The sequence below is a fragment of the Chryseobacterium sp. BIGb0232 genome (assembly GCF_024810195.1).
Classification (GTDB): Bacteria; Bacteroidota; Bacteroidia; order Flavobacteriales; family Weeksellaceae; genus Chryseobacterium; species Chryseobacterium pennae.
Window position 1 is genome coordinate 980,414 of the sequence record NZ_JANUEH010000001.1, and the last position, 57,671, is coordinate 1,038,084.

The 57,671-nt window shown below is 35.4% G+C and carries 44 protein-coding genes and 1 pseudogene (2 of these 45 running past the window's edge); 9 read left to right on the forward strand and 36 right to left on the reverse strand.

Features of this window, described 5'->3' with window-relative positions; genetic code table 11:
• On the reverse strand, positions 1 to 950 hold the 5' portion of the coding sequence (locus tag M2372_RS04190; RefSeq protein WP_123319073.1) for an aldehyde dehydrogenase family protein. 580 nt of this gene lie to the left of the window's left edge; only the first 950 of its 1,530 coding nucleotides appear in the window; the start codon lies at positions 948 to 950; its stop codon lies off the left edge, out of view.
• Between the two features lie 179 nt (positions 951 to 1,129).
• Between M2372_RS04190 and M2372_RS04195 the strand changes: the two genes are divergently transcribed.
• Positions 1,130 to 2,056 carry a helix-turn-helix domain-containing protein gene (locus M2372_RS04195; protein WP_123318227.1) on the forward strand — a complete coding sequence of 309 codons (927 nt, stop codon included), beginning with the start codon at positions 1,130 to 1,132 and terminating at the stop codon, positions 2,054 to 2,056.
• A 138-nt stretch (positions 2,057 to 2,194) separates the two neighbouring features.
• On the opposite strand, the gene M2372_RS04200 is transcribed toward M2372_RS04195, so the two are convergent.
• From M2372_RS04200 to M2372_RS04215, 4 genes are all read right to left on the reverse strand, one after another.
• Entirely contained in the window at positions 2,195 to 3,661 is a 1,467-nt protein-coding gene (locus M2372_RS04200; RefSeq protein WP_123318226.1) for a RagB/SusD family nutrient uptake outer membrane protein, read from the reverse strand.
• 14 nt (positions 3,662 to 3,675) lie between these two features.
• The gene (locus M2372_RS04205; RefSeq protein WP_123318225.1) at positions 3,676 to 6,477 is read right to left on the reverse strand and encodes a SusC/RagA family TonB-linked outer membrane protein; all 2,802 of its coding nucleotides are present in this window, start codon (positions 6,475 to 6,477) and stop codon (positions 3,676 to 3,678) included.
• A 564-nt stretch (positions 6,478 to 7,041) separates the two neighbouring features.
• On the reverse strand, positions 7,042 to 8,577 hold the full coding sequence (locus M2372_RS04210) for a RagB/SusD family nutrient uptake outer membrane protein (RefSeq protein ID WP_228455632.1): 1,536 nt from the start codon (positions 8,575 to 8,577) through the stop codon (positions 7,042 to 7,044).
• Between the two features lie 69 nt (positions 8,578 to 8,646).
• Positions 8,647 to 11,532: a SusC/RagA family TonB-linked outer membrane protein gene (locus tag M2372_RS04215; RefSeq protein WP_123318223.1), complete on the reverse strand. Its 2,886-nt coding sequence runs from the start codon at positions 11,530 to 11,532 to the stop codon at positions 8,647 to 8,649.
• 451 nt (positions 11,533 to 11,983) lie between these two features.
• Here M2372_RS04215 and M2372_RS04220 point away from each other — a divergent pair.
• A pseudogene (locus tag M2372_RS04220) lies at positions 11,984 to 12,898 on the forward strand (IS1595 family transposase).
• Between the two features lie 186 nt (positions 12,899 to 13,084).
• Here M2372_RS04220 and M2372_RS04225 read toward each other — a convergent pair.
• The 13 genes from M2372_RS04225 to M2372_RS04285 form a co-directional block, all read right to left on the reverse strand.
• Complete coding sequence (locus M2372_RS04225) at positions 13,085 to 14,632, reverse strand: RagB/SusD family nutrient uptake outer membrane protein (RefSeq protein WP_185018692.1); 1,548 nt, start codon at positions 14,630 to 14,632, stop codon at positions 13,085 to 13,087.
• 24 nt (positions 14,633 to 14,656) lie between these two features.
• Positions 14,657 to 17,521 (reverse strand): SusC/RagA family TonB-linked outer membrane protein, encoded by a 2,865-nt coding sequence (locus M2372_RS04230; RefSeq protein ID WP_185018691.1) that lies wholly within the window; start codon positions 17,519 to 17,521, stop codon positions 14,657 to 14,659.
• 406 nt (positions 17,522 to 17,927) lie between these two features.
• The gene (locus M2372_RS04235) at positions 17,928 to 19,256 is read right to left on the reverse strand and encodes a hydroxymethylglutaryl-CoA synthase family protein (RefSeq protein WP_123318220.1); all 1,329 of its coding nucleotides are present in this window, start codon (positions 19,254 to 19,256) and stop codon (positions 17,928 to 17,930) included.
• 228 nt (positions 19,257 to 19,484) lie between these two features.
• Positions 19,485 to 21,995, reverse strand: coding sequence for a M1 family metallopeptidase (locus tag M2372_RS04240; protein WP_123318219.1), 2,511 nt, complete (start codon positions 21,993 to 21,995; stop codon positions 19,485 to 19,487).
• A 23-nt stretch (positions 21,996 to 22,018) separates the two neighbouring features.
• On the reverse strand, positions 22,019 to 22,237 hold the full coding sequence (locus tag M2372_RS04245) for a hypothetical protein (RefSeq protein WP_068944240.1): 219 nt from the start codon (positions 22,235 to 22,237) through the stop codon (positions 22,019 to 22,021).
• Positions 22,238 to 22,597: 360 nt separating this feature from the next.
• Entirely contained in the window at positions 22,598 to 24,037 is a 1,440-nt protein-coding gene (locus M2372_RS04250; protein WP_123318218.1) for a hypothetical protein, read from the reverse strand.
• Between the two features lie 99 nt (positions 24,038 to 24,136).
• Positions 24,137 to 24,931 (reverse strand): thymidylate synthase, encoded by a 795-nt coding sequence (locus M2372_RS04255; protein ID WP_123319072.1) that lies wholly within the window; start codon positions 24,929 to 24,931, stop codon positions 24,137 to 24,139.
• Between the two features lie 157 nt (positions 24,932 to 25,088).
• Positions 25,089 to 25,739, reverse strand: a complete 651-nt coding sequence (locus M2372_RS04260) for a hypothetical protein (protein ID WP_123318217.1) — start codon at positions 25,737 to 25,739, stop codon at positions 25,089 to 25,091.
• Between the two features lie 18 nt (positions 25,740 to 25,757).
• Entirely contained in the window at positions 25,758 to 26,198 is a 441-nt protein-coding gene (locus M2372_RS04265) for a hypothetical protein (protein WP_123319071.1), read from the reverse strand.
• Positions 26,199 to 26,343: 145 nt separating this feature from the next.
• Positions 26,344 to 27,693: an alpha-amylase family glycosyl hydrolase gene (locus tag M2372_RS04270; protein WP_123318216.1), complete on the reverse strand. Its 1,350-nt coding sequence runs from the start codon at positions 27,691 to 27,693 to the stop codon at positions 26,344 to 26,346.
• Positions 27,694 to 28,048: 355 nt separating this feature from the next.
• Positions 28,049 to 28,645 (reverse strand): IS1096 element passenger TnpR family protein, encoded by a 597-nt coding sequence (locus M2372_RS04275; RefSeq protein WP_123318215.1) that lies wholly within the window; start codon positions 28,643 to 28,645, stop codon positions 28,049 to 28,051.
• A 134-nt stretch (positions 28,646 to 28,779) separates the two neighbouring features.
• Positions 28,780 to 29,811, reverse strand: a complete 1,032-nt coding sequence (locus tag M2372_RS04280; RefSeq protein ID WP_115969521.1) for a cell wall metabolism sensor histidine kinase WalK — start codon at positions 29,809 to 29,811, stop codon at positions 28,780 to 28,782.
• Between the two features lie 48 nt (positions 29,812 to 29,859).
• Entirely contained in the window at positions 29,860 to 30,534 is a 675-nt protein-coding gene (locus tag M2372_RS04285; protein ID WP_115969519.1) for a response regulator transcription factor, read from the reverse strand.
• A 324-nt stretch (positions 30,535 to 30,858) separates the two neighbouring features.
• Here M2372_RS04285 and M2372_RS04290 point away from each other — a divergent pair, with 324 nt between their 5' ends.
• A complete protein-coding gene (locus tag M2372_RS04290; protein WP_123318214.1) occupies positions 30,859 to 33,648 on the forward strand; it encodes a TonB-dependent receptor domain-containing protein in 2,790 nt (929 codons plus the stop codon).
• Between the two features lie 46 nt (positions 33,649 to 33,694).
• Positions 33,695 to 35,101, forward strand: coding sequence for a hypothetical protein (locus tag M2372_RS04295; RefSeq protein ID WP_123318213.1), 1,407 nt, complete (start codon positions 33,695 to 33,697; stop codon positions 35,099 to 35,101).
• Between the two features lie 413 nt (positions 35,102 to 35,514).
• Here M2372_RS04295 and M2372_RS04300 read toward each other — a convergent pair whose 3' ends face one another.
• From M2372_RS04300 to M2372_RS04315, 4 genes are all read right to left on the reverse strand, one after another.
• Positions 35,515 to 36,753 (reverse strand): amidohydrolase, encoded by a 1,239-nt coding sequence (locus tag M2372_RS04300; protein ID WP_123318212.1) that lies wholly within the window; start codon positions 36,751 to 36,753, stop codon positions 35,515 to 35,517.
• Between the two features lie 80 nt (positions 36,754 to 36,833).
• Positions 36,834 to 37,679: a helix-turn-helix domain-containing protein gene (locus M2372_RS04305; protein ID WP_123319070.1), complete on the reverse strand. Its 846-nt coding sequence runs from the start codon at positions 37,677 to 37,679 to the stop codon at positions 36,834 to 36,836.
• Between the two features lie 248 nt (positions 37,680 to 37,927).
• On the reverse strand, positions 37,928 to 38,599 hold the full coding sequence (locus tag M2372_RS04310) for an ankyrin repeat domain-containing protein (RefSeq protein ID WP_123318211.1): 672 nt from the start codon (positions 38,597 to 38,599) through the stop codon (positions 37,928 to 37,930).
• A 12-nt stretch (positions 38,600 to 38,611) separates the two neighbouring features.
• Positions 38,612 to 39,946, reverse strand: coding sequence for an amidohydrolase (locus M2372_RS04315; protein WP_123318210.1), 1,335 nt, complete (start codon positions 39,944 to 39,946; stop codon positions 38,612 to 38,614).
• 258 nt (positions 39,947 to 40,204) lie between these two features.
• Here M2372_RS04315 and M2372_RS04320 point away from each other — a divergent pair, with 258 nt between their 5' ends.
• Together M2372_RS04320 and M2372_RS04325 are read left to right on the forward strand one after the other, a co-directional pair.
• The gene (locus M2372_RS04320) at positions 40,205 to 40,558 is read left to right on the forward strand and encodes a hypothetical protein (protein WP_123318209.1); all 354 of its coding nucleotides are present in this window, start codon (positions 40,205 to 40,207) and stop codon (positions 40,556 to 40,558) included.
• A 54-nt stretch (positions 40,559 to 40,612) separates the two neighbouring features.
• Positions 40,613 to 40,966: a hypothetical protein gene (locus M2372_RS04325; RefSeq protein WP_123318208.1), complete on the forward strand. Its 354-nt coding sequence runs from the start codon at positions 40,613 to 40,615 to the stop codon at positions 40,964 to 40,966.
• Between the two features lie 54 nt (positions 40,967 to 41,020).
• On the opposite strand, the gene hemL is transcribed toward M2372_RS04325, so the two are convergent.
• The 4 genes from hemL to M2372_RS04345 all read right to left on the reverse strand — a co-directional run bounded on the left by hemL (position 41,021) and on the right by M2372_RS04345 (position 45,008).
• Positions 41,021 to 42,310 carry a glutamate-1-semialdehyde 2,1-aminomutase gene (gene hemL / locus M2372_RS04330; protein ID WP_115969503.1) on the reverse strand — a complete coding sequence of 430 codons (1,290 nt, stop codon included), beginning with the start codon at positions 42,308 to 42,310 and terminating at the stop codon, positions 41,021 to 41,023.
• Positions 42,311 to 42,382: 72 nt separating this feature from the next.
• A complete protein-coding gene (locus M2372_RS04335) occupies positions 42,383 to 43,441 on the reverse strand; it encodes a glucosaminidase domain-containing protein (protein ID WP_115969501.1) in 1,059 nt (352 codons plus the stop codon).
• A gap of 15 nt (positions 43,442 to 43,456) precedes the next feature.
• Positions 43,457 to 44,365 (reverse strand): 1-aminocyclopropane-1-carboxylate deaminase/D-cysteine desulfhydrase, encoded by a 909-nt coding sequence (locus M2372_RS04340; RefSeq protein WP_123318207.1) that lies wholly within the window; start codon positions 44,363 to 44,365, stop codon positions 43,457 to 43,459.
• Between the two features lie 304 nt (positions 44,366 to 44,669).
• Positions 44,670 to 45,008 carry a hypothetical protein gene (locus M2372_RS04345; RefSeq protein WP_115969497.1) on the reverse strand — a complete coding sequence of 113 codons (339 nt, stop codon included), beginning with the start codon at positions 45,006 to 45,008 and terminating at the stop codon, positions 44,670 to 44,672.
• Between the two features lie 40 nt (positions 45,009 to 45,048).
• Here M2372_RS04345 and M2372_RS04350 point away from each other — a divergent pair, with 40 nt between their 5' ends.
• From M2372_RS04350 to M2372_RS04360, 3 genes are all read left to right on the forward strand, one after another.
• Positions 45,049 to 45,231 carry a DUF5522 domain-containing protein gene (locus M2372_RS04350; RefSeq protein WP_034745671.1) on the forward strand — a complete coding sequence of 61 codons (183 nt, stop codon included), beginning with the start codon at positions 45,049 to 45,051 and terminating at the stop codon, positions 45,229 to 45,231.
• Position 45,232: 1 nt separating this feature from the next.
• Positions 45,233 to 45,760: a DUF4136 domain-containing protein gene (locus M2372_RS04355; RefSeq protein WP_115969659.1), complete on the forward strand. Its 528-nt coding sequence runs from the start codon at positions 45,233 to 45,235 to the stop codon at positions 45,758 to 45,760.
• 395 nt (positions 45,761 to 46,155) lie between these two features.
• The gene (locus tag M2372_RS04360) at positions 46,156 to 47,946 is read left to right on the forward strand and encodes an endonuclease (protein WP_123318206.1); all 1,791 of its coding nucleotides are present in this window, start codon (positions 46,156 to 46,158) and stop codon (positions 47,944 to 47,946) included.
• 267 nt (positions 47,947 to 48,213) lie between these two features.
• On the opposite strand, the gene M2372_RS04365 is transcribed toward M2372_RS04360, so the two are convergent.
• The 10 genes from M2372_RS04365 to M2372_RS04410 all read right to left on the reverse strand — a co-directional run.
• A complete protein-coding gene (locus M2372_RS04365; RefSeq protein ID WP_123318205.1) occupies positions 48,214 to 48,597 on the reverse strand; it encodes a hypothetical protein in 384 nt (127 codons plus the stop codon).
• Positions 48,581 to 49,141, reverse strand: a complete 561-nt coding sequence (locus M2372_RS04370; RefSeq protein WP_123318204.1) for a LemA family protein — start codon at positions 49,139 to 49,141, stop codon at positions 48,581 to 48,583. The genes M2372_RS04365 and M2372_RS04370 overlap by 17 nt, the downstream gene beginning before the upstream one ends.
• Positions 49,141 to 49,920 (reverse strand): hypothetical protein, encoded by a 780-nt coding sequence (locus tag M2372_RS04375; protein WP_123947283.1) that lies wholly within the window; start codon positions 49,918 to 49,920, stop codon positions 49,141 to 49,143. The genes M2372_RS04370 and M2372_RS04375 overlap by 1 nt, the downstream gene beginning before the upstream one ends.
• A gap of 106 nt (positions 49,921 to 50,026) precedes the next feature.
• The gene (locus tag M2372_RS04380; protein ID WP_148060707.1) at positions 50,027 to 50,548 is read right to left on the reverse strand and encodes a hypothetical protein; all 522 of its coding nucleotides are present in this window, start codon (positions 50,546 to 50,548) and stop codon (positions 50,027 to 50,029) included.
• A gap of 305 nt (positions 50,549 to 50,853) precedes the next feature.
• On the reverse strand, positions 50,854 to 51,831 hold the full coding sequence (locus M2372_RS04385; protein ID WP_123318202.1) for a hypothetical protein: 978 nt from the start codon (positions 51,829 to 51,831) through the stop codon (positions 50,854 to 50,856).
• Positions 51,832 to 51,838: 7 nt separating this feature from the next.
• The gene (locus M2372_RS04390; protein ID WP_123318201.1) at positions 51,839 to 54,691 is read right to left on the reverse strand and encodes an OmpA family protein; all 2,853 of its coding nucleotides are present in this window, start codon (positions 54,689 to 54,691) and stop codon (positions 51,839 to 51,841) included.
• Between the two features lie 11 nt (positions 54,692 to 54,702).
• Positions 54,703 to 55,191: a DUF4280 domain-containing protein gene (locus tag M2372_RS04395; RefSeq protein ID WP_115969479.1), complete on the reverse strand. Its 489-nt coding sequence runs from the start codon at positions 55,189 to 55,191 to the stop codon at positions 54,703 to 54,705.
• A gap of 2 nt (positions 55,192 to 55,193) precedes the next feature.
• A complete protein-coding gene (locus tag M2372_RS04400) occupies positions 55,194 to 56,255 on the reverse strand; it encodes a hypothetical protein (RefSeq protein ID WP_148060706.1) in 1,062 nt (353 codons plus the stop codon).
• Between the two features lie 13 nt (positions 56,256 to 56,268).
• Entirely contained in the window at positions 56,269 to 57,309 is a 1,041-nt protein-coding gene (locus M2372_RS04405) for a hypothetical protein (protein WP_148060705.1), read from the reverse strand.
• A gap of 73 nt (positions 57,310 to 57,382) precedes the next feature.
• Positions 57,383 to 57,671 carry the 3' end of a DUF2931 family protein gene (locus M2372_RS04410; RefSeq protein ID WP_228455631.1) on the reverse strand. The gene runs 659 nt beyond the window's last position, so 289 of the gene's 948 nt are visible here — the last part of the coding sequence; its start codon lies beyond the right edge, outside the window; the stop codon is at positions 57,383 to 57,385.

Genomic DNA, 57,671 nt, shown 5'->3' on the forward strand with positions numbered 1-57,671 from the left:
GCAATGCTTTCCTGAACCAGAAGCCTTGACGGGCAGGTACAGATTTCCCCTTGGTTCAGAGCAAAAAGAACAGCTCCTTCAATGGCTTTATCTAAGAATTCATCATCAGCATCCATCACAGAATTGAAGAATACGTTAGGTGATTTCCCTCCTAATTCCAGTGTTACAGGAATAATATTTTCTGTTGCATACTGCATTACCATACGTCCTGTAGCTGTAGATCCGGTGAATGCTGCTTTGGCAACTTTAGGATTGGTTACCAAAGCTCTTCCAAGCTCTGCTCCAAAACCATTGACAATGTTCACAACTCCGGCAGGTAACAGATCTCCTATCAGTTCCATTAAAATCATAATGGAAACAGGTGTACTTTCTGCAGGTTTTAAGACTACACAATTTCCGGCAGCCAGTGCGGGAGCCAGTTTCCATGTCGCCATGAGAATCGGGAAATTCCATGGAATAATCTGTGCAATAACTCCTAAAGGTTCGTGAACGATCAGGGAAACAGTATCTTTATCCAATTCATTATGTGATCCTTCTTCCGCACGGATAACAGAGGCGAAATATCTGAAATGATCGATTGCTAAAGGTATATCAGCTGCTAATGTCTCTCTGACTGCCTTCCCGTTATCAATGGTTTCTACTGTGGCAAGATATTCTAAATTCTGCTCTATTCTGTCTGCTATTTTATTAAGAATAATACTTCTTTCTGTAGACGAGGTATGTTTCCAGGTCTGAAATGCCTTTTCTGCAGCATCTACAGCAAGCTCCAGATCTTCTTTAGAAGAGTGAGCCACCTGAGTAAAATTCTTACCATCTACGGGTGAAACAACATCAAAATATTGTCCTTTAACGGGTGGGGTAAATTTCCCGCCAATATAATTATCATATCTGCTTTTAAACTCAGGGCGTTGTAATAGAGTTGTTGATCTTGGTTCTGTAAGAGTGCTCATATCAGTATTTATTTTAATTTTCGATACTGCCAAATTACACGGATACGTGAAAAACCTATAGCACAATCGTACAAAAAAAGTGCAGAATAGTACAGAATTCAATTTTATTATTTTATTAACTGTAACGTTGACCCAAATTCCCTATATTTGATTTACCGCCTTCGTTAAAATATTTAGAAATGAATAACAATAGTAAGATTTTATTAAATACTCCTGAATTACGCAAGGAAAACCAGCTATTGAGTCTTGTTGAAAACCAGACAAAGTTCACTCTAAACAATTGCGAGTTCAGTATCTATGAAACGCATAAGGCAGCCTTTGGAGTGAAACTTCATTTTGAAAACATCGCATTTACGGCTATGCTGAGAGGCAAGAAACATATGAAACTGGATAATAAAACCAATTATTTTGATTATTTCCCGGGTGAAAGCATTCTTGTGGCTCCGGGAGAAACTATGGTCATTGATTTTCCTGAGGCTGATGAAACTCCTACACAATGTATTTCTTTAAGCCTAAATCCTGATTTTATTGAAGATTCTCTCAATTATTTAAACTATAATCTTCCTAAAGTAGATGAAACCTCACAATGGAATATTCAACTGGATGAATATTTTCTTTTTAATAATCAGGCACTGGCTTCTGCCACCAACAACATTATGAGAATTGCTATGGATGATAACTCTCAAAAGGATATCATGGCAGATTTCGCCCTGAAAGAACTTCTCATAAGGCTTATGCAGACACAGGCAAGAAGTATAGTGGAGAGAAATATTGTAAAAAATAAATCAAGAATTGGATTTGCTGTAGATTATATTAAAAGAAATCTTCATCAGAAACTGTCTATTGAAAGTATTGCCAAACTTGCTTATGTAAGCAAATCGAACTTCTTCAAGATGTTCAAAGATGAATTGGGAACTTCTCCTAATGATTTTATTCTGCAGGAAAGAATAAGTAAAGCTAAAGAATTGCTTGATACCCAAAACAGTATCAAGGAAACAGCCTATCAAACAGGATTTTCGGATACCAATTATTTTACCCGGGTTTTTAAGCAACTAGAGGGTATAACTCCGAAGAACTATCAGAACAGGATGATTATCCGGGAATAAATCTGTATAAAGAATTTATAGATACCAGGCATGGGATTCATGCTCTAAAATACTTAACGATTCTCATATCAAAGTTCAAATAAAAAAAGAGCTCCATTTTCATGAAGCTCTTCCTATTTATATCAAAAACATTAATTCTTAATATTTGTCATTCTGTTGAATGTTCGGGTTAGCCTGAATTGCTGTTACAGGAATTGGCCATTGCCAAAGATCGCTGCCTGCTGCAAGAGTCTGCTTGATTGCTTTTGACCCGGTACCATCAGCAACATCTCCTTTACCTGATCTCTGAACAGAAAGACCTAATCTTTTCAATGTATACCATCTGTCATTTTCAAAAGCAAGTTCTAGTCTTCTTTCTTTAAGAATAGCATCCAATAGAGGCTGTCCTGCTTCTGCTCCAGGAGTGAATGAAGTATATCTTTCTTTTCTCAGTTGATTTAGCAAAGTAAGGGCTGTTACCTGATCCCCTTCTCTGAAAGAAGCTTCTGCTACGTTTAATAATACTTCAGCAGTTCTTAGGTATTTAACTGGAACGATGTTTACCGGTCCACCATTACCAGCATATTTTGTAATGTGGTTATATACTTTTTTGTTGTATGTAGCTGGAGTAAAATAAACAGTTTTTCTCACGTCATTAGCAGCAAAAGAGTTGAAGAAATCATAATCTGCAACAAATTCTGATCTGTATTGACCATCAATTAACTGGTTGTAAGCAACTCCTACTGTATTACGCTCAGGTGCTGCGTTTGAAATCTGGAATAGAACTCCATCAGTAATCTTAGCCAATCCTTCGTTTTCCTTCCAGATTCTGTTAAAGTTATCTAATGTTGTCACACTTGGAGAAAGTCCTAATGCCAATTTACCATATTTTACAGTATTCGTATAATCTCCTTTATAAAGATATACTCTTGATAATAATCCGTACACAGCCGCTTTACTGAATCTTCCTTTATCAGCATCGTTCTGTGTAATTTTATCAGCAGCAATTAATAAGTCATCAATTACTTTCTGGTATCCCTGATCTACTGTAAGATTTCTGGATGAACTATTATTTAACGGATTATAAGATTCAGAATAATAAATTCCATACTGGTTTACCGCTGGTGAATTTTGTGTTGGAATTACAGAATATGCTCTTAAAATATCAAAATGAGCTGCAGCTCTGATGGCTCTGGCTTCTGCTTCTACATTATCTTTTGCTGCACCTGTTACGACTCCGTTATTAAGATAAGACATAACAAAGTTAGCTCTGCTGACTACTGCGTATGCAGCACTAAACAAACCTGTTGTCTGTGAATTATCTGATGAGAATTCAAAGTTGGAAGCTGCAGCGTTAGAGTTTCTTCCTGAATTTGTAATAATAAGGTTATCAGTAGTAAGGTCTCCCATAATAAGCTGATTACCTGTATCACTTGTATAATATCCTGTAGTTTTAAATGCTGTATAAGCTCCATCTAAAGCTTGTCTGAATGATTCTGGTCTGGTCATTGCCTGCTCTTCCGCTTCATTCACAGACGAGATCTGGTCCAAATTTCTTTCACAAGACGTTAACGATACAAAAATGGTCAACGCAGCTAAACTTATTGTTATTATATTCTTTTTCATAAAGCTATTCAATATTAAAATTCTAATTGCATTCCCACCATGATCGTTCTTACAGTAGGATAAGTATAAAGGTTAAATGATCCAGGAACGAATAGTGCCGTAGACTCTCCAGATCCAATAGAAACTTCTGGCTCACCGTGGAAGTTAGTTACTGTAAATAAATTCTGTCCCTGTACATACATTCTTAGCTTACTCACTGGAGAATCTTCTCCCAGAACTGCTTTATCAAATGTATATCCTAATGTAAGGGATCTTAATCTTAAGTAATCTGATTTTTCAATCCACTGATCAGAATCACGCATACCATTAGTGTCTACTCTTTGGAATACACCTGGATTTTGTGGACTTCTCCACATGTCAGCAGCAGACTGCGCCATGTTTCTACCTCCTTTAGCCAAACTCTGGTCTACAGCAGCAGCGTACATATTGTTATATGTATATCCACCTAACTTGTATGTGAAATCTGCACTAAAGTCAAATCCTTTATATTGAATTGTAGTTCCGAAACCTCCGAAGCTTTTTGGGAAAGGAGTTTTATCTGTAATTGGAACTGCATCGGAAGCACTATATGTTTCAGTAATTTTTCCGGCTTTATCGTAATATTGAGCGTTTCCGTTTGCTGCGTTTACTCCTGCGAATCTAACATTATAGAACACATATGGAGCTTCTCCTACCTTAAGGTAAGTCGTTCCAAGGTTTCTTTCAGTTTGTCCGTCTGATAATTTATCAAGCGTTGCTTTTTGGAAAGAAATGTTAGCACGTACGGTCCATTGGAAATCTTTCTTTCTCATTACATCTACGCTTAATTCAGCTTCTAGACCTTTTTGTGACATATCTCCAGCATTGATATACTGATAATATGCACCTTCCTGTTTATCTAAAGGTACTAACTGTACAAAGTCTTTTCTCTTGTTTTGGTAGATCTCCACGGAACCACGGATTCTTCTTTTCCACATTGAGAAATCAACCCCAGCATTTGTTACGGCATTCGATTCCCATTTTAGGTTAGGGTTACCAATGATGTAAACTTTTTCATCTTTGTTGTATGTTCCAGGGAATAAAGATGCACCATTTCCGTATAAATCGAAACCAACATTTGCTACGTTATAGTAATCAGATAATGAACCATCATTTCCTGTTGTACCATAAGAAGCTCTAAGTTTCAAGTCGTTGAAGAAACCACCTTTCATGAAATCTTCTTTTGCGATGTTCCAGGCAGCACTTGTTGACCAGAAGATCCCGCTCTTGTTGTTAGCTCCGAATCTTGAAGAAGCATCTCTTCTTAAAGACCCTGTTAGTAAATATCTGCCTTCATAATCATAGTTTACCATACCTGCTAAACTGAAAAGGGTATTTCTGATCTTAGCTCCGGTAAATGTATTTCTGTCGGAAGGAGTAGTAATAGACGGAACGCTAAGTGTAGTAGATTTTAATCCATAAGCACTTGCCGCTAATGTTTCGTTGAAGTTATCATTATATTCGATAAATCCTAAGAAATCAAAATTATGTTTCCCAAATGATTTCTTATAGTTTAATGAGTTATTCCATGTATAGTTAAATCCATAGAATGAATTCTTACTTAATGAACCCGTAGGGATTTTATTTGTAGTTAAATCCAGGTTAGATCCTTTTTTCATCCATGAAGTAGACATGAACCAGTCGAAAAGTCCATTGAAATTTGTTTTGAATTTCAATCCGTCTATCACTTTATATTCTGCAAATAAAGTTGCAGGGATTCTTAATCTCTGGTCTTCTACTCTGTTGTTACGGATTTGCTCCACAGTATTTGAACCCGCTCTCATTTTTTGGTTGTAGCTTCCGTCTGGATTATAAACCGGCTCATAAGGAGCATATTTATACATCGCTGCGAATGGGTTCTGCGTATTGTTTCTGTCTCTGATGTTTTGTGTAACCTGATACTGAACACCCACGTTGATTCCTACATTCAGCTTCTCACTCAGTTTATTAGTAAACCCGAAGTTACCTGTATATCTCTTAAGTCCGTCTACATCTTTAAGAATACCATTATCAGAATCATATCCCAATGAATAGTAGAATGTACTTTCTCTGGATCCTCCCTGTGCACTGAACAAATAAGATTGAATGCTTGATGGTCTCAATAAGCTTTTTTGCCAATCATGATCATAAGCAGCAAGAGCATCAATTTCCTTTTGAGGTCTTATTTCTACGTTAAGATATCCTAATTCATTTTGGAAGTTCATTAACTCTCTGGAGTTCATCATCTTAAAGTTGTTATCTTTCAGTTTTTCACTGAAACCAAATTTACTTTCGAATGAATAATGAGTTTTTCCAGCTTTTCCGGCTTTAGTTGTTACTACAACTACCCCATTAGCCCCTCTTGCACCATACTGAGCTGTAGCAGCAGCATCCTTAAGAACGGAAATAGACTCTACATCAGCAGGATTAATTGCACTGAACTGTCTAGCATTCATATACATACCATTCACTACATAAGTAGGTTCAGAAGAACCACCAACACCGGCAACTCCTCTTACCATGATTGTAGCAACAGAACCAGGCTGTCCGGTAGCACTTTGTACATAAACCCCTGAAGCTCTACCCTGTAATGAATTTCCGATAGATGTTGTAGGAGAGTTTCTTCTGATAGCATCACCACTTACAACGGCCTGAGCCTGGGTAATTTGATCTGCTTTCTTCTTCTGATATCCCGTAACGACTACCTCATCGATCTTATTCTCTTTCAGGATAGAATCATTCTTAGTTTTTTGTGCATAGGCAGCTTGTCCTAAAAAAAACAAAGCTCCAGCACTTAATACATTCAACTTCACATTCATATTAACAGATTTTAATATATTCAAGGGAACAAATATGTTAATAAATATTAATAACATCAATTTATTAAAAGCTGAAAACCGCCCGCCAGATAAGAATTATTCTCAAATAACTCTAAAAAATGATGAATAAAAAGTTTAATTATATTTTAAATTTTAAAGAATGCCAAAGCATTTTGAATATTAATGGAATTTTAAAGAAAAATGAAATAAAAATTAATGTACATTAATTTAAAACATAAAATGAAAAAAATAAACCATAATTAATTATATAAACGAAAAAAATAAAATAAATCATATTCATTTTTTCGTTAAAATAAGCAAAAAGTCGAATACTTTTCAGCGAAAAAACATAAAAAACAACCTGATAAAAATCAGGAAGACCACCTAAAAAGGTAGTCTCCGTGAAAATAAAATTAAAAATCTGTTAATATATGATCTCTAAAAATCAGTTTAAATCAGCATACTTTTGAAAATGTTTTCTGACTTTATTTTTGCCATTTATATTATATTTTTCACAAAATAAATTATACTTTTTTCCTTTAAACCGATCTTAGAATTCATTTTTTACCAACCTGGATTTTGTTGCGCAGCAAGAGTGGGATTATTCACCACTTCATCATTTGGAAGTGGCCATAAAATCCTGAAATCTGTTTTGGGAACCATAGCAACACCCAACGGTCCTGTGTATGAAGTTCCCAACGCAAAAGCAGATCCTGCAGGCATACCGTTTGCCATTTTAGCAGGAATACCAGGAGTAGGTACTAAATCATCATATAGTAACCTGTGGATATCTCCCCATCTCATCCCTTCTCCTAAAAACTCAATTCTTCTTTCTGTTATAATAGCATCTACCAAAGAAGTAGCATCAGTAAACGAAGCCAGTGTATATTCCTGAGTAGCCGGAGTAGCCAATGATCTGTTTCTCACTTGATTAAGCTGAGTAATTGCCGTTGCTGCATTACCTAGCCTGGCATTAGCTTCCGCCATAGATAAAAGTATTTCAGCATACCTTATAATTGGAGCTCCATCTGATAAATTAGTAACATCTTTATACTTATTGACAAATTTAACTCCTGTAGAAGCGGTTCTTACCATTGTCGTTTCTTCTCTTCTTTTATCATCAGCTAACCATCTAGGATTTCTCCAGATGATAGGACTAATACACACTAATGATCTATTATTATACATAGATGCTAGTCCCGCATTAGTCCCCGGATTTGTATTAGCAGAATTTTCAATAGAAAAAATAGATTCTGAATTATTATAATTACTTGCCAATATAAATGGTTGACTAGGAGAAGCAGTAAGGGAATAAACCGAATTTAACTTCGCTCCCTCGGTAAGGACTTTTGACCAATCTCTCATATTTAAGTAAGCTCTAACTTTCAATGCAATAGCAGCTTCTTTAGTTGCTCTGGTAATCTTGATATTGCCAGCCCTTGTACTACTACTTCCCGTCAAGGTTTCTGCCATATCTAAATCAGCAAGAATCTTTGAATATGTTTCCGCTACTGTCCCTCTACCTACTTTAAGAGCTTCATCAATTGTACTGGGGCTAGTAATAGCTGTCACCCGATAAGGTATTCCCGGATGAGTTGCACCAGACGTAAAATTATAGGGTCTGGAGAAATGCTTTAACAACTCTAAGTGAGCCAACGCTCGTAAAAAATACATCTCGCCCAAATAATTATCACGAACTTCTCCTGTAATCACACCACTACTCCCGGCCTTTCTCAGACCTTCTATTGCGATATTTGCTTTATTAATCAGTCCATAAGCATTCATCCAATAATGGACATTATTAGGTGAACCACCATCATAAGTTGCCGTATATGTCAGTTGGTAAAAAGTTGCCGTATTCACCATATCTTCTCCACGCATATCATTCTGCTCTATATAAGCTGCACCAAACACATATCCTCTAGGAGTATTCAGAGCATCAGGGCTCGTTTTATAAATTCCATTTTGTGCAGCATTATAAACCCCCATTATAGAAAGATCAACATTCCCTGCTGTTGAAAAAGCTAAATTCTCATCTACATTATTGTACGGCTGCAAGTCTAAGGTTTCTCTATCTGAACAAGAGTTCATTATTGCCATTAATAACGATATCGATAAAATTGACACTCCTTTTTTTATTATATTATTTTTTCTCATTGTTATCTTAATTTATAATGAAACATTAAGCCCCATACTAAATACTCTCTGACGAGGTGTCCCATTAAAATCTACACCAGCAGATTCCATTTCTGGGTCTAATCCTTTATATTTAGTAATGATAAAAGCATTTTGAGCCTGAAAATAAATCCTCAAACTTCTCACACCAATAGCCTTAAGGGCCTCCTTTGGAAAATTATATCCTAAACTAATCACATCAAACTTAATAAAACTAGCATCTTCCAAAAATCTTGACGAAGCATTACTTGTAGAATTACTAAGGGTATTATCTGCAAAAAATAATTTCGGAGTCATTCCATCTCCTGGATTTGAAGGACTCTGCCATCTTCCCAAAATTTCAGTTGAGTTATTATTGAAATTCAATGTCATTAAATCTCTTCTGGTAGCATTAAATATTTTATTACCTCCACTAAATCGAATAGTTGTACCCAAATCGAAATCATAGAATCTAAATTTAAAACTAAACCCTCCGAAATACTTTGGCAAAGAGCTGCCCAACACCTTTCTATCCGTTAATGCACTTAAATTAGCCGCTTTCGACACATCATCAGGATTAGAAGGATTAAATACAGCATAAGCCCCCTTCCCCACAAGTCCCTGAACCAAACTCCCATCTGCTTTGTAATATACAGGATTCCCATTAGCTGCATTTACTCCCCAGTACTCAAATCCGTAAATAGATCTCAAAGATTCACCGGCCCGGATAATATTATTAGCACTTGAGAAAATATCTGCATTATTATTTGCAAGAGTCAACACTTTATTTTTCATAAACGTAACATTTGCATTGACATCTAATCCAAAATTTTGTGTATTAATCACACTGTAGTCTACAGAAAATTCCAGCCCTTTATTCTGCATATCTCCAATATTTTTAGAAATACTATTATTAGGTACCCCAAGCGACAGTGCTAAAGGAGCATCCAAAATCATATCTGAAATCTTGTTTTCAAAATAATCAAAAGTTAATCTCAATTTATTTCTAAACAATGCTAAATCTACCCCATAGTCAATTTTTTTACTTGTCTCCCATCGTAATTCATCATTCCCAATCTGTGAATATGCCAAGCCATTATAATTTGCATATTTCAAATTACTAAATAACCCTAAATATGGATAATTACCAATATCAGTATTTCCAACTTTGGCATAAGAAGCTCTTAGCTTAAGATCAGATATTACATCACTAACACCTTGCATAAAGTTTTCTTTACTAACAGTCCAACCTGCAGACACTCCTGGAAAGTTCCCCCATTTATTTTTCGACGGCAAAGAAGACAATCCATCCCTTCTAACAGATGCCTGTAAAAAGTATTTACCAGCATAATTGTAGTTAAACCTCGCTGCATATGACAATATACCTTGTTCGGTTATTCCTCCTCCTGATTGTGGAGTTCCCATAGAACCTGAAATAACTCCATTGTTAAAAAAAGTATTAGATAAATCTTTTCCGCCACCATAAAAACTTTGAAGTTTCTGTTTTTGATATTCGTTTACCAATACTAAGGTAACATTATGCTTTTCTGCAAATGTTTTATTAAATGTCAAAATATTTTGGATATTATTTCTTAGATAATCTGAAAAATCATTTCTGATTTCACCATTTCCTCCCTGCCCATCACCATGTAATGGGTTGTAATAATAAAAACCTTTGGTTTGAGACTGGTCAGCACTCACCTGAATTCTATAATTCAAAAAAGGATACAGTCTTACATCCGCATATACAGACCCAATCAATCTATTTACACCGGATTGCAATTTATTATTATCAAGCACATACATAATGTTGGTAATATTATCTCCTGCCTGCAATAAGTTCTGCCATCTTCCTACTATCCGGGGATCTTGAAAATCAATATTGTATCCTGTCGGATGATTTGGGTTATAAATCGGAGTATTAGGCAACTGTTTAATTGCATTATAAACATTACCAGAAAGTGAAGAAGACCCTGTATTTAAACCCACATAGTCTGTTTTTGTAAAACTGAGATTCGTTCCGATTTTTAACCAATCAAAAGCTTGATGATCTATATTTGCCCGGGTAGAAAATCTTGTCATTTCGTTAGGCATCGCAACTCCTTCCTGCTTTGTATATCCTATAGAAGTATAGTAACTGGATTTTCCAAATGAACCCGAGGCAGACAACAGATTATCCGTCTGAAAGGCAGCTGATCGCAAAACCGCTTTTTGCCAATCTGTATTATACTCTGTTCCCACAGCAATAGCAGACTGCCCTGCATTTGATCTTTTTTCATTTGAAATTGCTATAAACTCTGGAGTCTGAAGCAATTTATACAAACCTACTGGCATTGCATACCCTGCATAGTTACTGAAATTCAGGCTTAATCGTCCTCCTTTTCCTTTTTTAGTAGTGATCAAAATTACTCCATTGGCAGCTCTTGAGCCATAAATTGCTGTCGAAGCCCCATCTTTTAAAACCTCGAAAGATTCAATATCATTTGGGTTAATGTCACCCAATCCATTTGTTGAGGTTTGCCCTCCAATATCTCCTGAAAAAATCGGAATACCATCGACAATATATAGAGGTGATGTTCCTGAATTTATGGATGCCACTCCTCTAATCCTTACTCTAGGAGCCTCTCCCAATACTCCTGTAGTACTTGTAATTTGAACCCCCGCAGCTTTACCTGCCAACTGCTGTTCAAAACTTGGAGCAGCTATAGTGGCAACATCAGCAGCTTTAATAGAAGTCACAGCACCTGTAATTTCTTTTTTCTTCTGAGTACCATATCCTACTACGAGGACTTCATCAATTTCCTTTGTGGAAATGGTATCCTTTTTTACTTTTTGTGCTGAAATCCCCTGTCCTATAAAAAACAGCACACCAGCACTTAATACATTTAATTTCACATTCATATTAACATTTTTTTCTGAAGTAAATTTGTTAATAAAAACAAAAAATCCAAACTAATAAATAGCTATAAAACAGTAGATTATAACGTATTAATTTCGTTTTTATAAAAAAATAACAAAATACTTACCTGTATTTTGTTAAAAAAAAGTTAAAGAATTTTTAAAAAAAATAATATTAGATAAATTTTAATAATCGTTAAAAATTTCAACACATTATATAAAATCTAGAAAATGAATGAAAAATTTATATTAAAATGTAATTTTAAATGAAAAATATGTAAATTTAAAATTACATTTTACCAATAAAACAGATAAAATAATAAAAAATAAACAGATAAATCAACCAATAAAGACAAAGCATTCTAAAAATTAGAATGCTTTTAATAATTTAAAATTGAATATCTGTAATTTCACCTATATTTTTGTAACTTTTTGTTATTGAAATACATGAGATATGAATTTATTTAGTTTTACCACCCATTTTGGAACTGAAGAAGATTGTAGAGATCACTTTAGGAATCAGCGTGATTTAATAGGAATAACTTGCCGAAAATGTAGTCATAGCAGTCATTATTGGAAGAAAGATAAATAGAGCTATGAGTGTAAATCTTGTAAGTACAGAACTTCTTTGAGAAAAGGAACGATTATGGAAAATTCTAATCTGTCATTTTTAATTTGGTATAAAACGATGTTTCTAATGAGTATAACGAAGAAAGGATTTTCCAGCAAAGAGATTCAGAAACAATTGGGCTTAAAAAGATATGAACCGGTTTGGGCAATGGTTCACGAACTCCGAAAAGCGATGGGAAACCGCGATTCGCAGTATACATTAGAAGGAATGATAGAATTTGACGAAGCCTATTTTACGATAGAATCTTCGGAAATTGAAAAAGAAAAAGGAATTCGTGTAAAAGGAGCAGTTGGTAAGCAAAACGTTGCTATGATGGCGCAAAGCATACCTTTAGAAAATATAGAAACAGGCAAAAAGGAAAAGCAAGTCCGCTACTTCAAAGCTAAGGTTTTACAAGGTCACGATTCGGAAGAAATCAATGAACCCATTAAGGAATCTATTGATAACCAAAGCATTGTTCTCACGGATAAAAGTGGTTCTTATGTAGGTATTTCTGATTTTGTGGAGCTTCACGTGATGGAAAACAGTTCAAAAGAAACGACGCAAGAAACCTTGAAATGGGTACATATAGCCATCAGCAATGCAAAAAGAAACCTACTTGGGAAGTATCATAAAATAAAAAAGAAGTATCTTCAATTATACTTAAACGAGTTTATTTATAAGCTGAATCGAAGATATTTTGGTGATAGACTATTTGAAAGGCTCATTATTGCTAATATCACAGGATTAGGCAAATAAACGGATATTCAAATTAATTTAAAACATAAAATGAAAAAAATAAACCATATTCATTTTTTCGTTAAATAAGCAAAAAGGCGAATACTTTTCAGCGAAAAAACATAAATAACAACCTGATAAAAATCAGGAAGACCACCTAAAAAGGCAGTCTCCGTGAAAATAAAATTAAAAATCTGTTATCTATATTTAATATCCGATATTTTGCTTAATTCCAGGATTTGCATTCAATTCATCCTGAGGAATGGGTAAAGCAAATTTATAACTGCTATTTGGTAGATTTACAGGATTTGCAGCTGGAAAATTTGAAGAACTAGATAAATAATCAGCAGGGTCTCTGTCTATTGTGACATTAGCTAATACTGCGAGTCTTTTTAGATCTATATAACGATGCCCTTCATAAGCTAATTCCAATCTTCGTTCTTTCAATATATCAGCCCATGCAGCCATTATATTTGAGTATACAGGAGCTGTTTGTACTGCACCAAACCTCTCATCTAATATAGATTTTAATACAGATCCTACTCCTGCTAGATCTCCGGCATTTGCTCTTGCCTCAGCTTTAATAAGATACATTTCGGATATTCTCATTATTTTATAATCATTATTAAAACCATTTGTACTAGTTACGGCCGATGTTGTATTTCCTTTTTCTGTACCACCGTGTTTTTGAATAATCAGCTTATCTGTATTTCTATAATCACTTGAAGTAGCATAATTAGGATCAATAACTGATGATGGAGCTACAATGACACTTCTTCGAACATCTGTTGGTCTTTGATTAAGTATATTAAATAAAGACCTGCTTACTTCATAAAAAGGAGATCCATCTACATTAGGAGCAACAGAACACCAACCATTATGTAAATTTGTTAATTGAGTATTTTGCTGAGGAGTTCTTTTTAATCTAAAAATTACTTCTTTATTAGCAGGTTCATTATCGGTAAAAAATATTTTACGGTAATCTGTTGGATTAGCCAATGTTATTTGTGAAGTATTTATTACTTCATCTGCCCATTTTTCAGCATTTATATAATCTCCTTTATAAGCATACGCTCTTGCTTTCAATCCTTTTGCAAAATTTTTATTAGCAAGCTTATTATCAGCAGTATAATTACTAAGTCCATTATAAATTGAAAGAGCATCATCTAAGTCTTTCTGAATCTGCGCATAAAACACCCCATTTGTTACTCTTGGATTTTCCTTTTCTTCAAAAGAAAACACTTTATTGGCTAGAATACCAGCCAAAGCATTATCATCTTTTAGGTTAGGTGAATAATAGGATAATATTTTCAAATGTCCATACGCTCTTATTGTCAAAGCCTCAGCTTTTAATCTGGAAATCAATACTGCATCAGTTGGAGTTGTTGTTACTATTTTATCTGCATATTGAATAACTCTATTTGCTCTTGCTAAAGCAGAATAAGTATCTACCCAAATATTAGCAGGAATCTCTGACGAAGGAATCAACAAGAAAATATATTCTGTTGAAAGTCCTTGTCCACCATTCGCATATCCAATTCCTACTTCATCTGTAAATACCGAGGAAAATACAACTTCAGATCTATTTGAAAGGATATTATATGTGGAATTCATTAATTTTTGCAAATCTGAAGATTGAGTAATTGCAGATTCTTCTGTTAAAGAACCAGGAGTAAAAGGTGTTAATAAATCACTATCACAAGAAGTTAGTAATAACCCAGACACAAATGTTATATATATAAATATTTTTTTCATTGTAATTATTTTAATATTCATTAATTAGAATTTAATATCAAAACCTAAAGTCACAATTCTAGGTGTCGGATATTTTTGCTGATCACTATTTCTAGGACTTTCTGGATCAAAACCTTTCCATTTTGAAATAGTAAATAAGTTTTCTGCCTGTAAAGTAACAGATAGATTATTTATAAAGGTGTCTTTCAAAAATCTTTGAGGTAATCTATATCCAATCTGAACATTTCTCATTCTAAGATAGGATGCATCTTTCAAAAATCGATCAGAATGTCCTTGAAGTCCTAAATTTGAAGCCTTTAATGAAGGTACATCTGTATTGACATTAGTCATTGTCCATGCATTCTGAAGATCTTTTTCTACCGTAAAATTAGCTAAGTTATTGGGATTATATAAGCTTGACAGATCATAATCATAGCGCACAACTCTAGCAACAAAAGTAAATGTAGTGGATGCAAAGAAGTTGCTATAATTAAAATCTAGTCCAAAACCTCCCTGATATTTTGGTAAATTATTTTTCCCATACAACCTTCTGTCTGCCACAGTTGGATTTTCAGTGGAATTACCATTAATATCTTCGAACAATAAATTTCCGTTAGCTGGATTTACACCTAAATACTTATATACAAAAGGCTCTCTTAATAACCCGCCATTTGCTGTGATATATTGAGGTACTGCCCCTTCAGAAATTCGGCCTCCACCACTTTTAATACCATCTATTTTTTGAGTATTTATTGATCCATTAATTCTAAAAGTTAATGAAATATCTTTTTCTTTATTTTTTAATATATCATAAGCCAAACTCACTTCGATACCTTTATTAACAATTGAAGCATCCGTATTCCTTACAACACTTAGAGTTCCCAATACAGGAGCTGACGGATCAGGCATATATAACTCAGTCGTCTTTTTGTTATAATAATCAAAAGAACCTCTCAATCTTCTTTTGAAAAGTTCAAAATCTACTCCTATATTGTATTGTTTAGTTGTTTCCCATCTCAAGTTACTATCACCAAAAGTAATTGCATATCCTTGATTTCCATTATAAGTATTATTGGTAACAGAATAAATATTGGTAAAGCGTGGTGGATTTAATCCAGCATAAACACTCGGTATACTCGTATTTGAATCAGCATCAACAATCCTTTGATTTCCTTGAGTACCATAAGATCCCCTTAATTTGAAAATATCTACAAACTTTACATTCTGCATAAAAGCTTCTTGATCTAAATTCCATCGACCTCCAACTGACCAAAAAGTTCCCCATTGCCTGTCGTTAGCAAATCTGCTTGTCCCATCTCTCCTAATAAAACCTTCTATTCCATATTTTTTATTAAAATCATAGGTAAATGATCCGAAGTATGAGATCATGTTTAGTTTTAATTTAAATACGGCTGTTTGTGGTACATAAAAATCATTATCAGGAGTATCTGCAATATATCCGGATCCTGCCCCAGGGACAAAAGTTTTTGGATCTAGGCCTCGTTGTCTAAAATTAGTGGCATCCCATTGTGAATAATTATATTCCGCATATCCACTTAAAGAAAAACTATGTTTATCTATAGTCTTTGAATAGTCTAATTGCCATAAATTATTAAATAAAAACTCTCTTCTTTGATTGACATCTTCAAATCCTGAAAACTCCTGAGCTCCTTTAAATAAAAACGCATTAAAAGAAAGCGGATATTCTGCCTGAGTAAATCTTGTATTCAGAAATTGTCCTGAAGTTCTTATTCTTGCTGTTAAATCATTTGTTATTTTATATGACAAATTGGAAGCCATATCTAGCCTTAGTTCTTCTGTTAGATTATTATAATTCACCAATTTATCCATCAACATTAATGGTGTGTATAATAAAGTACCATCTTTTTGATACAAATCGAATAATTGCTTTCCACTTTGGTATAGGCTGGGTGATAAATACGGTGCAGATTGATAAGCACCTAATACATAATTTCTATTAATAACACCACCATCTAAAATGGCCTCATTGTTCATGGAAAATCCAACACCTGTCACCAAAGAATATTTGAACCGGTCATTGGAACTTTTTCCATTAATATTATTTCTTACAGTAAATCTCTTCAATCCCGTAGTTCTTAGGATACCGTCTTGATTCAAATAACCTACAGAAGTATATGAGCTAATATTCTTCCCACCAGATTCTATTGATAAATCATGGCTTTGAGTAACAGCTGGCCTAAAGAAAACCTTCCTCCAATTAGTATCTATATTATAATTGGCAATTTGTTCAGCACTCATTTTAGCCCCTAAACCTATACCATATCCCTTCTGTATAGCCAACAATTCTTTGGAGCTAGCATAATTATATTTAGGATCTTGTAACATAGAAACACCAAACTGCGTACTATATCTAATGCGCATTTTTTCATTATAGCCTCCTTTCTTAGTAGTAATCATAATTACCCCATTAGACCCCCTAGAGCCATATTGAGCAATTGCTGAAGCGTCTTTCAAAACAGAAAATGTTTCAATATCATTCGGGTTAATTGATCTAAAATTATCACTATTTGATGGAAAGCCATCGATAACGTATAACGGGTCAGTATTACCGTTGTATGTCCCTACCCCTCTGATAATAACCGTTGGCTTTGCTCCTGGTTGACCAGTACTTGCAGTAACATTTACACCAGCAAGTTGCCCCTGAACAATATTTAAAACATTGGAGTTGGGTCTATTTTCAATTGTCTTACTATCAACCGTAGCAACTGAAGTAACTGCTGTCTTTTTTGTAGTGCTCCGATAGCCCACTACTACAACTTCATCAATCTCATTTGATGCTGCTGTATCTTTCTTTACTTTTTGTGCTGAAATCCCCTGTCCTATAAAAAACAGCACACCAGCACTTAATACATTTAGTTTCACATTCATATTTAACATTTTTTTCTGAAGTAAATTTGTTAATAAAAACAAAAAATTCAAACCAATAAACAACTGTAAAACAATAGGTTATAACGTATTAATTTCGCTTCTACAAAAAACAACAAAATACTTACCTGTATTTTGTTAAAAAAAAGTTAAAGAATTTTTAAAAAAAATAATATTAGATAAATTTTAATAATCGTTAAAAATTTCAACACATTATATAAAATCTAGGAAACGAGTGAAAAATTTATATTAAAATGTGATTTTAAATGAACAATATGTAAATTTAAAATCACATTTTACCAATAAAACAGATGAAATAATAAAAAATAAACAGATAAATCAACCAATAAAGACAAAAAAAAAAACATTCTAAAAATTAGAATGCTTTTAATAACTTAAATATTTATTTTTAATTCTGACAATGGTAATATCTTGCCCCAATTAAAACAGGATTTTCAGTTTCTATAGAAACAAGGCCAAATCCTTTGTAATCGGGATTTACAGATTGACTTAATCGCTTTTTGTGAAGCTTTTCATAGGTCTCAAAATCAACAGCTCTTCTATTATTCAGATTTTTGAATAAATTCCATTTCTCCACCACTGTTTTCCAGTTGGGAGAGATTTTACCTGCAAATACTTTTGACTTGGAACCACTTCCATATCCGAAGAATCCTATCTCTTTTCCAGACAGGTCTTCATTCTCATTAAAGGAAGTCTGCAAACCGGAAAGTAACGCCATAAAAATAGAAGCCGTATACATATTTCCAATTTCTGAAGAAGCTCTTTGAGTCTTTTCAATAGCTGAATTAATCAGCTGCATATAATTTTCAGATTTAGCAACCGCTTTCTGCTCATCCGGCGTTTGATACGAAATTCCGTTTTCAAGACTGTAGATTTCGGTAAATACTCTTTTACCATGGAAAGCATAAGGAAGATGAAAAACAAGATACTTCCAGTCTTCATAAGGTTTTTCTTTACCTGTAATCTCTTTATAATGCTGATAAGCCTCTCTTATTCTATCCTGATAACACTGGTTAGAATACTGTCCATCAAAAACAGGTTCGTCAGTAAAGACTTCAATCTTATCAGGATACATTTCCGGAGCTCCGTTCAAATCTTCTTTGTTATACTGTCTTCTTGGTTTGAAGAAATCGAAAACACTTTCTGTAGCTACTCCCCAGTTATTTTCTATTTCAAGAAGATCAGGTTTTGCAGAAATCAGTAATGCAACTGCTCCGCCACCCTGTGTATATTCTCCTGAAGAGGCTAATTCATATTTTGCATAATCACTGGCAATGACTACAGCTTTTTTATCGGGATTTACTCTTACAAAATCCAATGCGTTATGTAAGGCATCTACTCCACCTACACATGCAAAAGTCATATCTACTACATCACAGTTTCTGAAAACTCTTTCCCCCAATGATTCTTCCAATACTTTTTCAACCATTTGCATGGCATAAGATGCTGTTGGTTTTGCAGCATCTAAAGCACTTTCTGTTCCCAGATAAATTCTTGATATCTCTTTAGGATTAATCGTATAATCCTGAATTAATCTTAATAAGGCCTCAGCCGCAAAAGTTGCAGCGTCTTCATGTACATCAGGCAATCCCATTTTATGAAGTCCTAACCCCTTCTCCAATTTCGCCGGCTCTATACCTCTTTTTTCGGCTAAATCTTTAATTTCCAAATACAAAGAAGGTACATAATAGCTTGCTGCTTCAATTCCAAAACTCATATTTCTTTAAATTTTAAACGAATTTATGAAAGATACCGCAAAAAACAACAGCAAAAACACCTGATTTTTATACTATTGTTAAAAATCAGTGCAAATCAGATAGATTCCGTAAAAACCCATTATTTTTTACCGACTCAGTTCGATTGTAACAGGGTTCTATACATAAAAGTCTTTGGAAATTGTATATCCATTAATAAGAAAGCCGGCAAATTTTGCCGGCTTTACATTTTATTTATAATTTTCAATGGCCTTATTCAGAGCATCGATCTGTTTATTGATACTTGCAGCATTTTGTGGATTCTGTTTCAGCAATTCCATTTTTTTACTTAAACCATCTTTCAGCATTTGCACCACCATCATTTTAGCCTGTGGATTATCTCCCATCTGATTTTTAGCGTATCCTAAAATCTTAGTTATACTCTCGGTAGCTTTTAGATTATCAGAGGTCATGATCCAGTTGAACCCTTCTTCTGCCGATTTACCCAATTCCGGATTCTGGAATTTGATAAACGGATAAAATGCTGCCAGTGGAGCAATTTTCGACATTTGGGAAGTCACCTTATTCTTTACAATAATTGGAAGCAACTGTGCCTGTAACTCATCTGAAGCTCCATCCAGATTGATTTTATCTGCTAATGAATTGGCTTTTGACGGGTCTACAGCAAGCACACCTCCTAATGAACTTCCTTTCACAGCATTGGAAACAGCACCCACTCCTTTTTCAAAAAGCGGAAGGTATTTTTTATCTTTTGTTTTTGCCAAAGCAGCAATAGCAGCCGCCTGTGTCAGGGTTTTAGGATCACTGGAAGCCAGTTTTTCAACATCAGCTCCTAATACTTTCATTTGTTCAGGATTGGTAAGATCCACTAATTCCAAAGCTTTCATTCTTATTCTGAAAAACGGGTCTTTCAGCGCTACTGCCAATAATTTTGTTGCTGCAGGATTCTTTCCTACCTGATCTTTGATTCCCGTTAAAGCTGTATATCTGCTTTTAAATTCTTTGGAGTTTGTAAACTGCAACAGATTCTGTTCCGGAGTTTTTGTATCGGTAATATCTGCCAACAAAATTCCATCAGCATTGATATTCACTAAGTCTGGAGCTTTAGAAACATCAAAATTGAATGTATTCTTTGCGTCTGCATTTACCCATACATTATATCTCTTCGGTTTTCCATTGTCATAGACATCAATAGCCAGAGGAAATTCAAACATCTGATCCTGGGTCTGATTAATGATCACCGACACCTGTTTTTTCACAGGCTCAAAGGTAAATGAGTAATTAACCTTCGGATTTCCGCTTCCGAAATACCATTGATTGAAAAACCAGTTCAGGTCTTTTCCGGAAACTTTTTCAAAGGAAAGTCTCAGCTGATGTGCTTCTGCATTCTGATATTCATAAGTCTTCAGGTAATCATTCATACCTGCAAAAAAAGCATCATCACCTAAATAGTTTCGCAGCATATTCAAAATTCCTCCTCCTTTTTGGTAGGTAACCAGATCAAAGACATCTTCACGGGAATCATAATTGAATCTTACCAGGTTTTTCTTAAAATCATTAGGATTATGAAGGTACATATTCACGTCCTTCATCAGGTGATAATCTGCCTGATCTTTTCCATATTTATATTCATTCCAAAGGTATTCGGAATAATTGGCGAAAGATTCATTTACGGTAAGGTTGCTCCAGCTTTCTGCTGTTACGAGGTCCCCAAACCAATGATGAAACAATTCATGGGCAATGGTATCTTCCCATGTATTTTCATCAATCAGCTGTCCAGGCTTTTGAAGAATATCACTTCCATGAAGGGTTGCTGTTGTATTTTCCATCGCTCCGCTCACATAATTTCTACCGGAAATCTGTGCATATTTTGCCCATGGATAATCATAATTTAACTTTTTAGAAAAAAACTCGATCATTTCAGGAGTGTTTCCATAGATCTGTTTCGCATAAGGTTCGTATTCTTTCTCGATATAGTAATCTACCGGAATATTCTTCCATTTGTCTTTAACAATAGCATATTCTCCTACTCCCATAAAGAAAAGATAAGTCGAATGCCTTTTATCCATTACCCAATGATCGGTTCTAAGGCCATTGGATTCTTTTTGAGAATCTTTCAGGAGACCATTGGAAAGCGTCACATACTTATCAGGAACTGTCATATAGATTTCCTGAGTTGTTTTCTGATTGGATTTATCGATGGTTGGGAACCATGCAGAGGATGATTCTGTTTCTCCCTGCGTCCAGATCTGAGTCGGGAGATCAGAATCTGTTCCCTGGGCATTGATGAAATAAAGCCCTTTCGCATCATTGATCGCCATACTTCCCTGTTGTTTCACTTCATTTGGACGGGATGTATATTTGATGTAAACTGTATAGTCCTGATTTTTCTGGTAAGTTTTATCCAGTGTGATTTTCAGAACATCGTCTTTATATTCATATTTTAGAGGAGATTTTTTACCATTATTATCAAGGGCTACTTCATGGATCAACATTGCTTTTGCATCAAGAATCAGCTCATTGGTAGGGTAGAAATAGGGAGAGGCCGTTAACCATTCTTCTCCATTCATCTGTTCTTTCTGATAATCGAAGTTTACCTTCAGTTTGGTGTGTTTCAGTTCTGTTACCTTGGTGTGGGTAGCTCTGTACACACTTTCTCTTCCTGAAGTTTCGGTCTGTGCTGATACGTTGGCGGAAAAAAAGATTCCGAGTATCGCAATCGATAATATGGCCTTTCTCATCTGTCTACTTTATAATTTTAGAGTTATTTTTTTATGATAATATCGAAAATATCATTGACTAAAGTTTCGTAATCTCCTGTTTTCAACTGCTCTTTTGTTTTGGCAAAAGCTTTTTTCAGTTCACTTTCCGGATTTTCGTCATCAACGATTTCGGCTGAAGCAACCCCTTTCAATTGAAGTACAATATTTTTTAGTACTTCAGGATCGGCATTTTCTTCAATATTTATTTTTAAATACTTCATGATCTTGTGATTGGTTTATAATTATTCCTTTTGTTAAAGGGTTAATATCAAGTTCTTTCAAATTTAAAACTTATTTTAGAAAGAATAGGTCTGTTGGCGCTTTTTTAAAGGTGATTTTTGTGGGAAAGAGGAAGGATGGAAGATGGAAGACGGAAGATGGAGGGTACTAACCAACCGGAGATGACCTACAGGCTTTCTAAGATATGTTGAGGTATATTATAAACATCAATAGGATAGAATCTTCATTTCGCTCCGTTTCATTCAGAATGATCAGTAAACAATATTCAAAAATAAAACAACAGTCATATTAAGGTTGCAATAACTTCCAGCTTCCAGCCTCAGGCTTCCTTACTCAATACATTACCTCTCTCTGATAATTTTTCCGTCTTTATACAGAAACACCATCTCACATTTCGTTTGTCTGTCTGCATTAAAAACCTTGACTTTTTTAGCATCAATCCCATTTATTTCAGACAGCATCCGGCATTCCCAATTGTTATAGAAAATAGGTTCTCTAAGGATAAAATGCGGATTAGTCTTGAGTTCCGTGAACATATCATATCTCAGACAGACTACTCCACTTTCGATATGATCTGCTTTAAGAGCTACACTCAGCTGATGAAACATGGTATTATTGAACCGACTGGCGTAGATCCAGGCATTTTTCACACTGATATTGGTTATAACAAGAATGAAAGTCAAGACAGCAAAAAGAGTGCTGACAGTTTTATTGCCCAGCTTAAATTTAAAGGACAGGTAAATGATTCCCGAAATGATAAAGATGGTATAAAAGAGTCTAATAGCTCCAAGACTTCGGTTATCAAACCCAAAAAGCGTAGGAATATAGGAGGAAACATAGTAAACACTTACTGCAAGAACAATTGAAATCAAAGAAATTAATCCTATATTTTTAATGTCTTTTAATTTGCTTTTAAAATCATAAGCGGAAAATATCTTATAAACTATAGAAGACATGATCAAAGCTAACAATACTTCTATAATATAAAGGTTTCTAAGATTTAATATCCCTTTATAAATCCCGACAAAGATATCTTTGAAAAATAACTTTGCAGTTAAAACAGTTACCTGCATGACTCTTTTCAATTCGAAGATTTTCCCAACCTCATCTCTTTGATATGAGTGAGCAAATATCTCCGGCTGAATTACTTTCCTGAAAAAAACAATTGTACCAAGTGTCAACAGCAGGAATATAACCCGTTTTTTATTTTCTTTGATAAGAAACAAGTTTAAAAGAATAAGCGGCAGGAAAATCTCATAACTTAATATGGACAGTATAAAAAACAGAGCACTCCAGAGAATATTTTTACGAACATATGTGTAATAAATGCTTAGAGAAAAGAACAGGGTTGCCAGATTTGAGTTCAGCATGATTGGAGAAAACTGAATGCTCGTACCAATCAGAGAACATGAATACAATAAGGTAATCAGGCTTGCCAATTCTTTTGACAGAATTTTTTGTATCACCCAGTATAAAGCAATTAAAGAAAGCGGAAAAAACAGTATTCCTAAAAGATAAACGGAGTCATTATACTGTGAAAGAAAAACCAAAGTTCCTGTCACGAATCCGGATACCGGCCTTGCTGCCATATTGGAAGAATCCAGATAGGAATAAATATAGCTTACATAAGGTTTCGAAATATATTTCGAATTGTACGCCTCTTTTAAGTCATCTGCTACGATTACCTTTTCTATAAAAATGGACAGCCATATATAAAGATTGTAAACAATGATCAGGATATTCAACAATATCAGATAACGATTGTTTAATTTTTTTTCCATAATATTTTTCAAAATCTGTGATGAGCAATAGATTCTCACAAACTTCAAAAATAACAGAAATCTGCCAATTACAAAAGACAATCAGGAAATCCGGTCATATTAAATAGCTACAGGAGCTTTAATTCCCGGATGTGGATCATAGTTTTCTAAGGTAAAATCTTCAAAATCGAAATCAAAAATATTTTTCACCTCCGGATTCAGCTTCATGGTCGGAAGAGATTTTGTTTCTCTTGAAAGCTGTCTGTTTACCTGTTCAAAATGGTTGTTATAAATATGAACATCCCCAAAACTATGTACGTAATCTCCCACTTCAAGATCACAAACCTGTGCTACCATCATCAGTAACAGTGCATAACTGGCAATATTGAAAGGAACTCCAAGAAAAACATCTGCACTTCTCTGATAAAGCTGTAATGACAATTTACCGTCTGCTACATAAAACTGAAATAATGCATGGCAAGGTGCCAGCGCCATATTCGGGATCTCTGCCACATTCCATGCAGAAACGATAAGCCTTCTGGAGTCCGGATTCTTTTTGATTTGGTCGATTACTTCCGTGATCTGATCCACTATTTTTCCGTCTGCTCCATTCCAGCTTCTCCATTGTGCCCCGTAAACAGGGCCAAGGTCACCATTTTCATCTGCCCATTCATCCCAGATACTTACTCCGTTATCTTTAAGATATTTGATATTGGTATCTCCTTTCAGAAACCAAAGCAATTCGTAGATAATGGATTTCAAATGCACTTTTTTGGTGGTCACCAAAGGAAACCCTTTTGACAGATCATATCTTAGCTGATAACCAAACACACTTCTTGTTCCAGTGCCTGTTCTGTCAGTTTTATCGGTTCCGTTGTCTAAAATATGCTGTAAAAGATCCAGGTAGTTTTGCATTTTGAAAGGAATTTTATGCCCCAAATTTAGTAAAAAAGCATCAAAAAAAGCACCCATTGTATGAATGCTTTTTATAATAGGTATATCCGTTTTCTATTAAACAGTTGTATATCTGTCACCTACGGAATATTAAAATATTTTATTCTTTTTGATAGAATTATAATACTGTTACACTAATTTTCTCACTGTTTCCGTTGATTGATTTCAGCTGTCCGTATCTATTTTTATCAATAAACTTATCATTCGAATAATCCAGTTTTACCGGGCCAAATTTCACAAGCTTTTTAAACTTACTTTCATCGATAATATCTTTAGTTCCGTAATCTATAGAAATATCACCTATTGTTTTCAGTTTTCCCAACCTGCTGTTATCCATGATATCATCTCCCCAGTAATCTACATTAAGATTTCCTATTTTCTTTACTTTACCAGCTTTTTCTCTGGTAAATGCAGTGTCATCCCAATAATCCACAGCGATATTTCCTATACTCTTTATTTTACCGGCTTTTTCTCTGGTAAATGCGGAATCATTCCAATAGTCTATTTTAATACCGCCTATACTCTTCAGTTTACCATATTTGATCTTGTCAAAAATAGCATCCTCGTAATATTCAACTTTCCCGTTGAGGTCAGGAGCATTGAAATCGGAGATTAACCCGTCTGCATTAAGGGTAACCACAAAACCATCTACAGTAAGTTTTACTGTTTCCAAATCATATGTTCTCCCGGAAACTGAGGCACGAACCTGTGCATTGCTTGCTAAGCTGCCCAAGAGAAAAACAAAGGGAAGTAAATTTTTAAATTTCATAATATTTTAAAGATTGATTTACCAGATATTCTCAATATTCTGATTGATATTGTTGATGGTAAATGTCTCTCCCATTTTCTTGCCAAACATTGCTTTTACTAAAGGAGATTCTGCAGATACCGTCATAATTTTCTTGTTATCACAAAGAAACTCTCCCATTGAAGCAGCAATATAGAATAATCCCTTATCGGTTTTTACCAAAGCACCATTCTGAACTTTTTCGGAAGGGTCTGATGTAATCTTTTGTAAAATAGCCTGTTGATTCAAGACTTCATTAAGCTGACGCTGCAGGTTATTGATTTCCTGCTGAAGCATTTCCCTGCCCGTTTCGTACTTATCTCCCATAGAGCTTTTAGTATCATTGTTGGAAGCGCGGGTTTCTGCGATAAGGTTTTCGAAATACTGGATTTTGTCTGCTAATTTGGTTTTAGCCATGTTTATGATTTCCTCTTTGTTCATTGTAATACTGCTTTTATTGAGAGTGGAAAAACCACCCGTCAAAATCATAGATGCTGATACCTCTCCAGAAAAGGGGGAAGTTGTACCGTTCTAAAATGGCGATTAAAGTTTATAGTTTCATCCTAAATTTCAGTAACATAAATGGTTACTTTTCAAATACGGCATAGTCTGAAACTTTAAAACTGAAGTCTTTTCCTTCATCGAAATTCCTTTTTGTTTTTTCGAATACGCTTCTGAATGTTCCTGAAATATTTCCATCTTCAATGGTAAAGTTGACAGGTTCTTTCGACATGTTTAAAACAACCAGTACTTCATCTTTTCCATTTTTTCTTACGTATGCTAATATTTTGTCATTAGCCGTTGTATTCAGGAGATAAGTGCTCACATTCGGATCTCCTCCTCTCAAAGCAGGGTTGAAAGCTTTTAAATCCAATAATGTTTTATAAAAATCAGCAACCTGATAAGTCTTAGTCCATTTAATCGGATCTTTCTCAAAAAACTCAAGTCTTTTCATATTGGGAAGTTCCTGACCTGAATATAATAACGGAACTCCGTTCCATGTAGCTGAAAATACAGCCATCGGTTTTGCAATTACTGCATATTTTTCATATTCTGTCCCGTTCCACGAATTTTCATCATGATTAGCCGTAAACCAGGCTCTCATTGAGTTATCTCCGATATTGGAATATTGCACCAATAAATCCTTCAGCTCCTGAAGCGGCTCGTTTTTTTTGTAGTAATCTGCAGATTTGTGCATCCATTTCCAGGAATAGCTTGCATCAAAAACTTTTCCATACTCAGGACTTTCCAATTCATCAAATTCCCCCAGCCAGAAAAGAGGTTTTACTTTCTCTACTTCCGGACGTGCCTGTTGCCAGAAATCTACTTCCACCCATGAAGCCAGATCGCATCTGAAACCGTCGATATCCGTTTCCGTTACCCAGAATTTCATGGCATCAATCATAGCCTGACGCATTTCCTGATTTTTATAATCCAGTTCAATGATATCATCCATTCCGGAAGCAATATGGAATTTCCCATCGGAATCTTTCAGATAAAATTCAGGGTGAGTCTTCGTCCATACATGATCCCAGCCTGTGTGATTGCCTACCCAGTCAATGATCACTTTGAATCCCAGTCTGTGCGCTTCATTCACTATAGCTTTGAAATCTTCCATTGTCCCGAATTCCGGATTGATGGAGGTGTAATCTGCTGCTGCATAAGGGCTTCCCAAGCTTCCTTTTTTATTTTGCTGAGCAATCGGGGTAATGGGCATAAACCAGAGAGTTCTTACTCCCATCGCTTTCAGTCGGGGCATTTCTTTTGCAAATGCTTTAAAAGTCCCTTCCTGAGTATATTGTCTGATATTTACTTCGTAGATATTTGTAGTATGTTTCCATTCTTTTGGCAGTTCTGTCATCTTCCCGGTATTTTTTTGAGTGGTACAGGAAACAATTCCCAGACCAATTACAGCTAATAAAATTAATTTCTTCATTAATCTATTTTTAACAAAAGTAAGGATTGTTTTTCAGGGAAGGGGGCTAAAAGGGAAAATTACAGACGTCCTTTTTGAAATAATACAGATTAAAAAGCAATTGACTTATGGTAAATTTTCCTTTATCTGAATATGATTATAAAGGTTGGGAAATAAAGCAGTCCCATTAATGGTTGAAATTTGGCACAAAGTTTTTAATCTGTTCTAAATTATTTTTAGAGAGAAGATGAGGAATCAACTTCAAACTTTCTGTCTGATCTGTAATTCTTTAAAAATGAAATGTTATAAATTTCTTTTATTTCTATTAAAAAGCCCCGGATTGTTTAATCCGGGGCAATATTTCTATGTCTACATCTTATCTTTCGTCATCGCTATCATCTTCGTCATCAAAGATGTCATCGTTGTAGTCTTCTTCCTCCTCATCATCATAGCTGTCGTCTTCATCGGCAAAATTTCCGCCGCCTCCGAAGTCATCTTCGAAACCAAACTCATCATCTGCCAAAGGCATTGCTGATTTCTTTCTGGAACCTCCTCCATTTCCATTTTTACTAGGAGCTTTTAATGGAACATTTCCAAATCTGTATACCGTAATCGGGTAGTTTACTCCTTTTGTCTCATCAATGATTTCTATAAGCTCACAGAAGAATTCCCAAAGATCAAGAAGCCCATACTGGAATTGTGCTTTATCCCCTTTGTTTTCAAAAGCTTCATCAATGTATACGTCTGACATAATCTCACCATCACCATCATCGCTCATATCTTCCAATGGGACACCTTTTACGATCGTTCCGTCTTCTTCTAACAGATTAAAAGTAGAAAGTTCTTCTCCCTGCAGACTGAATGCACTTTTAATTCCTAAATGTAAGTTCCATAACGTTTGTTTTCCCTTAACTTCAATATCACGGAAAATATCCTCTTTCGCATCTAATATTACGCGGATTTTGTAAACCATATCAGTTTCTTAAATTACTTTTTTGCCTTTATAATTATGATAAATCTCTGGTGCAAATATATAATAAATGACATGTGACAAAAAAATATTTCAGGATTTTTTAAAATATTTTTTTTCCTTACATTTTGACGGAATTATTTACTTTTTTCAAGCATAAAACTGAATTTCGTTCCTTCGAGGTAAACACTTTCTACAGTAATGTTTTCATTGTGAGCCTCAAGGATGTGCTTTACAATGGCAAGTCCTAATCCGGAACCACCTTCTCTTCGGCTTCGGCTGGTTTCTACACGATAGAAACGTTCGAAGATTCTTGGAAGAATTTCAGATTTGATTCCCATCCCGTTATCGATCACTTCAATAAGTACTTTATTCTTTAAAACACTCGTTTTAACGATCACTTTTGCTTCCTGTCTGTTGGCATAGTGAATTGCATTTGATATCAGATTGATAAAGACCTGAGAAATTTTCTGTTTATCTGCTTCTACAAAAATCTGTGGATGCAGGGTCTGGATCTGTAATGTGGTATTCCGTTTTTCGGCTTCAAGGTCAAGAAGATCAAAAATCTCCCTGATCAGAAGGTTAACATCAAATTTTGAAACGGTAAGATTAATCTCCCCTGCTTCAAGCCTGTTGATCATATCAAGGTCTGTAACGATGGCAATCAGTCTTTCTACAGACTTATCAATCCTTTCAAGATATTTATCACGGATGGTCAGATTATCTACACCACCGTCTCTTAAGGTTTCCACATAGCCCTGAATGGAAAATAAAGGAGTTTTAAGTTCATGGGAAACATTACCGATATATTCTTTACGGTAGCTTTCCATTTCTTTCATCATATCTATTTCTGTGGCTCTCTGCTGATTGAGATCTGAAAATCTTTCTCCCAATTCTTTGATGGTAATATTCTCATCGTTATCATGAACCATTTCCTGTGGTAGGATTCCGGAAAGTCCTTTTACCTGTTTTCTTCCGTAATAGTTGAAAAGAAGTTCCAATACCACACAGTTGATAATAAAGATAAGAACTACACAGATTAAAAGACCCGTTTTGAATAAAGGGGTCTCATAATAGATATCTTTAAGTGAATCGAAAACGACCACCAGAAAAAGCATTACCAATGTCAGCAGACAGGAGGCAACGAGTGTAAGCCTGTAAAATTTCAATTTTACAAAGTTTTAAGGATTGAACGTAAAGATAAGGTTTTTAAAGGATTAAACGATCAGTTTATATCCAATTCCTTTTAATGTCTGAATGGTATTGATGCCCAGTTTTTCTCTCAGCCTTCTGATGTGAACATCAATGGTTCTTTCTCCTACAATAACATCATTACCCCAAACTTTTTCAAGAATTTCTTCTCTTTTGAAAACTTTTTCAGTGTTGGAAGCCAAAAGATACAGTAGATCAAATTCTTTTTTAGGAAGAAGAAACTGCTGTCCACTTTTAGAAACTCTGAAATTATCTTTATCAATAACAAGATCACCGATCTCAATCAGCTTGGCGTTGTCAGAAACCTGCGAAGTCAATTGTAATAAAGCGTTTACTTTAGAGATAAGAATTTTCGGTTTGATCAGTTTTACAACGTAATCATTAGCGCCTGCCTGGAAGCCTGCTAACTGGGAAAACTCTTCGCTTCTTGCGGAAAGGAAAACAATAAGTGTCTTTTGGAGTTCTTTCACTTTACGAAGTTCCTGACAAGTTTCAATACCATCTTTTTCTGGCATCATTACATCCAGTAGAATAAGATCAGGAATTATTTCCTTTGCTTTTTCTATTCCCTCATTACCATTGGTAGCAGTATGGATTTCATATCCTTCCTTTTCCAGGTTGTAAGACAGAATCTCTAAAATGTCCAGTTCGTCGTCTATTAAAAGAATTTTTTTGCTCATCTTCTAGTTTAAGAATTCCCACAAAAGTAACTATTTTCATTGATTTCATCTATCCTCCCAATGTTAACTAATTATTAAAAAGCGAATATTTTCACAGCAATTAAAAAATCAATAATAAAAAGAATAAATAAATGAATTAAAATCAAATATACGAAACATTTTCTATAAAACAAATAAAATAAAACCATTAAAAAAACAAAGATCAATAACGTAAACAACTTATAATTCATTAATACAAACTTCACAATTAATTAAGATTATCCTAAACTTTTCCTAAAAACTTAGCCTTTATTTTGCCCTTGAAAAAGAAGTAAAAGAAGTAAAATGAAAAAACAACTCCACAAGAGCATTATGCTACTTGCCTTGTTTTCTGCTGGCTATGCTTTTGCACAGAGCCAAATTCTTGAAGGTAGGGTATTGGATGAGAAGGACAACACTCCTATAGAAGGTGTAAAAGTAAAGGTTAATGACCAGGAAGTAGTCACAGACCTTTCCGGATACTATTCTATCAATTTATCCCCTGGTGCCAACTATATAATAACGGTAAGCTCTAACGGGTACAATAAAAAGGAGATCAGTGAAGTTATCGTAAAAAATGACGGAAACACTCATCTTGATATTGTTTTGGAAAAACCAACTGCTAAAGAGAAAGAAATTGAGGGGGTTGTCATTAAATCTAATGCAAGAAAAGAAACGATTGCCTCTACCATCGGATTACAGAAAAATGCAGGTGTAGTTTCTCAGGTTATTGGTATTGAAGCAATTAAAAGAAGTCCGGACAGAAACACCGGTGAAGTTCTGAAAAGAGTTTCAGGGGTAAGTTTATTTGATGGAAAATATATAGTCGTAAGAGGATTATCTGACCGTTATAACCAGGCCATGCTAAACGGTATTCAGCTATCCAGTACGGAACCGGACAGAAAGACTTTCTCTTTTGACCTTTTCCCTGCCAATGTTATCGAAACCCTTGTTATCAATAAAACCTTTATTCCTGAATATACCGGTGAATGGGGAGGCGGACTGATTCAGGTAAACACTAAAGACATTCCTAATAAAGACTTCTTCAATGCACAAGTGGGTGTGGGAGGTAACAACATTACCATGAACCATGAGTTCTTTATGCAGAAAGGAGGAAAATGGGACTTTGTAGGAATTGATGATGGTTACAGAAAATTACCTACCAATATGCCTGCAAAGAATGCGTTCAGTATTCTGAGTGAAGGTCAAAAAACAGATATTGGTAAAGGATTTACTAAAAATCTAGGATACAATACGATAGGTTATCCTGAAAACGTAAGCTTACAATTGGATGGAGGTTTCAATACAAAGGTTTTCGGAAAAGACTTAGGGGTTATTGCAGTTTTAAACTACAGTAACAATAAAAGAAGAACTGTAACCAACAACCGTTTCTTCACCATCAACGACGAAATTGCAAATACAAACTTCGATTACTATACTGAAAAATATACCAACGATGTTATTCTTGGCGGGATGTTGAATCTAGCGCTGAAGTTTAACAGCAACAATAAAATTACTTTAAAGAACATCATCACCAATAATACGGTGAACCACATGTCTTTCAGATCAGGAAAAGATTTTGAATTTGATCCTATCAACGGAACCAATATCCAGGCAAGGGAAATTGGATTTAAAGAAACTATTTTCTATAATTCAACTCTTACCGGAACTCACAAAATAGATGCTCTTGGTGGTCTTACCGTAAACTGGTACGGAAGCTTCGGGATTCTGGATCAGTATATTCCTTTGCTACAGCGTTTGCAGTATAACCAATACACGAATATGGATGGAAGTCCTTACCTGGCCTTGATCTCGAATGGTCTTTCCCAGAAATCAGGAAGTGTTTTCTATTCTACATTGAGTGATTACCTGTATAATGCAGGGGGTGATGTCTCTAAATCATTTACTTTATTCGGTCAGAAGCAAACCATTAAGGGAGGATATTTATTCCAGGTAAAAGACAGAATCTATAACTCAAGGCCATTCTCTGTAAGGCTTGAAAAATACAACCAAGGATTACTTTCCCAACCTTTTGAGACGATCTTTAATTCTGAAAACTTCGGTACTGACGGTAGATTTACATTTGATGAAATTGCCGGAAACCAATACCGATATATTGCCAACACAATCCTTAACGCAGGATATCTACAGTTTGACAACAACTTTACACCTTGGTTAAGAGCTGTTTGGGGATTAAGAGTTGAAAACTTTGATCAGCTGGTAGGTAGTACCAAAAGAAGCGATGACCGTTTTGTAAATACACGTGTTACAGATTTCTTACCAGCGCTTAACTTAACTTTCAAAGTGAATCCTAAAATGAATATCCGTCTTGCCGGTTCACAGACTGTAGTAAGACCTGAGTTCAGAGAGGTTTCTCCTTTAGCTTATTATGATTTTGATCTGGGAGCTACTGTAATCGGAAGCAAGGATATTGAAAGAACTAAAATTACAAGTGCCGACCTACGTTGGGAATTCTATCCAAGAAATGGAGAGATCCTTTCCGTGGCAGCTTTCTATAAAAACTTCAAAAAACCGATTGAATTGTACTTCAACCAATCGGGGGTAGGAACAAGTAATACCTTCAACTATCTGAATGTAGACAAGGCTGATGCTTACGGAGTTGAATTGGAATTCAGAAAAAAACTGGATTTTGTAAGCACTCTTAAAGACTTCACGTTGGGTGGTAACTTCGCTTATATTAAAAACAAAGTAACAGATGAGGCTACCAGAATTGACAGACCCATGCAGGGACAGTCTCCTTACACCATCAACTTAAGTCTTCAGTATGATGCTGAGAAGTCAGGATGGTCTTCTACTGTACTATTCAACATGATCGGAAGAAGAATCCTTTATGTAGGAAACGATCAGGTTCCGCCAATCTGGGAAGCTCCGAGACCACTTTTAGACTTCCAGGTTGCTAAGAAGATCTGGAACAAAAAAGGAGAAATCAAGCTAAATGTTTCTGATATCCTGAACCGTCGTGCTAAATTCTATCATGATCTAAACAATAACAAAAAGTATGATACTACTGACGCTCTTGCCATAGATCGATTAACAGGTACCAACTTCAGTTTAACACTAGGGTACAGCTTTTAATAATTCATTCAAAATAATCTAATAAAAATAATTTAATTCTTACAATATGAAAAAGTTCGTTTTATATTCTTTAATGCTTGGTGCTTTAGTGTCAACTACTGCATGTAGAAATATAGAAGAAGATGGACCAACCATCGTTCAAAATGGAGGTAACGGAAACGGAGGAGATTCTGAAAACCTAATTCTTACAGGAAAAATCACTTCTGATCTTACTCTTAAGGCTAATAAAATTTATAAACTAAGAGGTTTAGTATATGTAACTAAGGGAGCGACTTTAACAATCGAACCTGGTACAAAAATCGTAGGTGAAGCTGATAAAAACGGAGCTTTAATCATTACGAGAGGAAGTAAAATCATGGCTAAAGGAACGGCTACCAATCCAATTATCTTTACTTCAGAAAAACCTAGTCCAAAAAGAGGTGACTGGGCAGGTCTTGTTATCTTAGGAAATGCACCTACCAATGCTACATTTAAAGGACAAAACGGTGTTGGAGAAATGGAAGGAGGTATCAATGATGCTGATGGCCTTGGACTTTACGGAGGAAATAATGCAGCTGACAACAGTGGTGTATTACAATATGTAAGAGTAGAATATGCAGGGTATGCATTCTTACCAGATAAAGAGATCAATGGGATCACATTTGGAGGGGTAGGTAACGGAACTCTTGTAGATTATGTGGAGGTTGCTTATGCTAATGATGACAGTTTCGAATGGTTCGGAGGAACGGTAAACTGTTCTCACCTTATTGCTTACAAAGGTCTTGATGATGATTTCGATACTGATAACGGTTATTCAGGAAATGTACAGTTCGGTATTGCCGTAAGGGATTCCCAGGTAGCTGACGTTTCAGGATCTAACGCATTTGAATCTGATAATGATGCTAATGGTTCTGTAACTGCACCTCAGACGTCTGCTACATTCTCTAACATGACGATTATCGGGCCAATCAACTCTGCTGCCCCTGGTCAAATCAATGCATTATTCCAAAATGCATTACAGATCAGAAGAAACTCATCTATTTCTGTATTCAATTCTGTATTCACAGGATATCCTGTAGGTCTATTTATTGATGCTACTAAAGGAACTGCAACAGATCTTAATATTACAGGAAATAGATTATTCTTTGAAAACAATGTTTTAGCAGGAAATACAACTCCTCTGAAATTCGGACCTTCTTCTCCTACCACTTATTCAATTGAACTTCTTACAACGTGGTTTAATAATGGTGGAAATTCGATCTTAGGTTCTACAGCTGATGTAAAACTTACTAACGCATGGGCACCTGGCGGAACTACTCCGAACTTTGCTCCTGCTTCAGGATCTCCACTATTGTCCGGAGCTAAATTTACCAATACTAAAGTAAGTAACTGGTTCCAAAAAGTAGCTTACAAAGGCGCTGTAGCAGACCTTAGTGATACTTGGTATGCGGGATGGACAAACTTCAATTTATAAAATAATATAGTAGTTAGATTTTATTCATAAGAAGCCTTCGGAAGTTTTTCCGAAGGCTTTTTTTAACATAATTATGTGAAAATAACGATTACAGGAATTTTCAATATTACGACATGTTCATATTTAAAATATAGACCTTATCTTTTTGTGAACATAAAATAATGTTTTTTGATTAGTTTATTAATCTTCTGATCTTAGGTTTTGGCTAAAGCCAATGGAATGCTTTATATTTATTTGGCTGAGCTAAAGCCCACCCCTATTGATGCTGATATCCGCGTGGATAATGGTTGTTTAGCTACAATACTTTTTACTTTTTACTTTTTACTTTTATATCAATAAAAAAACAGCCATCGGAAAATCTCCGACAGCTGATTCACAAAAAACAAGTGTATAAAAAATATATACATTATCATTTAACTTCTCCAGAACAGAGTCCCGTCATGCATCAGGGCTTCTATTTTAGACATCTTGGAAACGGCTTCTGCTGAACATGAGGCAGCTGCTAAAACAACAGCTGCATTATCACCGGCATTAGGCCACTGTTGCTTTCCTTTCTCGTCCAAAGGAAGAATACTTTGAGTAGCGAACTGTAATGCTCTTGAGAGCGCAAATTCAGTTGCATAGCCATAGAGTTCAGCAATCAGATTGGCTTTCTGTAACATACTTCCTGATCCGAAAGTACTCCAGAAATCCTGTACGTTATCATTTCCAATCAAAACATTTACTCCATGTTTTTTCAAAGTCGGGATTGGCATTATCGTCTTTTTAAATGGTACGGAAGAAGCTATTCCCACTTTTCCGGCAGCCAGTCTTTCAGAGATCTCTTCTGCTTCTTTTGGAGATAGATGAGCCAATGCAAAAGCGTGACTTACAAAAGTTTTTCCTTGAAGCGCAGGATTTTCTATAGCTTTATCAATCAGGTAATTGATTGTCTTCATTCCGGACTCTCCTATTTCATGCAGGTGAATATCAATTCCTTTGTTGTGATCCAGTGCCAGCTGTACGGTGAAGTCCATTACTTTTTCAATACTTCCGTCAATACTTAATGGGTCTAATCCTCCTATAAAAGCAACGCTTTCTAATTTTGCAGCTTCTTTCATCAAAGGAGCTGATTCTGTATAATATACTCCGTGTTGCGGGAAAGCTACAAGTTCTGCTTTAAAAGAGTCTTTTTTATTTTGAAGCGCCTGTTCCAGATTCTCCAGTGATTTTAACCCTGAAGTAGGATCAATATTGAAGTGCGTTCTTGCAAAATGAGTTCCATAATGCTGCAACAGACTGATTAACTGTTCTGCTCTCTCTACTGAAGTTTTTAACAGTTCCGGAATGATTTCCTGTTCATAGGCTATCATATCCTTTACGCTTTTTCTTTTTGGAGATAATGCCTGCCACGGAAGACCATACCATGTTTTATCAAGATGAATATGCATATCTCTGAAAGCAGGAAGCATCAGATATCCTTTAGCATCAATAGCGTCAGAAGCAGAATCATTAGTCTTTACCGATTTAATTTTTCCGTCTTCAATTTCTATACTGAAAAGGTCTGTCTTTGTTCCGGTCACCTCATCATTTTCGTATTCAAAACCTGTTTCCAGACGTACATTTTTAAGGGAGTAGTTTCCTTTTGCAGTTAGTTGATAGGGAAATTGCATGATTTAATATTTTAACCCTACAAAATTACACCAGCTTCTGATCAAAACCGGTGTATCAATTATGTCTTGTTTTGTATAAATTATTCCTTGAACTGAGAGGGCGTCATTCCCGTCTGCACTTTAAAGAATTTTGAAAAGCTGGCATGATCATAAAAACCCAGATCATATACAATATCTTTCACAGACATTTCCGAGACTTTCAAAAGACGTTTCGCTTCCAGTAAAATACGGTCCTGAATAAGGGATGATGCGGAAGTATTGAGATTCTTTTTACAGACAATATTCAGGTAATTCGCTGAGATATTCAACTTATCAGCATAAAAGGAAACAGATCTTTCAGTTTTGAAGTGTTCATCAATCAGGTGTAAAAATTTAGAAATAATAGGGTTTGAATTATAAACTTCAAAATCCTTAAAAACTCCTTCTACAGACTGGCTGACCAATAAACCGATCAGCTCACTTCTCTTCTGGATCAGTTCCCAAAATACCTTTTCACCATTCAGTTCTTTCTGAATTGCCTGAAATTCATACAAAAATGTTTTAAAAACATCCTGGGTAAGATTAATAACAGGATGATTCTGATAATAAGAAGCTGAAAACCTCAGTGAGGGCAAAAAGCTTTCAAACCAATCTCTGCTGATCATCAGCTGATACCCTACTGTTTCTTTTTCAATCACCCATTGATGTACCTGATCGGGAAAAACAAGATGAATCTGGTAATCCTTTACCTGATGTTCTGTAAAATCTATGGTGTGCGAACCTACTCCATGCTCAAAAAGATTGATGATAAAAAAATCATGTTTATGGGGGTCATCAATGGAGCGGGCTCCGTAAAGTTCATTAAACAGCAAATGGCAGCCGCTAAGCTGATTCTCACTAAACTCCTGAATTCCTAAAATGGGAAAATGATCTGTATGATAACTCACGCTACCTGAATTTCTTCTAAAATTAATAAAATTTACGGGAGAAAAAATTAAAATAGCCACAAAAGAAACAAATGGATCTTCTGTGGCTAAAACACCAACTAAATTATATATCTGAGTTTTATTACTTTTCTTGTGTTGGAAATCGCAACGGCGCTAAGGTTTAGTTCATGATGCTGTATTTAAAGCGCAAAGATTTTATCTCCGATAAAATTTAATACAGTTGATTTTATAATCTGTAAATATTGCTTTTATGATTTCAGGATCAGAGCTATTTCTTTAAATCCTAATGATTCGGCATGTTGTAAAGGCGTTTTGCCTGCATGATCGGGAATCGTGAGATTGGCTCCGTTATCTTTCAATATTTGCACAATTTCCTGATATTTCTGAGTTCCATTTCCAAGAATTACCGCTTCCATTAAAGCGGTCCATCCTAATTTGTTCACATGATTGATGGGGAAACCTTTTGTTTTAACCAAAACTTTCACAGTTTCTACATGACCACGTTCGCAGGCTGGTATCAAAGCGGTTCCGTTATAACGGTTGAACAGGTCAAAGCGTGCTCCATTTTCCAGGTATAAGGTAACCAATTCCGTCTGTCCGCTTGCTCCGGCGTATAAAAATGCACTGTCCAGCTGATCATCCTGAAGATTCACATCAGCCTTATAGGAAACCAACAATTTTGCCATTTCTGTTTGTTTCTCTAATGTTGCAATCAACAGTAAAGACCGTCCTTTTCTGTCCCGTGTATTTACATCCGTTCCGTTTTCAAGAGCAGATTTTACGGCAGAAATATTATTATTCTTTACCTGACTAATGATGTCTTTTTCCTGCATGATTTCTTCGTTTGGAAAATCACTAGATTTCTCCTGGCAGGCACTCAGACTTCCGAATGCTAAAAGAAATACCAATATTTTCTTCATTTTAAATCCAATTTAAAAAACTACATTTCCCTGATGTACCAAAGATTCTACATTTGAAATTCTAGATACAACTTCTGCAGAACAGCTTGCATTCAGCAGTACGAAATCTGCCTTATCTCCGGTTTTAGGCCATTGCTGAGTTCCTTTATCATCTAACGGAAGAATATTTCCTGTTGCAAGTTTTAAGCTTCTGGATAATAAAAACTCCGTTGAGTATCCGTACAGTTGAGCCATTAAATTGGCTTTCTGGAGGACGCTTCCGGTTCCGAAAGTATTCCAGTGATCTACAATACTGTCATTTCCTGTAAGTACTGTTACATTATGCTTATACAATGTCGGAATTGGCATGATCATTCTTCCGAAAGGAATAGTGGAAACGATTCCTATATTTGCTTCAGCCAATTTTTCAGCTATTTCCTCCTGCTTTTTTTCTTCTAATTTTGCCAATATAAAGCAATGGCTCAAATAGGTTTTTCCTTTTAAAGAAGGATTTCCATTTACTTTTTTAATAAGATACTCCACTGTTTTTAATCCGGAGTCTCCGGTTTCATGAAGGTGGATGTCTATTCCTTTTTTATGGTCTAAAGCCAACTGAACCGTAAAGTCTATTACTTTCTCAATATCACCGTCTATGTTGAATGGATCTACTCCACCGATAAAATCAATATCCATCTTAGCAGCTTCCTCCAGATAAGGTACAGAATCTGTATAATACACTCCGTGTTGTGGGAAAGCGACTAATTCTGCTCCGAAACTTTTCTTTTTATTGTCTAAAGCTTTCTGTAGATTTTTTAAGGACTGAAGTTTTGAAGTAGGTTCAATATTCACGTGACTTCTTGCAAAAGAGGTTCCTTTTGATTGTAATAATTCAATCATTTTCTCGGCCTTGGATGTGGAGTTTTTCAGCATTTCGGGAAGCATTTTCTGCTCCAGTCCGATCATTCCTTTTACCCCACCTGTTCTTTTTCTTACCGCCTGCCATTTATCCCCATAAAAGGTTTTATCCAAATGGATGTGCATGTCTTTAAATGCGGGAAGCATCAGTAATCCTTTTGCATCGATAGCCTTTGCGTTAGGTTGGTTAGGGGCTATTTTAGAAATTTTCCCGTTTTCAACTTCTATATAAAACAGATCTGTCTTTGTGGCGGAAACCTCTTCTTCATCATATTCAAAACCAGTTTCCAAACGAACATTTTTAAGGCTCAGCTTTCCTTTTGCTGAAATATTCTTCTCATTAAAAAAAGGGGATGCTGTCATCATATTCGGTATTAAAGTTAAACCTGCCATAGCCAACGCTGAATTTCTGATAAAATCCTTACGGGACATATTATTGTCTGAAGTCTTCATTTCCAATCTATTTATGACAAAATTAAAAAGAAGTGTTCTGATCAAAGTGTATAGTTTATTACAAAATCTGTATAATTTATACTTTTTCATCATAGTAATAAAAATCTCTATAATAACACATTATTAATTATCTTCTCACCAAAATAACTTTTTATACATGTGTTTTTAAACCATAAACCATACCCTTCAATACATTTCACGTAATAAAAACCGAACTATATTTTTTTTTGTATAATTTATATTTGTAAGAAAAAAAACATGAAAAAATTAATTAGTTTGATTTTAATAGGTACGGCACCTATTGTATCTGCTCAAATAGGTATTAATACTGATAATCCTAAAGCAACCCTGGATGTTACCTCAAAAAATGATGCTTTAGCAATTGAAGGCTTATTACCTCCAAGATTGACACGTGCAGAACTTACAGAAAAAGGCAATACTTTATATGGAACAGAACAGGACGGTGCCATAATATACATTAATGATGCTTCCGGAGGTGATCAACAAAGCCAAAGAGAGTATATTGATGGTAAAGGACTTTATATCTTTGATGCGGAAGCTTCCAACAAAGAAGGAAGATGGATGTGCCTATACTGTTACGCTGTTCTTTAATTAATTTATAAATAAAAAAGAGACTGGATTTTAAATTTACCTTTGAAAAAATATATGAAAAAAATCATTAGCATTCTTTCAGTATGTGCAACTTCTATTGCATTTGCCCAAACAGGGATCAACACCGAAACTCCAAAAGCAACTCTTGATGTTACTGCCAAAAAAGAAGTTTTAACCATTGATGGGTTATTACCTCCCAGATTAACACGTGCAGAACTTACAGCAAAAGGGAATACGTTATATGGAAAAGAGCAGGATGGCACCATCATCTATATTACAGATGCTTCCGGTGGAGATGAACTTAGCCAAAGAGAACATATACAAAGTAAAGGGCTTTATATTTTCGATGCCGATGAGGCAAATAAAGAAGGACGATGGATGTGTTTATTCTGCTATGGTTTTGCTTAATAAACTTATAGATATAAAAAAATAGACTGTCTTAAAAGGCAGTCTATTTTTTTATTATAAATTAGAATATTCAAATTTTCTTACAGCTTCCAGCGTCATATCAATTTCTTTTTCTTTGATCGCATCACTGATGAAGTACGTTTCATAACCGCTTGGTGGCAGATATACTCCATTCTGAAGCATCTGATGGAAGAAGTTATTGAACAATGAATGATTAGCTTCCTGTGCCTCATCAAAGTTTGAAACTCTGTTGGTATGGAAGAATACAGACATCATTGAACCTTTTCTGTTGATCTTATGAGCAATTCCTTTTTCATTTAAAATCTTTCCGATTTCAAGATCCAAAGTTTGTGTTGTTTTGCTTAATCTGTTAAAAAATTCAGGATCATTTTTAATTAGCTGAAGTGTTTTTAATCCAGCTCTCATGGCCAATGGATTTCCACTTAATGTTCCAGCCTGATATACACCTCCCTTTGGAGCCAGATGATCCATGATTTCGTTTCTTCCGGCAAAAGCGCCTACTGGCAATCCGCCACCGATTACTTTTCCATAAGTTACCAAGTCAGCTTTTACATCAAAAAGTTCCTGCGCTCCTCCGAATGCTAATCTGAAACCGGTCATTACCTCATCAAAAATCAGTAAAGCTCCGTTTTCATCACAGATTTGTCTTAAATTCTGCAGGAAATTATTTTCTGGCAATACACACCCCATATTTCCGGCAACGGGCTCAATGATTACCGCAGCAATTTCTCCCGGATTGTGACGGAATAAATCCTGAACCTGTTCAAAATCATTATAACGGGCTAATAAAGTATCTTTAGCAGTACCTTCTGTTACTCCCGGAGAATTTGGATTTCCAAAAGTAGCAGCACCGCTTCCCGCTTTGATCAGAAATGAATCTGAATGCCCATGGTAACAACCTTCAAATTTTACGATCTTATCTCTTTTGGTATATCCTCTTGCCAGTCTTACAGCACTCATACATGCTTCTGTTCCTGAAGAAACCATTCTGATCTGATCGATATTCGGAACGTTTTCAACAATGAATTTTGCAATTTCAGTTTCCAGTTCTGTAGGAGCCCCGAAAGAGAAACCTTTTTCAGCCTGGATTTTCAGTTCTTCCAATACTTCAGGATGTGTGTGTCCCAGAATAGCTGGTCCCCATGAATTGATGTAATCAATATAAGTATTATCATCGGCATCAGTAAGATAAGCACCTTTTGCCGATTTCATGAATACAGGAACTCCTCCCACTGATTTAAATGCTCTTACCGGAGAGTTTACCCCTCCCGGAATGTATTTGTAGGCTTCATCAAACAAAGCCGAACTTCTTTGATACTTCATATATATTTGTCGTTGGTTGACAGTTGCTGGTTGGCATAAATGTCAACAATAAACTCTCAACAAAAAATTAAATTAGTTTCTTGGTTTTTTATCAATCAGATAAATCAGCTGTCCTGCAGATGGCTGTTGTCCTTCATCCATTCTGTTTTTAGCATATAATTTATGTAATTTGATTCCGAATTTCTGAGCGATATCATGCATATCCTCTCCAGAGATAGCTTTGTAAGTCGCTGTATTTCCTGATGAGTTTTTAGACTCCAAAAAGACAATATCATTTTTCTTCAAGGTTTCATTGTCCAGTTCATTCCACTTCATCAGACGGCTTTCACTGACCTTGAATTTATTGGCAATGAATCTAATATCGGTATCTTCAGGAATTACAATATATTTCAACCCGTCATTCGGGTGACTTTTGATGAGAATAGAGTTTAGAATCTCAGCTTTTGTCTTGATTCTTTCCACTCTTTTTTGCTGTTGTGCGTAAGAAGTCTGCTTATAAGGAACTTCAACAGTCACCGGTTCTTTGGCTTTCTTTGTAGCTTTTGAAGGCTCCAATTGTGCCATGAAAGTTCTGTCATCTTTCAGATCCGGGTACATTTTAAGAACAGCATACAACACTTCATTAGAATTGGTGTTGTCATATTCGTATAACTTATACTTTTCAATTTTAGTGATCAAGATGGAAGCATAACGGGGATTGGTTGCATATCCTGCTTTTTTTAATCCTGTAGCCCATGCTCTGTAATCTTTCATATCAAGCTTGAAAAGATTGGCGTAGTATTTTCTGGTGGACAAAAATATAGAATGATCTTCGTAAGACTGTCTTGGATCGTCATATACCCGGAAACATTCATTGGGAGCATCGTCCGTGTGTTTCATCGTTTTACCGGTCCAGTCTTCTTTACATTTTATTCCGAAGTGATTTTTACCTTCCTGTGCCAATCTGCTCTGTCCGCCTCCTGTTTCAAGAAGTCCTTGAGCAAGAGTAATAGAAGCCGGAATTTTATATTTTTCCATTTCCTCTACTGCATATTTAGCAAATTTCTGAATGTATTGATCTTCGGTTGCCCAGCTTTGGGCAGAAAATTTTGATAAAACTAAAAGGCTTATGGATAGGAAAAGTCTTTTCATGTTTTTCAATTTTACTTATATAATTAAATTTCTATTCTGTTTTTCTAAAAGCAGATTAGCTCCCTCAATCCCCTGTAATCCACCAGTATGAAAGCACAATATTCTGCTGTCTTCAGGAAAATACTCTTCTTCTATCAGTTCAAAAACTCTCTGCATCATCTTTCCTGTATAAATCGGTTCCAGAGGAATATTGTATTTCTCTTTGAAATCATTGATAAAACCGATATTTTCATCACTTATTTTACCATAACCTCCAAAACATGAATCTATTAGATCAAAATTACGTTTCAAAGTTAATTCAAATATTTTATTTTCAAGTGAAGCATCATCAACAACGTTACATCCTATAACTTTCTGATTGTCTTCACAGAATTTTGAAATTCCGGCAATGGTTCCTCCTGTTCCAACTGCGGTGCAAAGATAGTCAAAATCTTTGGTTTGCTCATTGAGCATCATTTTCACCCCTTCTACAGCCTCTTTATTGGTTCCTCCCTCCGGAACTACTAAGGCCTCCGGAAACTCCTGTTGCAGGAATTCTGTAAGTTTTTCTTTGTGACGATATTCTTCACGGGTGACAAATTTCAGGTTCATGCCGTTTCTTTTGGCAAAAAGTAAAGTGGGATTATCCCTCCATTTGTGCTGTAATTCTTCTCCTCTGATGATTCCCAACGTGGGAATTCCCGCAAGGTTTCCAACTGCAGAAACAGCAGCAATATGATTGGAAAAAGCGCCTCCAAATGTAATGATATAAGGCTTTTCAGGATTGCTTTCCAGATAACGATTGACATTATAAAACAGCTTCCAGTATTTATTCCCTGAAATCTGAGGATGAATAAGGTCTTCTCTCTTAATGAAGAGTTTTACATTTCTATGAATCGGGATTTCCTGAATAGGAATAGGTTCTGTAGGGAATTGTAATAGCATTTTAGTTTTTTGGACTACTCATAGTTTATAGAGTACAAAAATAATAAAAGATTAATTATTGAGTTTTTGTGGTGTTGCCATTATTCTTTGCTGTTTTTTTAACCACAGATGGCACGGATTTTCACAGATGGCTGGGTTGTAATGCTGTGCAAAATGTTTGTGTTATTTGTGCAATTATTTGTGATGTTTGTGTTTAAATTTTCAGGTTTTGACTAAGGCCCGCCCCTATTGATGTTGATATCCGAATGCATAATTATTGTTTAACGACAAGATCTTTTATCTTTTATCTTTTATCTTTTATCTTTTATCTTTTATCTTTTAAATATTTCCTGAAATTCCAGAATTTTCTTTTCTGTAAATAATCCAGGTTGCTTTCATTCGCGTAAGCTTCTCTTTCAAATGAGATTCTCATATAAGCTTTATAACCGTTTTTGAGTTTGAAAAACCAGTAATAATATTCGATGACGTAAAAGATGTAGAAAAATATGACCAGCATCTCCAGCTGTTGCCGTAAATGGATCTTTTCGTGATTGATAAGTGTATTATTTTCCTTATCTTCGGGTTTCCTAATGAAGATAAAGGGAAAAAGAGCAATGCCGTTAATTTTTAGTTTTTTTAATGGCTTTTGGCATACAATTATCATACTAACAAATATAAAAAGTTTTTTGACTTACATTTAACTTATGGCCCATTATGACATCAAAGAAGGTGAAGACTTTTATTATAATGAACAGGGATACAAGGTTTTTACAGAAAAATTCCATCTGAAAAGAGGTCATTGCTGTAAAAGCGGCTGCAGACACTGTCCTTATGGGTACGATAAAAAGACTGATACATTCATTAAAAATGATAAAAAAAATAAATAAAATGAAAAAATATATTTTTATTTTGTTGGCTTCCGCTACATTAGGTTTAACTTCCTGTAGCCCTTTTCAGGTACGTTCAGACTACGCTGAAACTGCCAATTTCAATTCTTACAAAACGTATAAAATAAGAATTGATGATCTAAAACTGAATGATATTGATAAAGACAGAGTTCTGAATGAGCTTTCAAGACAGCTTCAAACCAAAGGACTTCAATCGGGAGAAAATCCAGATCTCATTATCAACGTAAAAGCAAACCATAAAAAAATCACTGATGTGAATTCTTCTTCTCCTTACGGAATGTGGGGATGGGGTGGACCTTTCGGATGGGGTGTTGGAATGAACAGAACATGGACAAGCAATTATAATGAAGGTGCCATTATTGTAGACCTTATTGATTCAAAATCCAATAAACTGGTTTGGCAGGGTATCGGAAGCGGAATTTCTGTAGATTCACCAAAATCTAAACAGAGACAGATTCCTGAAATCATGGCTGAGATTATGAAAAATTATCCGCCACAGAGAAAATAAGATTTTTAGCTATTATTATATATGCCGGTACTTTTGTGCCGGCTTTTTTGCTTTAATTAAACATAGATCTGCATGGATAAGAATATTATTTTAATTCCGAACACAGGAGATGGATATTACATTTTCAGAGGTGAGGTTTAAGGTCATTTCTTACCTTTTCTAATTAGGCTTATGAACAACTAAGTTTAGATTCTTACAGAATGACAAAGACCGGGAATCTATTGATTTTTTTAATGATATTCATCTACTGTACCTGCTAATTGGATATCAATTATCATGCATCAATCATCACTTATCATTTATAGGTGAAAGCTGAATGCGGTACATTTCAAAATTAACGATAATGTAATTTTTTATTCATGAAAATGTAGTAATCTTGTTGGAAATTAATTAATATGAAAAAAATTATCTTATTCACTTTATTCTCGGGACTTGCGTATGCACAGGCTCCTGCAGGATACTATAATTCGGCCAACGGACTGAACGGTGCCGCACTTAAAACTGCTTTGAGCAGCATTATCACCAGCGGACATCAGGATAAAGGCTACAACGGATTATGGACTGCCTATAAAACTACTGATATTGACAAAGATTACGAAAATGACGGATCTATCCTTGATATTTATTCGGAAAGGCCTGTAGGTACTGATCCTTATAAATATACTCCGGGTTCTAACCAGTGCGGAACTTATTCTACGGAAGGGAACTGCTACAACAGAGAACATGTTGTTCCTCAAAGTTTATTTAATCAGGCATCTCCAATGGTTGCTGACATTCATTTCATCAGAGCTACAGATGGTAAAGTAAATGGAATGAGAAGCAACTATCCGTTTGGTAAGGTTGGAAGTGCAACTTTTACGTCTATGAACGGATCAAAACTGGGTAATTCTGCTTCTTCTGGATATTCAGGGACGGTTTTTGAACCGATTGATGAATTCAAAGGAGATGTAGCCCGTATGATCTTTTATTTTGTAACGCGTTATCAGAGTAAGCTTTCTTCTTTTTCTTCAGGAAATATGTTGGGAAGTTCTGCATTTCCAGGGCTTCAGTCATGGGAGCTGAATGTTCTTCTGGCATGGCATAATCAGGATCCGGTTTCTCAGGCTGAGATCAAAAGAAATAATGCATCTTATTCTTATCAGGGGAACAGAAATCCTTTTATTGATAATCCAGGCTATGTGAATCTTATCTGGGGTTCTCAGCAGCCTACAACTGATACTCAGGCTCCGACAGCTGCTACAGGTTTAGCTATTTCTGCAAAGACATCCAACAGTATTTCTCTTACATGGAATGCTGCTACGGATAATGTGGGCGTTTCTTCTTACAATGTTTACATGAACGGAGGTCTGAAAACAACAATAAGTTCAACTTCTACTACAATTTCAGGATTAAATCCTTCAACAGCTTACAGTTTCTATGTTGTAGCCAAGGATGCTGCAGGAAATTCATCTTCCAACAGCTCTACAGTTTCCGGAACAACCAATACGGGAACGTCTACTCCATCTACGGATTGCGCCAATGAAAATTTTGAATCAATTCCTGCGGCAAGTTCTACCTATTCTAACAAAACATGGAGCAATGGTGGTATTTCCTGGACCGCTACAGATTCAAGAACTGATCAGACAATCAATAATAAAGCTATAACTGTAAGAAGCGGATCATTAACATCCGGAAGCTCAGCGAATGGTATTGGATCTTTAACTGTTACTACACAACTGAAATTCTCCGGAAGCAATGGCGTGCTTGATGTAAAAGTAAACGGAACAACGGTAGGAACAGTTCCTTACAGTACTTCAGCTACGACAACAACCATCAGCAATATTAATATTTCAGGAAATGTAACGGTAAGCCTTGTGAATAGTTCTACCAGCAACAGAGTGGCTATTGATGATCTGAAATGGACTTGCTATTCAGGGTCTTCTGCCAGACAAGCCCAAAATATTGCAGCAGAGACCTCAGCATCAAGTTTTAAAATTACCCCTAACCCGGTAACCAATCAGGAGGTTGCTGTAAAAGGTGATGTTCAGAATGTTAAAAAGGCAGAGATCTATACCCTGCAGGGGAAAGTTCTTCAGACCATTGACAGACCTTTCAGAAATGGAAATGTAATCAGAACGGGAAACCTTAATCAGGGAGTTTATATTTTAAAACTGGATAGTGCTTCGATGCAGTTTATAGTAAAATAATTCAAGTATATTTATTATAGAAATGGCTGGTCTTCTTGTGAGACCGGCCATTTTTTTAATGTAAATGTTTTATTTCCTAATGCTTTGTTTTAGGAATGGAGATTTAAATCAGTAAGCTAATCTGATGAAACTGGCAGATAGTTTGGTAAAATAATTCAGGAAACTTATTATAGAAATGAATTGCCCTGGCATCATTGTTAAACGCAATTTTTTTATTATCAGACTTCAGAAACTTCCATCCTCCGGCTTCCCTCTTCCTTCCCACTCTTACCTCCTGCTCTTGTCTTTTTCTTCAATCAATTTAGACCAATCGGCAAACATTTTAGTGATGTTATTTTCATTAATCAGACTGAAAAAGAACATTCCGGCAAAAACGGTTAACCAGCAATACATCAATTTAATTCCATTTTTATCTGTAATGAAATAAAGGACAAAAATGGTAAGTATTCCCAATAAAAATGTAAACATCATTGTGTACAATAGTACATTGATGATATACATATTGAATTTAAGTTTTCTAAAAATCCAGCCTACTAAAGCAATGGGAAGCATCAGCAATATAGGGATAAGAAGTACCGCAAAAATCAGCATTTCGGGGTGAGCTGTAAGGTCTTTTTCAAGACCGAAAAAGGTATTAAAACTGAACTCCATGGTATTCTTTTTCCTGATCGGTTACTGCTAAAAGGGTTTTATCTTTATACCCTAACATTTTTGCCAGTATTACATTCGGGAATTCATGGATTCCGATGTTATAAAGGTTCACACTGTCATTGAAGAATTCTCTTCTGTCTGAGATCTTGTTTTCCAATTCGGAAATCCGCTTCTGAAGTTCCAGAAAATTATTATTGGATCTCAGCTCCGGATAGTTTTCTGAGACAGCAAAGAATGAATTTAGAGCCTTGGAAGTTTCATTAGCCACTTCTGTTTTCTTATCTGAATCGGTGGTGCTATTGTAAACAGTTCTCAATTCGGTAAGTCTGGTAAGCAGATCTCTTTCATAATTCATGAAACCTTTGGCTACGTTGACGAGGTTGGGAATTTCATCTGCTCTCTGCTTCAGAACAACATCGATATTGCTGTATGCTTTATCTACATTGAATTTCAGCAATACCAGTTTATTATACAGATTAATCAAAAAGCTTATGACTGCTACAGTCAGCAGTACGAGTAATATGATAGCTACAGTCTGGTTCATTATTGTATAAGGATATAAATGATAATTAATAAAATAATTGAGCACGTGAAAAGAAATGACCTCAACAACGGCTGGTATTTGTTCCACACTGTGATTCCTGATGATGAGGTGATTCCAAGAACTTTATAATGTTCATCTTTTCTGATGAACGGAACTCCATTTTTTGAATCGGCATAGCCTACCAGCAGCATTTTCTGACCGTGTTTTAAGAGGGTTTCTTTATATCTTTTGTTGTAGGTACTGCTTATATTGGTTTCTCCCAGTAAGACCAGTTCAATTCCTTCCGGTTGTATTTCTATTGTTCCTGTCTCATCTTTGATTTGAAAGAGATTACATTGAGTTTCTCTGTGCACAGTGGTATATGTATTTTTACCATCCGAGTCTTTGTCTACGTCTTCAATGGTGTAATAATATCCGATACATTCTTCATTATTTACCGGAGAACGCAATGGAGCTTGCATCATCAGGGTTCCTTCTACTTCCACCAAACCTTTTGCCAGGGATTGTATTTTAGAGGTGGGAAGTGATGCCTGTAATCTTAAAAACCGTTTGGAAGCGGAAGGTTTCAGAATGGTAAAAAATATTAGGATAAAGATCACCAGGGGTATACAATACAAAACACGACCTGCATACTCATCATAGTGGGTATTAATATCTGAAAGGTATTCATGAAACGGCATTTTTTCCTTAAAGATCAGCCATAAGATATAATAGAGAAAGCAGAACAGAATTATTCCCAGAACGGAATAGCTTGCTGGTGACATTTTCTTATTCTCCATAGATATTTTTAAGTTTGAATCCTATTTTGGGTTAGTTTTATTCCAAAAATACATTTTATTTCAAAATAACACTATGTTTTATTCTATTCATTGATGTTTCTAAGCATCAATATTTCAACCACATCAGCAATATACATACTCCATTGAGGATCCATATCACAAGAGCTCCGTATAGGGAGATACTCACCCTTTTTTTAAAAGCTTCATTTCGAAGATAGGTAGTGAGCAAACATGCAAAAAAGGCTGTCAGTCCTGTGAAAACACTTCCAAAAGCCATCATGATCCAATTGAGTTCAATCCTGTTGGCTTTTTCACTGACTTCAGTATCCGTAATTTTCAGAGTCTGTCCTATTGCAGGGGGATTGTTATCTGTAAGATCCAGTGCTTTTATGACTTCTTTCCCATTGACATTGATATATTTCACTTCCGGAAAATATATCTGTTTGTTATAATATCCTGAAGTAGAAAAATTACGGGTTGCAATGGTTTCTTTTTTATAGCCAATGACTACAGCTTCGTACTGTTTCTCTGAAATGCCCCTGTACGCTTTCTCCCAAAAGAAACTATAGGACAGAACCAACGTTAAGGAATTAACAGTAATGATCAGCAGGCTTATAAAAAACAACATAAAACCTTTTTCTATAAACCCAATTTTCCCTTTTACTGCACTTTTGCTTTTTAGAATTTTATTAAAAATCCTATATGCAATATAAAGGGAAAACAAGCATACGGCTGAAAAGAAGTATCCTAAAAAGGTCATATTTTATATTGATATAAAGGTCAGAGATGTTTAATTAATCCCTATTATTTAGCAAGTCCTCATGTTTATAAATGACAGAAATTTCGTTGTAACAAATTCTTTCTTTTATTTCAGATCAAGCTTATTGTTTCAAAGACTAAACCAGAGATTTATTCCTGTTTTTAACGGGCAGACTAATATACTTTAAATTCAGTTTCGTCCTGAGGGATATAGAATAAATGTTTAAGCTCAAGAAATCCTTTCCCATAACCCGATTTCAAGTGACAAACCAAAGCATTCCCTCCTCTTGTATTTGGATTTGAACCGTCTGCATAGAGTGCTACAAGCTTACCATTACCAAAAAATCTCATCTCATACTTTTCTATTGGCAAAATTTCCATATCACTATTAAACAGAATTTCTTTAGCTTCTTCCCACGTTGCCTTTACTTTTTGAGGAGAAGCGTATTCTGTTACCATTTGATTTTTAAGTTTATCATACAGCAGTCTTGCCACCTTATCTTTATCTTTACTTTGATAAATATTGCGTATTTTGTTATATTCTTTCACTAATTTCTCTTCAAGGCTCTTTTTATCTATTTTTCTAAGATCCTGAGCATTTTCAAATGGAGACTGTAAGTCATATGGAACTTCTACATTAACGTCAAAACTACCTTCGTAATATGTTTTTCCAGCCCCTGAAAATTTGAATTTAGAATAGTTTTCTGCTATTTTTTCTTCTATTTGAGGAAGTGTGAATTTTGAATACTCTACATCATCCGCATTTTTATTTTTTTGATCATAGGACAATAATGTGAGTTGCAATTCTGTATTATCCTTTAATTCTGTTCCCTCTGAAGGCAATAGTTTATATGACACCTTTTGTTTGCCGCTTTTAAAAATCAAATCATTAATCAAAAATGCGGATCCGTTTTGTGAACTTTGATAGTCTTTAAATGATGGAATATCATTAATAGATATTTCAAAATAGCACATACTGTTATTATACCTGTATTTATATTGTTTTTCAACAGGATAATGTTTTATTTGTTTTGTAATTTCTTCTGCTATATTATCGGCAGTAATATTCGGATTTTGCATCATATCATTTTTATTTTGAGAACATGCAGTAATGCTCGCTATAAGTATAAAGCCTAAAACTATTTTTTTCATTTATTTTTTATTTATTAAATAATTGAACTTTATATAAGGAAACTTCAAACGGCTCAATGAGTGTAAAAGGTGTTGGCTTTCCATCATTTGTTTCAATTTTATTTACACCAAAAATAGACGTTCCCATCAAACTTCCTTTATATTTTCCTTCTATTCCGGAACATGCCAAAATTTTCTCTAAGAAAAGTCCTTTTCCCTCTCTGGGATTAGCTCCATACTTTAGCTTGGACCCTACTCCTCCACTCAGTTGAACATCTATTTTCCCTTCAATTTTTGTTTGAAGAGGACCAAATGTAAATAATAACTCATGCTCTCCTGTTATGGTAGCTTCAAATTTAATCTGTTCCTGAATTAAAACCTCATCTTTTGCAGTAAAAACACCATTTTTTAACTTATCTTCTATTTTATAAGTATTGGTCAATACATTATACTTAATATTATGTTCAAATATTATATCTCCTTTTATATTGATAGTTCCTTTTATTTTTGGTACTCCTATTTTTTCAAAATATTGCGAAATTTTACTGTTATTATTTTTATTGCGCTCCATTTTTTTCTTCGCAGCGGCATCATCTGGGTATTTTGCATTTTTTATGTCCTGTATAGTCTTGGTGATCAACTGCAATAAATCAAATTCTCTTTTGAAATTAACTGCAATCAATGGATCTGCCTTTATATTAGCTTCATAAACAACTCCTAACCTGCCATCTTTCTGCTTTTGATAATACATCCCCGCATTCACTGCTATTGCCGGTGGAATAAGCTCTACTCCTGCATCTTCCATTCTTTTCAGAACTGCCTGTGCCTTTCTTGCCATTTTAGCAAACTTTTGAAGCTTGGTAGCAATATTTCGACCTCTTGTTAAATAGATCATCAACAGTTCTATAAGAATTCCTACAACTACAAAACCATAAATAACTGCTGCTGCTGCAAACCTTGTATAATCGGTCTGCTTAATAATGTTTGTTTGCGTACCAACAAGAGAAAGTTCCTGTCCTGATTTCTCCACGGTACGGTTATGAATGGTATGAATTCCGTAGAAATAGCTTTTTGCCTGGCTTTCAATATATTTCAACAGGGTATGTTCCATGATAAAGTTTGCAGGGAACAGCCTGAATATTTTATAGAATGTTGTATCCTTCAACTCATTAAGAACATCAGAGATTCCTTGTTCCAGATCAAAGTTTTTTTGATGGAAATAATAAGGCATTACTTTCTCTTCACCATTATACTGAAAATGACCGATCCAGATAATATCCGGATATACTCTTACTTCCAGGGTAGCATTTTTCTTACTGGCATAATAGGCACAGCTATTGATAAAAAAGGCAAATTTATAATCAATTCCGGACCACGGATTGAGATACCTCATCAAGATTCCCGCATAGTTTTTAGGGAATCCGGACTGCTGTGAAAATACAGTTTGTTTTACTTTGTCTCCTTTCTTCGGAATTAAGTCTTTGCCATTTGTTTCATTAATATAGATAATGGTTTTATCATGCTTTTCTTTTCTGAAACATCCTTTGTCTACCCGATCTATGACATTCACTGTGATATCCTTGGCCTTTTTTGCGTCCGGACCTATGGTTTCATAGATCAATGCTTCCTGATTATATTCCAGATAACTGAAATCTATTTCTACTCTTCGGTTCTTTTTATAGGCATCTTCTGTTTTCCCGGTTACAGCAGGGTTTACTTCGCCATAGCCTCTTGTTTTAATTCTGCTTTTAACAAGCCCTCCCTTTACAAAAAAATCTTTTACCGCATTTGCTCTTCTTTCTGAAAGTGCCTGGTTGTAGTCCAGTGTTCCCCTGTCATCGGCATGTCCGGAAAGGGTCATATCCAAATGCTGGTTATACAGCAGAAAATCAAGAAGGGTCTGCAGGAATGCTCTTTCCTCTGTACGAATTTCTGATCTGTCAAAGGCAAAATGTATTCTCCTCGTTACCAGCTGGGTTTCGGAAGTTACTTTTTTAAATTTGGTACTTCCTTCTTTAAAGACTACAAAATGTTCTCCATTATCATCTACACTTATTTCCTTGTATTTACAGGAATGGGTATTCTTTTGATTTTTATCGGGTAAATCAACTTTTGTCGGGGTATTATTAGTTGAGCTTTCTACCCCTTTACTTACCACTCTGTTCTGAATTCTCAAAAACCGGGCATGAACTTTATCTTTACCGTCAGTTACCACAAGTCCTGAAGCTGTTTTTACTTTTACATAAAACTCCTCTTTATCTTTGGGTTTGCCGATTTTACCATACCATTGGTAGGTATTTCCAATTTTCAGGTTTACCTGCCCATCAATTACTTTTGCAGTATAAACAGACATAAGCTTATCATCATTAAGCCCTCCACCTCCTGCTACTACTTTATAAACTTCCACAATCAGGCTGTCTCCATTAAGGCCTTCTGTATCTAAATGAAGATAGATAAGATGTCCGTAGGAAAAGACATACGTTTTCCGTTCATCTTCGCCACCTGGCTGCTTACACCATCTGCTGTCTGCAATTCTGGGTTCACACCATCCTTTTACATAAAGTCCTGAATTATGAGTGGTATCTCTTTTCCCCGAAAAACTGGCTTCTATATAATAATGATAATTTCCACAGTATTTTTTCCCAATCACAAATCTAAATCCGGATGCTGATTCCTTCTTAGTGAGCACTGAAAGCCTATCCATACTCTGGCTCATCCACACTACAGGTTTCTTTTTATCTTCAGCGGTAGTCCCCGGAAGCCATTGGTCTACTTCAAAAAGCCCAGGCTGATCAGCCTTTAAAGTGATTCTCTTTCCAGGCACAGTCATAGCCGGATAATGTGGACCTTGAAATTTTATTGTTTTAACTCCTTTCGCCATTTTTTTTCATTTTAGATTACGCCATCCTCTCCCTGGTGAGCAGGCTGATCTTTATACATTGATTCTGTATTCACCAAAGGATTGATCTGCTGCTGCACATCCTTATTGGCATTTTTAAAGTTCTGCTGGCTGGCTTCTGTTCTCTGGCCATGGTCTGTAATTTCGATACATGGAGTTCCGGCAACAGCACAGATGGCTTTGCTGTCTTCCAGAATCATATATCCGCCATTGCTTAGCTGTACTTTGTCATAGAAGTTCTGCCATTCGGTGACCATGATCTTGCATGGCGGTGGTGGGCCTCCGTTTTTGGTACAGTTTCCGAATGTATTTTTCTCAAATGTTGTTCCACCTATTTCTTTTGTGGTAACGATGAGTTTTTTGGACGCATTTTTATCGTTAGCGTATTCTTTCTGATGGGAAAGTACTTTGAGCATATCCGGAGCCTGTCCGAACTGGCATTTGCACATTGCTCCCTGTACTACAATATGTTTTTCAGCCATGGTTATTGTTCTTTATTTGATACGTGAAGTCTCGTCAGATATTGATTTCCGAATTCAAGACGGATAAAGCTGCCATTCATTTTGAAGGTAACCACCGTTAATGCACTGGATGTATTGGCATCAACTTCTACTGCAGTCTGGTATAGCCGTGCATTATATCTTGCAAATTTGGCTTTACATTCTGAGGGTGAACTTTCATTGAATACAAGTCCGTAAGGTAAACCTGAAACTTTTTTATCACCATAATACTGTAGCGCATAATATTCCTGTCCGTCATTCATTTTAGCATAGATCAGATTAAAAACATCTTCAATATCCCAGCTTGAATATTTTCCTCCTTTACAATCCTCACACTCCGGTTCAGTTGGCTGTATCTGTAAGAGTTTTGTAAAGCTATCTGCTGTGGTTGGCAGAGTGATAAACTGCTTTTTACTGAATAGTGCCTGCAGTTTTTTTGAAGTTGTTTTCTGGATAATTTTTCTGTTTTCAAGCTCTGCCATCTGAGCAACTGCCTGTGCTTCTGCTGCGGCAATCTGTTCTGCTGTAGGCTCTGCTGCCGCATCTGCTGTAGCATGAGCGGATGAAGATTTTGGTTTCTTATAATGTAAAAGAAATTCTTTGATTTCGTTTTCTACTTTTCCTGTGGACTGGGTAAGCTTTACATCTACTTCTTTCTTTGACCATCGATCGGGAATGATGGATTCAATATCGATGCTTACTTTTGTACTTTTTTTGGAAATCTTTTTAAAGGTTACGGTCCAGCTTGCTCTTTCGATGAACTGTTTGGCTTTTGCACCTTTATTTAATGCCAGATTCAGGTAAGGATTTTTGTTGTTACCATCATATTTCAGATCAAAAAGATCAACGGTCGTTGAGAAATCATCAGGTGTAGCAGCGGCATCTACTGCAATAGGTTTCGTAAAGTCGTTCTGAAAATCAAAAATGATATTTTCCAAAACGTCAATACTCTTTGGTACGGTAAATTCTACTTTTTGTGCAAAAGATAAACTGCAGCACAGCATACCGATGAGCGTAAAAATTTTATGGTCTAATTTAAATTTCATTGTATTTGTTTTTTTATTCTGTTATAGCAGTTACCACCACTGATATTTTCTTTTCTTCTTCCTGCATAATACTGCATTCCAGATATAGGGATTCGGGAAGTAATGTTTCTCCGTTCAGATAATACGCTATCCTGAAGTTTCCCTCTTCGTTCATTACCGGATCGTCTGCAATAATCATTGAGAAAGGATATCCGTTGATCAGATCGGATACGGATCTTTCATCATTTAATTTCCCTTCTCCTGCTATATGCACCAGATCATATTCGTCTTTTACCGGATCTGTTTCTATGTGGATTTTATATTTTGGTTCTATCGGGTTATTGATGATTGGAAAACCTTTTTCAATTTCAATCTGAAAGGTATTTCCGAAACTCTGATAGATTCCGAGAAATATCGTTCTGAGGAAATAATCATTTTTAAGATAAAGATTAATAGCATCTTCTTCGTATATAATTTCTTCTATCTTCCTGCAATATTCATCTACGATTTCCCCTTCAAACTCTTTATAAACTTCTTCTCTTATCTTGTTCCATCTTTCCTTAAAGGATTCAATATTTTCTACCTGATTGAATTTTCCATATTCATCTACACTTACCTGCAAAGGATATAAAACCTTTGATGTTTTATAGGCCAGCATATCTGCAATTTCGTTGACTTCTTCCTGGTTCAGATATAGGTTTGAAATACGGTCGATCTCAAAAAAATGCAGCTTATTCTCGTATTTCAGCCAACGGGCTGATGTTTCATATTTCAGTTCATTTTTATGATTTCCGGTTTCGAAACTAATGACCACCCCATATTTACAGAATGAGTTTTCCGGCCGAAAAACCAAACGGTTTCCTCTTCCGAACTTTACCAGTTTATTTTTATCTGCAACAGCTGTTCGCGGAATAAAAAGTTCCGTCTGCCTGGTAAGGTCTATAAGGATCATATCTTTTACCTCGCAGCGATTGTTATGAAATAGCTTTAAAGCATCTGCTTCTATCCTGTAAAGGGCAGCAATGCTTTTTAGATTTTCATTTTTCTGAACGGAATGTATATTAAACTTCTTCATAATAAACGGCTTCATTGCTCTTTTTATGAGCCCGATTCTTTATATAATAAATAACATGTTTTTTTACAGCTTATCATTCTTCATATTTCCAGAAATTATCCATGTCTATTTTTTTGATCAGGATTTCCTTGTTCTCTTGTTTAAAGATTAATTTTTTATTATTCAGACTTCCGTCCATTTGTAATATGATCTCTATGGGTTTATTTTTATCAGCATTCTTAAATAACTCAAGCATTTCTTCTTCATCCGCATATTTAACTTCAAAAACATATTTTTCTCCTTTTGCATTTGATAATAAAAACGAAAAATATCTTGGTATTGCTCTTGCTTTGAACTGATTATTGGTTATTGTACTTCCAAAT

Bases quoted from the DNA above. Each gene is read 5' to 3' on its own strand.
- M2372_RS04195 (WP_123318227.1), top strand. From the start codon at position 1,130: ATGAATAACAATAGTAAGATTTTATTAAATACTCCTGAATTACGCAAG.
- M2372_RS04200 (WP_123318226.1), bottom strand. From the start codon at position 3,661: ATGAAAAAGAATATAATAACAATAAGTTTAGCTGCGTTGACCATTTTT.
- M2372_RS04205 (WP_123318225.1), bottom strand. From the start codon at position 6,477: ATGAATGTGAAGTTGAATGTATTAAGTGCTGGAGCTTTGTTTTTTTTA.
- M2372_RS04210 (WP_228455632.1), bottom strand. From the start codon at position 8,577: ATGGCAATAATGAACTCTTGTTCAGATAGAGAAACCTTAGACTTGCAG.
- M2372_RS04215 (WP_123318223.1), bottom strand. From the start codon at position 11,532: ATGAATGTGAAATTAAATGTATTAAGTGCTGGTGTGCTGTTTTTTATA.
- M2372_RS04225 (WP_185018692.1), bottom strand. From the start codon at position 14,632: ATGAAAAAAATATTTATATATATAACATTTGTGTCTGGGTTATTACTA.
- M2372_RS04230 (WP_185018691.1), bottom strand. From the start codon at position 17,521: ATGAATGTGAAACTAAATGTATTAAGTGCTGGTGTGCTGTTTTTTATA.
- M2372_RS04235 (WP_123318220.1), bottom strand. From the start codon at position 19,256: ATGAGTTTTGGAATTGAAGCAGCAAGCTATTATGTACCTTCTTTGTAT.
- M2372_RS04240 (WP_123318219.1), bottom strand. From the start codon at position 21,995: ATGAGAAAGGCCATATTATCGATTGCGATACTCGGAATCTTTTTTTCC.
- M2372_RS04245 (WP_068944240.1), bottom strand. From the start codon at position 22,237: ATGAAGTATTTAAAAATAAATATTGAAGAAAATGCCGATCCTGAAGTA.
- M2372_RS04250 (WP_123318218.1), bottom strand. From the start codon at position 24,037: ATGGAAAAAAAATTAAACAATCGTTATCTGATATTGTTGAATATCCTG.
- M2372_RS04255 (WP_123319072.1), bottom strand. From the start codon at position 24,931: ATGCAAAACTACCTGGATCTTTTACAGCATATTTTAGACAACGGAACC.
- M2372_RS04260 (WP_123318217.1), bottom strand. From the start codon at position 25,739: ATGAAATTTAAAAATTTACTTCCCTTTGTTTTTCTCTTGGGCAGCTTA.
- M2372_RS04265 (WP_123319071.1), bottom strand. From the start codon at position 26,198: ATGAACAAAGAGGAAATCATAAACATGGCTAAAACCAAATTAGCAGAC.
- M2372_RS04270 (WP_123318216.1), bottom strand. From the start codon at position 27,693: ATGAAGAAATTAATTTTATTAGCTGTAATTGGTCTGGGAATTGTTTCC.
- M2372_RS04275 (WP_123318215.1), bottom strand. From the start codon at position 28,645: ATGGTTTACAAAATCCGCGTAATATTAGATGCGAAAGAGGATATTTTC.
- M2372_RS04285 (WP_115969519.1), bottom strand. From the start codon at position 30,534: ATGAGCAAAAAAATTCTTTTAATAGACGACGAACTGGACATTTTAGAG.
- M2372_RS04290 (WP_123318214.1), top strand. From the start codon at position 30,859: ATGAAAAAACAACTCCACAAGAGCATTATGCTACTTGCCTTGTTTTCT.
- M2372_RS04295 (WP_123318213.1), top strand. From the start codon at position 33,695: ATGAAAAAGTTCGTTTTATATTCTTTAATGCTTGGTGCTTTAGTGTCA.
- M2372_RS04300 (WP_123318212.1), bottom strand. From the start codon at position 36,753: ATGCAATTTCCCTATCAACTAACTGCAAAAGGAAACTACTCCCTTAAA.
- M2372_RS04310 (WP_123318211.1), bottom strand. From the start codon at position 38,599: ATGAAGAAAATATTGGTATTTCTTTTAGCATTCGGAAGTCTGAGTGCC.
- M2372_RS04315 (WP_123318210.1), bottom strand. From the start codon at position 39,946: ATGAAGACTTCAGACAATAATATGTCCCGTAAGGATTTTATCAGAAAT.
- M2372_RS04320 (WP_123318209.1), top strand. From the start codon at position 40,205: ATGAAAAAATTAATTAGTTTGATTTTAATAGGTACGGCACCTATTGTA.
- M2372_RS04325 (WP_123318208.1), top strand. From the start codon at position 40,613: ATGAAAAAAATCATTAGCATTCTTTCAGTATGTGCAACTTCTATTGCA.
- hemL (WP_115969503.1), bottom strand. From the start codon at position 42,310: ATGAAGTATCAAAGAAGTTCGGCTTTGTTTGATGAAGCCTACAAATAC.
- M2372_RS04335 (WP_115969501.1), bottom strand. From the start codon at position 43,441: ATGAAAAGACTTTTCCTATCCATAAGCCTTTTAGTTTTATCAAAATTT.
- M2372_RS04340 (WP_123318207.1), bottom strand. From the start codon at position 44,365: ATGCTATTACAATTCCCTACAGAACCTATTCCTATTCAGGAAATCCCG.
- M2372_RS04345 (WP_115969497.1), bottom strand. From the start codon at position 45,008: ATGATAATTGTATGCCAAAAGCCATTAAAAAAACTAAAAATTAACGGC.
- M2372_RS04350 (WP_034745671.1), top strand. From the start codon at position 45,049: ATGGCCCATTATGACATCAAAGAAGGTGAAGACTTTTATTATAATGAA.
- M2372_RS04355 (WP_115969659.1), top strand. From the start codon at position 45,233: ATGAAAAAATATATTTTTATTTTGTTGGCTTCCGCTACATTAGGTTTA.
- M2372_RS04360 (WP_123318206.1), top strand. From the start codon at position 46,156: ATGAAAAAAATTATCTTATTCACTTTATTCTCGGGACTTGCGTATGCA.
- M2372_RS04365 (WP_123318205.1), bottom strand. From the start codon at position 48,597: ATGGAGTTCAGTTTTAATACCTTTTTCGGTCTTGAAAAAGACCTTACA.
- M2372_RS04370 (WP_123318204.1), bottom strand. From the start codon at position 49,141: ATGAACCAGACTGTAGCTATCATATTACTCGTACTGCTGACTGTAGCA.
- M2372_RS04375 (WP_123947283.1), bottom strand. From the start codon at position 49,920: ATGGAGAATAAGAAAATGTCACCAGCAAGCTATTCCGTTCTGGGAATA.
- M2372_RS04380 (WP_148060707.1), bottom strand. From the start codon at position 50,548: ATGTTGTTTTTTATAAGCCTGCTGATCATTACTGTTAATTCCTTAACG.
- M2372_RS04385 (WP_123318202.1), bottom strand. From the start codon at position 51,831: ATGAAAAAAATAGTTTTAGGCTTTATACTTATAGCGAGCATTACTGCA.
- M2372_RS04390 (WP_123318201.1), bottom strand. From the start codon at position 54,691: ATGGCGAAAGGAGTTAAAACAATAAAATTTCAAGGTCCACATTATCCG.
- M2372_RS04395 (WP_115969479.1), bottom strand. From the start codon at position 55,191: ATGGCTGAAAAACATATTGTAGTACAGGGAGCAATGTGCAAATGCCAG.
- M2372_RS04400 (WP_148060706.1), bottom strand. From the start codon at position 56,255: ATGAAATTTAAATTAGACCATAAAATTTTTACGCTCATCGGTATGCTG.
- M2372_RS04405 (WP_148060705.1), bottom strand. From the start codon at position 57,309: ATGAAGAAGTTTAATATACATTCCGTTCAGAAAAATGAAAATCTAAAA.